52 protein-coding genes and 1 pseudogene (1 of these 53 only partly in view) are annotated in these 56,758 nt (G+C 72.2%); 21 read left to right on the top strand and 32 right to left on the bottom strand.

The window, feature by feature from the left end:
• Positions 1–96: 96 nt before the first annotated feature.
• The 3 genes from J5X75_RS02800 (at position 97) to J5X75_RS02810 (ending at position 3,515) form a co-directional block, all read left to right on the top strand.
• Entirely contained in the window at positions 97–276 is a 180-nt protein-coding gene (locus tag J5X75_RS02800) for a DUF6104 family protein (protein WP_188119672.1), read from the top strand.
• A 63-nt stretch (positions 277–339) separates the two neighbouring features.
• The gene (gene pta / locus J5X75_RS02805; protein WP_208465595.1) at positions 340–2,409 is read left to right on the top strand and encodes a phosphate acetyltransferase; all 2,070 of its coding nucleotides are present in this window, start codon (positions 340–342) and stop codon (positions 2,407–2,409) included.
• Complete coding sequence (locus tag J5X75_RS02810) at positions 2,406–3,515, top strand: acetate/propionate family kinase (protein ID WP_208465596.1); 1,110 nt, start codon at positions 2,406–2,408, stop codon at positions 3,513–3,515. Before pta ends, J5X75_RS02810 begins: the two co-directional genes overlap by 4 nt.
• Here J5X75_RS02810 and J5X75_RS02815 read toward each other — a convergent pair.
• A complete protein-coding gene (locus J5X75_RS02815; RefSeq protein ID WP_208465598.1) occupies positions 3,512–3,670 on the bottom strand; it encodes a hypothetical protein in 159 nt (52 codons plus the stop codon). The genes J5X75_RS02810 and J5X75_RS02815 overlap by 4 nt on opposite strands.
• A gap of 117 nt (positions 3,671–3,787) precedes the next feature.
• Between J5X75_RS02815 and J5X75_RS02820 the strand changes: the two genes are divergently transcribed.
• Positions 3,788–4,624: an alpha/beta hydrolase family protein gene (locus tag J5X75_RS02820; RefSeq protein WP_208465600.1), complete on the top strand. Its 837-nt coding sequence runs from the start codon at positions 3,788–3,790 to the stop codon at positions 4,622–4,624.
• Here J5X75_RS02820 and J5X75_RS02825 read toward each other — a convergent pair.
• From J5X75_RS02825 to J5X75_RS02835, 3 genes are all read right to left on the bottom strand, one after another.
• Positions 4,621–5,562, bottom strand: coding sequence for a zinc-binding dehydrogenase (locus J5X75_RS02825; RefSeq protein ID WP_208465602.1), 942 nt, complete (start codon positions 5,560–5,562; stop codon positions 4,621–4,623). The two genes, J5X75_RS02820 and J5X75_RS02825, sit on opposite strands and share 4 nt — an antisense overlap.
• Positions 5,563–5,622: 60 nt before the next feature.
• Complete coding sequence (locus tag J5X75_RS02830; protein WP_238487271.1) at positions 5,623–6,780, bottom strand: NAD(P)-dependent malic enzyme; 1,158 nt, start codon at positions 6,778–6,780, stop codon at positions 5,623–5,625.
• A gap of 214 nt (positions 6,781–6,994) precedes the next feature.
• On the bottom strand, positions 6,995–7,306 hold the full coding sequence (locus tag J5X75_RS02835; RefSeq protein ID WP_274383410.1) for a S24/S26 family peptidase: 312 nt from the start codon (positions 7,304–7,306) through the stop codon (positions 6,995–6,997).
• 85 nt (positions 7,307–7,391) lie between these two features.
• Between J5X75_RS02835 and sodN the strand changes: the two genes are divergently transcribed.
• Both sodN and J5X75_RS02845 read left to right on the top strand, forming a co-directional pair.
• Positions 7,392–7,796: a superoxide dismutase, Ni gene (gene sodN, locus J5X75_RS02840; RefSeq protein ID WP_183216932.1), complete on the top strand. Its 405-nt coding sequence runs from the start codon at positions 7,392–7,394 to the stop codon at positions 7,794–7,796.
• Between the two features lie 178 nt (positions 7,797–7,974).
• Positions 7,975–8,370, top strand: a complete 396-nt coding sequence (locus J5X75_RS02845) for an ATP-binding protein (RefSeq protein ID WP_208465707.1) — start codon at positions 7,975–7,977, stop codon at positions 8,368–8,370.
• A gap of 2,065 nt (positions 8,371–10,435) precedes the next feature.
• Here J5X75_RS02845 and J5X75_RS45845 read toward each other — a convergent pair.
• On the bottom strand, positions 10,436–11,128 hold the full coding sequence (locus J5X75_RS45845) for a FadR/GntR family transcriptional regulator (RefSeq protein WP_208465608.1): 693 nt from the start codon (positions 11,126–11,128) through the stop codon (positions 10,436–10,438).
• Between the two features lie 38 nt (positions 11,129–11,166).
• Positions 11,167–11,562, bottom strand: coding sequence for a hypothetical protein (locus tag J5X75_RS02855; protein ID WP_307797896.1), 396 nt, complete (start codon positions 11,560–11,562; stop codon positions 11,167–11,169).
• Positions 11,563–11,602: 40 nt separating this feature from the next.
• Here J5X75_RS02855 and J5X75_RS02860 point away from each other — a divergent pair, with 40 nt between their 5' ends.
• On the top strand, positions 11,603–12,553 hold the full coding sequence (locus tag J5X75_RS02860) for a diacylglycerol/lipid kinase family protein (protein ID WP_208465610.1): 951 nt from the start codon (positions 11,603–11,605) through the stop codon (positions 12,551–12,553).
• A 411-nt stretch (positions 12,554–12,964) separates the two neighbouring features.
• Complete coding sequence (locus J5X75_RS02865; RefSeq protein ID WP_183216939.1) at positions 12,965–13,219, top strand: WhiB family transcriptional regulator; 255 nt, start codon at positions 12,965–12,967, stop codon at positions 13,217–13,219.
• Between the two features lie 292 nt (positions 13,220–13,511).
• On the opposite strand, the gene J5X75_RS02870 is transcribed toward J5X75_RS02865, so the two are convergent.
• The 3 genes from J5X75_RS02870 to J5X75_RS02880 all read right to left on the bottom strand — a co-directional run bounded on the left by J5X75_RS02870 (position 13,512) and on the right by J5X75_RS02880 (position 16,844).
• A complete protein-coding gene (locus J5X75_RS02870; protein ID WP_208465612.1) occupies positions 13,512–14,252 on the bottom strand; it encodes a sirohydrochlorin chelatase in 741 nt (246 codons plus the stop codon).
• Positions 14,234–14,998 (bottom strand): phosphoadenylyl-sulfate reductase, encoded by a 765-nt coding sequence (locus J5X75_RS02875; RefSeq protein WP_208465613.1) that lies wholly within the window; start codon positions 14,996–14,998, stop codon positions 14,234–14,236. Before J5X75_RS02875 ends, J5X75_RS02870 begins: the two co-directional genes overlap by 19 nt.
• Positions 14,999–15,149: 151 nt before the next feature.
• Positions 15,150–16,844 carry a nitrite/sulfite reductase gene (locus J5X75_RS02880; RefSeq protein ID WP_208465614.1) on the bottom strand — a complete coding sequence of 565 codons (1,695 nt, stop codon included), beginning with the start codon at positions 16,842–16,844 and terminating at the stop codon, positions 15,150–15,152.
• A gap of 381 nt (positions 16,845–17,225) precedes the next feature.
• Between J5X75_RS02880 and J5X75_RS02885 the strand changes: the two genes are divergently transcribed.
• Complete coding sequence (locus J5X75_RS02885) at positions 17,226–18,422, top strand: glycosyltransferase family 39 protein (RefSeq protein WP_208465615.1); 1,197 nt, start codon at positions 17,226–17,228, stop codon at positions 18,420–18,422.
• Here the strand turns inward: J5X75_RS02885 and J5X75_RS02890 are convergent.
• Together J5X75_RS02890 and J5X75_RS02895 are read right to left on the bottom strand one after the other, a co-directional pair.
• Positions 18,311–19,855, bottom strand: coding sequence for a sensor histidine kinase (locus J5X75_RS02890; protein WP_208465616.1), 1,545 nt, complete (start codon positions 19,853–19,855; stop codon positions 18,311–18,313). The genes J5X75_RS02885 and J5X75_RS02890 overlap by 112 nt on opposite strands.
• Before the next feature lie 15 nt (positions 19,856–19,870).
• Complete coding sequence (locus J5X75_RS02895) at positions 19,871–20,905, bottom strand: SIS domain-containing protein (protein WP_208465617.1); 1,035 nt, start codon at positions 20,903–20,905, stop codon at positions 19,871–19,873.
• Between the two features lie 162 nt (positions 20,906–21,067).
• Here J5X75_RS02895 and J5X75_RS02900 point away from each other — a divergent pair, with 162 nt between their 5' ends.
• Positions 21,068–22,606: a tetratricopeptide repeat protein gene (locus tag J5X75_RS02900; RefSeq protein WP_208465618.1), complete on the top strand. Its 1,539-nt coding sequence runs from the start codon at positions 21,068–21,070 to the stop codon at positions 22,604–22,606.
• Here the strand turns inward: J5X75_RS02900 and J5X75_RS02905 are convergent.
• Positions 22,603–22,824: a biotin/lipoyl-binding carrier protein gene (locus J5X75_RS02905; protein ID WP_208465619.1), complete on the bottom strand. Its 222-nt coding sequence runs from the start codon at positions 22,822–22,824 to the stop codon at positions 22,603–22,605. The two genes, J5X75_RS02900 and J5X75_RS02905, sit on opposite strands and share 4 nt — an antisense overlap.
• Positions 22,825–22,961: 137 nt before the next feature.
• On the opposite strand from J5X75_RS02905, the gene J5X75_RS46345 reads away from it, so the two are divergent.
• Positions 22,962–23,036 (top strand): 50S ribosomal protein bL37, encoded by a 75-nt coding sequence (locus J5X75_RS46345; protein WP_370461611.1) that lies wholly within the window; start codon positions 22,962–22,964, stop codon positions 23,034–23,036.
• A gap of 39 nt (positions 23,037–23,075) precedes the next feature.
• Here the strand turns inward: J5X75_RS46345 and rsrA are convergent, their stop codons facing one another.
• The 5 genes from rsrA to J5X75_RS02930 form a co-directional block, all read right to left on the bottom strand.
• On the bottom strand, positions 23,076–23,354 hold the full coding sequence (rsrA, locus tag J5X75_RS02910) for a mycothiol system anti-sigma-R factor (protein ID WP_183216956.1): 279 nt from the start codon (positions 23,352–23,354) through the stop codon (positions 23,076–23,078).
• A 4-nt stretch (positions 23,355–23,358) separates the two neighbouring features.
• A complete protein-coding gene (locus tag J5X75_RS02915) occupies positions 23,359–24,162 on the bottom strand; it encodes a sigma-70 family RNA polymerase sigma factor (RefSeq protein ID WP_208465621.1) in 804 nt (267 codons plus the stop codon).
• Between the two features lie 71 nt (positions 24,163–24,233).
• Entirely contained in the window at positions 24,234–24,842 is a 609-nt protein-coding gene (locus J5X75_RS02920; protein ID WP_208465623.1) for an alpha/beta hydrolase family protein, read from the bottom strand.
• Between the two features lie 13 nt (positions 24,843–24,855).
• Entirely contained in the window at positions 24,856–25,251 is a 396-nt protein-coding gene (locus J5X75_RS02925) for a WhiB family transcriptional regulator (protein WP_183216962.1), read from the bottom strand.
• A gap of 192 nt (positions 25,252–25,443) precedes the next feature.
• Complete coding sequence (locus J5X75_RS02930) at positions 25,444–26,121, bottom strand: SOS response-associated peptidase (RefSeq protein ID WP_208465624.1); 678 nt, start codon at positions 26,119–26,121, stop codon at positions 25,444–25,446.
• Positions 26,122–26,476: 355 nt separating this feature from the next.
• Here J5X75_RS02930 and aroA point away from each other — a divergent pair, with 355 nt between their 5' ends.
• From aroA to J5X75_RS02960, 6 genes are all read left to right on the top strand, one after another.
• On the top strand, positions 26,477–27,760 hold the full coding sequence (gene aroA, locus J5X75_RS02935) for a 3-phosphoshikimate 1-carboxyvinyltransferase (RefSeq protein WP_208465625.1): 1,284 nt from the start codon (positions 26,477–26,479) through the stop codon (positions 27,758–27,760).
• 2 nt (positions 27,761–27,762) lie between these two features.
• Positions 27,763–28,824, top strand: coding sequence for a ribosome small subunit-dependent GTPase A (gene rsgA / locus J5X75_RS02940; RefSeq protein WP_208465710.1), 1,062 nt, complete (start codon positions 27,763–27,765; stop codon positions 28,822–28,824).
• 223 nt (positions 28,825–29,047) lie between these two features.
• On the top strand, positions 29,048–29,848 hold the full coding sequence (gene hisN, locus J5X75_RS02945; RefSeq protein WP_208465626.1) for a histidinol-phosphatase: 801 nt from the start codon (positions 29,048–29,050) through the stop codon (positions 29,846–29,848).
• A 143-nt stretch (positions 29,849–29,991) separates the two neighbouring features.
• Complete coding sequence (locus J5X75_RS02950) at positions 29,992–30,708, top strand: anti-anti-sigma factor (protein ID WP_238487129.1); 717 nt, start codon at positions 29,992–29,994, stop codon at positions 30,706–30,708.
• Positions 30,709–30,737: 29 nt separating this feature from the next.
• Positions 30,738–31,295, top strand: coding sequence for a DUF5709 domain-containing protein (locus J5X75_RS02955; RefSeq protein ID WP_208465628.1), 558 nt, complete (start codon positions 30,738–30,740; stop codon positions 31,293–31,295).
• Positions 31,296–31,381: 86 nt separating this feature from the next.
• Positions 31,382–32,137: a carbohydrate-binding protein gene (locus J5X75_RS02960; RefSeq protein ID WP_208465629.1), complete on the top strand. Its 756-nt coding sequence runs from the start codon at positions 31,382–31,384 to the stop codon at positions 32,135–32,137.
• Between the two features lies 1 nt (position 32,138).
• Here J5X75_RS02960 and J5X75_RS02965 read toward each other — a convergent pair whose 3' ends face one another.
• Entirely contained in the window at positions 32,139–32,381 is a 243-nt protein-coding gene (locus tag J5X75_RS02965) for a hypothetical protein (RefSeq protein WP_372450830.1), read from the bottom strand.
• Between the two features lie 75 nt (positions 32,382–32,456).
• On the opposite strand from J5X75_RS02965, the gene malQ reads away from it, so the two are divergent.
• A complete protein-coding gene (gene malQ / locus J5X75_RS02970) occupies positions 32,457–34,466 on the top strand; it encodes a 4-alpha-glucanotransferase (protein WP_208465630.1) in 2,010 nt (669 codons plus the stop codon).
• Here the strand turns inward: malQ and J5X75_RS02975 are convergent.
• Positions 34,421–34,759 carry a hypothetical protein gene (locus tag J5X75_RS02975; protein ID WP_208465631.1) on the bottom strand — a complete coding sequence of 113 codons (339 nt, stop codon included), beginning with the start codon at positions 34,757–34,759 and terminating at the stop codon, positions 34,421–34,423. The genes malQ and J5X75_RS02975 overlap by 46 nt on opposite strands.
• A gap of 121 nt (positions 34,760–34,880) precedes the next feature.
• Here J5X75_RS02975 and J5X75_RS02980 point away from each other — a divergent pair, with 121 nt between their 5' ends.
• On the top strand, positions 34,881–35,732 hold the full coding sequence (locus J5X75_RS02980) for a spermidine synthase (protein WP_208465633.1): 852 nt from the start codon (positions 34,881–34,883) through the stop codon (positions 35,730–35,732).
• A 158-nt stretch (positions 35,733–35,890) separates the two neighbouring features.
• Positions 35,891–36,763 (top strand): translation initiation factor 2, encoded by an 873-nt coding sequence (locus tag J5X75_RS02985; protein ID WP_208465634.1) that lies wholly within the window; start codon positions 35,891–35,893, stop codon positions 36,761–36,763.
• A 210-nt stretch (positions 36,764–36,973) separates the two neighbouring features.
• Here the strand turns inward: J5X75_RS02985 and J5X75_RS02990 are convergent.
• Together J5X75_RS02990 and J5X75_RS02995 are read right to left on the bottom strand one after the other, a co-directional pair.
• Positions 36,974–37,966: pseudogene (locus tag J5X75_RS02990) on the bottom strand (TerC family protein); the annotation flags it as partial.
• Positions 37,967–37,975: 9 nt separating this feature from the next.
• A complete protein-coding gene (locus J5X75_RS02995) occupies positions 37,976–38,731 on the bottom strand; it encodes a pentapeptide repeat-containing protein (RefSeq protein ID WP_208465638.1) in 756 nt (251 codons plus the stop codon).
• A 312-nt stretch (positions 38,732–39,043) separates the two neighbouring features.
• On the opposite strand from J5X75_RS02995, the gene J5X75_RS03000 reads away from it, so the two are divergent.
• Positions 39,044–40,285 (top strand): lamin tail domain-containing protein, encoded by a 1,242-nt coding sequence (locus J5X75_RS03000; protein WP_238487130.1) that lies wholly within the window; start codon positions 39,044–39,046, stop codon positions 40,283–40,285.
• Between the two features lie 71 nt (positions 40,286–40,356).
• Here J5X75_RS03000 and J5X75_RS03005 read toward each other — a convergent pair whose 3' ends face one another.
• From J5X75_RS03005 to J5X75_RS03055, 11 genes are all read right to left on the bottom strand, one after another.
• Positions 40,357–43,524: a non-ribosomal peptide synthetase gene (locus J5X75_RS03005; RefSeq protein WP_208465640.1), complete on the bottom strand. Its 3,168-nt coding sequence runs from the start codon at positions 43,522–43,524 to the stop codon at positions 40,357–40,359.
• Between the two features lie 85 nt (positions 43,525–43,609).
• Entirely contained in the window at positions 43,610–43,882 is a 273-nt protein-coding gene (locus J5X75_RS03010; RefSeq protein WP_307797901.1) for a hypothetical protein, read from the bottom strand.
• A gap of 8 nt (positions 43,883–43,890) precedes the next feature.
• The gene (locus tag J5X75_RS03015) at positions 43,891–44,220 is read right to left on the bottom strand and encodes an ArsR/SmtB family transcription factor (protein ID WP_188119705.1); all 330 of its coding nucleotides are present in this window, start codon (positions 44,218–44,220) and stop codon (positions 43,891–43,893) included.
• Between the two features lie 96 nt (positions 44,221–44,316).
• A complete protein-coding gene (locus J5X75_RS03020) occupies positions 44,317–49,986 on the bottom strand; it encodes a non-ribosomal peptide synthetase (RefSeq protein WP_208465642.1) in 5,670 nt (1,889 codons plus the stop codon).
• Positions 49,983–50,183 (bottom strand): MbtH family protein, encoded by a 201-nt coding sequence (locus tag J5X75_RS03025; RefSeq protein WP_208465643.1) that lies wholly within the window; start codon positions 50,181–50,183, stop codon positions 49,983–49,985. The genes J5X75_RS03020 and J5X75_RS03025 overlap by 4 nt, the downstream gene beginning before the upstream one ends.
• A complete protein-coding gene (locus J5X75_RS03030; RefSeq protein WP_208465644.1) occupies positions 50,180–50,947 on the bottom strand; it encodes a thioesterase II family protein in 768 nt (255 codons plus the stop codon). Before J5X75_RS03030 ends, J5X75_RS03025 begins: the two co-directional genes overlap by 4 nt.
• A gap of 109 nt (positions 50,948–51,056) precedes the next feature.
• On the bottom strand, positions 51,057–51,689 hold the full coding sequence (locus tag J5X75_RS03035; protein WP_208465645.1) for a DUF4097 family beta strand repeat-containing protein: 633 nt from the start codon (positions 51,687–51,689) through the stop codon (positions 51,057–51,059).
• A complete protein-coding gene (locus J5X75_RS03040) occupies positions 51,686–53,959 on the bottom strand; it encodes an MMPL family transporter (protein WP_208465646.1) in 2,274 nt (757 codons plus the stop codon). The genes J5X75_RS03035 and J5X75_RS03040 overlap by 4 nt, the downstream gene beginning before the upstream one ends.
• Before the next feature lie 39 nt (positions 53,960–53,998).
• Positions 53,999–54,262, bottom strand: coding sequence for a hypothetical protein (locus J5X75_RS03045; RefSeq protein ID WP_183217005.1), 264 nt, complete (start codon positions 54,260–54,262; stop codon positions 53,999–54,001).
• A 215-nt stretch (positions 54,263–54,477) separates the two neighbouring features.
• Entirely contained in the window at positions 54,478–55,725 is a 1,248-nt protein-coding gene (locus tag J5X75_RS03050) for an MFS transporter (RefSeq protein WP_208465647.1), read from the bottom strand.
• Between the two features lie 144 nt (positions 55,726–55,869).
• Positions 55,870–56,758, bottom strand: the 3' portion of a protein-coding gene (locus tag J5X75_RS03055) for a non-ribosomal peptide synthetase (protein WP_307797897.1). 7,001 nt of this gene lie beyond the right edge of the window; only the last 889 of its 7,890 coding nucleotides appear in the window; its start codon lies off the right edge, out of view; it ends in the stop codon at positions 55,870–55,872.

The raw sequence follows: 56,758 nt of genomic DNA on the forward strand, positions 1-56,758 counted from the left end.
CGGCGCTGCGGGCGGCGGGGCGGCGGCGTTCGAACCCCCCCGCGGGGGGGGGGGGGGCCCCGCGGGGGGGGCGCCCCCCCTCCTACTATCCGGGGCATGTACTTCACCGATCGGGGCATCGAGGAGCTGGTCGAGCGGCGCGGCGAGGAGACCGTGACGCTGGAGTGGCTCGGCGAGCAGCTGCGCACCTTCGTCGACATGAACCCGGAGTTCGAGACCCCCATCGAGCGTCTCGCCACCTGGCTGGCTCGCGGCGACGAGGACGACGAGGACTAGATCACCGGGAGATCCGGGACCTTTGACCCGGCCGGGAGCATGCCCGGCCGGTAGTTTGAAGCCGTGGCACGCAGCGTCTACGTAGCGGGCTTGGGCCCGTCCGTCGGTAAGGGGACCGTGGCACTCGGCATCGTCGAGGCGCTGTCCCGCCAGGTCGCCTCCGTGGCCGTCTTCCGTCCGATGATCTCCTCCGGCAACCCCGATCCATTGCTCTCCGTGCTCCACGGGCGCTATCCGGGGCCGGACCCCGCGGAGGCGTTCGGCGTCACCCTGGCCGAGGCGTCCGCGCTGGTCGCCGACGGTCGCTGGGAGGAGCTGATCGGCCGGATCGTGGAGCGCTACCGGGAGGTCGAGCGGCACGCGAGCGCCGTGGTGATCATCGGCAGCGACTTCGCCGACAACCCCGGCGAGGGGCAGGACGAGCTGCCCCGGGAGTTCGCCTTCAACGCCCGGCTGGCGAACGAGTTCGGCAGCGTGGTGGTGCCGGTGGTCAGCGGCGAGGGCCGGTCCCGGGATTCGCTCGCGGCGGCCGCGCGCGGCGCGTACCACTCGCTTGTCGATCTTGGCACGACGGTGGTGGCGGTGATCGCCAACCGGGTGCCGGCAGCGGCTCTGGGTGGTGTGCCCGAAGGGCTGCCGGTGCCGTTCTGGACGCTTCCGGAGGTCCCCGCGATCGCCGCGCCGACCGTCGGGGAGGTGGCCGCCGCGCTGGACGCCGACGTCATCGCCGGTTCCGCCGGATCGCTCGAACGGGACGTGCTGGACTACGTGGTCGGCGCCGGGCAGGTGCCGACCGTGCTGGGCGCGCTGACCGACGGGGCGCTGCTGATCACCGCGGGCGACCGGGCGGACCTGCTGGTGGCGGCGAGCGCGGCGCACGCGGCCGGCAACGTCACGCTGGCCGGTCTGGTGCTGACCCTGGGCGAGCCGGCCGACGAACGGGCGCTCCGGGTCATCGAGCGCCTCAACACCGGCCTGGCCATGCTGGGCACCAAGACCGACAGCTACCACACGATCGCCGCGGCCGACCGGATCACGGCTCAGCTCAGCACCCCTCGCAAGATCGACGCGGCACTCGGGATCTTCGAGGAGAACGTGGACACCGCCGAGCTGTCCCGGCTGCTCGACGTGGCCCGGTCGAGCCGGGTCACGCCGCTGATGTTCGAGAACGATCTGATCGAGAAGGCCCGCGGCGACCGCCGTCACCTGGTGTTGCCGGAGGGCACCGAGGAGCGCATCCTGCGGGCCTCGGAGACGCTGCTACGGCGTGGGGTGGCCGACCTCACCCTGCTCGGCGACCCCACCGAGATCAACCGCCGGGCCCGGGAGATCGGCGTGGAGATCGGCGGCGCCCACCTGGTGGACCCGGCCACGAGCGAGTGGCGGGAGGAGTTCGCCACCCGGTACGCCGAGATCCGCAAGCATCGCGGCGTCACCCTGGATCTGGCCTACGACGTGGTCGCCGACGTCAACTACTTCGGCACCCTGATGGTGGCCGGCGGCCTGGCCGACGGCATGGTCTCCGGCGCCACCCACACCACGGCCGCGACGATCCGCCCGGCCTTCGAGATCATCAAGACGGTGCCCGGGCTGACCGTGGCGTCCAGTGTGTTCTTCATGCTGCTCGCCGACCGGGTGCTGGTCTACGGCGACTGTGCGGTCAACCCCGACCCGGACGCCGAACAGCTCGCCGACATCGCCCTGTCCTCGGCGCAGACCGCCGCCGCGTTCGGAATCGAGCCGCGGGTCGCCATGCTGTCCTACTCCACCGGCAGTTCCGGGGCGGGCGCCGACGTGGACAAGGTGGCGGCGGCCACCGCGCTGGTCCGGCAGCGACGGCCCGATCTGCCGGTCGAGGGCCCGATCCAGTACGACGCGGCGATCGACCCGGCGGTGGCCGCCGCCAAACTGCCCGGCAGCGCGGTCGCCGGCAAGGCCACGGTCTTCGTCTTCCCGGATCTGAACACCGGCAACAACACCTACAAGGCGGTCCAGCGGTCGGCGAACGCGGTCGCGGTCGGTCCGGTCATGCAGGGCCTGCGCCGACCGGTCAACGACCTGTCCCGCGGGGCGACGGTCAAGGACATCGTGAACACGGTCGCCATCACGGCGATCCAGGCGGGAGCGAAATGACTCGGGTGCTCGTGCTCAACAGCGGCTCGTCGTCGCTGCGATACCGGCTCTTCGAGGATGCGGAGGTGCTGGCCAAAGGCCTGGTCCAGCGGATCGGCGAGCCCGGCGGCGACGCGACCGACCACGGCGCCGCACTCCGGCGGCTGATGGACGAACTGGACCTGTCCGGGCTGGCCGCGGTCGGGCACCGGGTGGTGCACGGCGGCGAACGGTTCACCGCCTCGACCGTGGTCGACGACGAGGTGCTGGCGGCCATCGAGGAGCTGATCCCGCTCGCCCCGCTGCACAACCCGGCCGCGCTGACCGGACTGCGGGTGGCCCGTGACCTGCTGCCCGATGTCCCACAGGTGGCCGTCTTCGACACCGCGTTCCACGCCACGATCCCGCCGGAGGGCGCGCTCTGGGCGATCGACCGGGAGGTGTCGCGCAAGTGGGGGCTGCGGCGCTACGGGTTCCACGGGACGTCGCACGCGTACGTCTCCCGGGAGACCGCCCGGCTCCTCGACCGGCCGGTCGCCGACACCAACGTGATCACGCTGCACCTCGGCAACGGGGCCAGCGCCACGGCGGTCCGCGGCGGGCGCAGCGTGGCCACCTCGATGGGCCTGACCCCGCTGCCCGGGCTGGTGATGGGCACCCGCTCGGGCGACATCGACCCGAGCCTGATCTTCCATCTGCACCGGGTGGCCGGACAGTCGCTGGACGAGATCGAGGAGATGCTGACCCGCCGGTCCGGGATGCTCGGCCTGACCGGGGACAACGACATGCGTACGGTGCAGGAGCGGTGGGCGGCCGGCGATCCGGACGCCACCCTGGCCTTCGAGATCTACTGCCGGCGGATCCGCGAGTACACCGGCTCCTACCTGGCCGTCCTGGGCCGGGTGGACGCCATCACCTTCACCGGTGGGGTCGGGGAGAACTCCCGGGAGATCAGGGCGACGACCATGGCGGGCCTGGAGGCCCTCGGCATCGCGGTCGACCCGGACCGCAACCGGGCCAACGACGCGATCATCTCTCCCGACGGCTCCCCCGTGACGGTCTGCGTGGTGCCGACCGAGGAGGAGCTGGAGATCGCCTCCGAGGCCCGGAAGGCGGTCGGGGCCTAGAGCACCAGCCAGGCCAGCACGGCGATCAGCACGACCGCCACGGCGCCGCCGACGAGGTAGGGCATCTTGGACGGTGCCGCGTCGTCCGGTGTCGTCCGGGAGAAGGCCCGGAACGCCTCGGTGTTACCGCTCGGGTCGACTTGGTTGTCAGGCATGGGGCCGACCCTAACCACACCGGTCAAGGTTGGCGAAACCAATCCACCTGTTCGGCGGAACCCGGTGTGATGTCCACTACCAGGGAACTCTGATCTTTCGACGGCACAATGGTCGGCGTGTTGCGCCGTTCTCTCCTCGCCCTAGCCGCCACGGCCGGTCTGGCCGCCTGCGGCTCCGATCCGCGGCCGGCTCCCCGCCCGTCGCCCGTTCCGGAGAAGAAGACCACCACCCTCACCGGTACGGTCGAGGTCGCCCTCAACCGCGGCGGCGGCCGTGCCCTGCCGACCAAGGTGTGGCTGCCCGCCGCCACCGGGGCCCGCCCGCTGATCTACTTCAGCCACGGCCTGACCTCCCAGCCCGACGACTACGCCGAACTGCTGACCGCCTGGCAGGCCGCCGGTTTCGTGGTGGCCGCCCCGAAGTACCCGCACACCTGGCACGAGGCTCCCGAGTTCAACGCCGACGACATCGTCAACCAGCCCGCCGACGCCCAGTTCGTGATCACCGAGGTGCTGAAGGCGCTGCCCGACCGGATCGACGCGAACCGGATCGCGGCGGCCGGGCACTCGGCCGGCGCCATCACCACGATCGGCCTGTTCAGCGGCAGCCGGGACGAGCGGCTCAAGGCCGGGGTGCTGATCGCCGGCCGGCAGATGCCGCAGCCCGCCCCGTTCGCCGGCACGCCGTCGCCGCTGCTGTTCGTCCAGGGCAAGCTCGACGAGACGGTGACCTACGAGCAGGCGTACGGCGCCTACAACGAGGTGACCTGGCCCAAGGGCTTCCTGGAGCTTCCGCAGGGCACCCACCTGCCGCACCGGGACCAGCCGGCCGTGGTGGCCGCCACCACCACGGATTTCTGGCGCTGGACCCTGGACGGCGACGAGGCCGCCAAGACGAAACTGCCGCAGGACGTGGCCGCCACCGGCGTGGCCGGCCTGACCAGCACCTTCTAGAACGCGACGACGACCTTCCCGAAGACGTCACCGTCGGCGAGGCGGGCGAACGCCTCGCCGACCGCGTCGAACCCGAAGGTCGCATCGATCACCGGGCGGGCCTTACCGGACGCCACCAGCGCGAGCAGGGCGGCCAGCTCGTCCGGGGTGCCCATGCTGCTGCCCAGGATCTCCAGCTGCATGGCGAAGACCCGGCGCAGGTCGACCTGGGCCAGGTGCCCGGCGGTCGCCCCGCACACCACGATCCGGGCGCCCGGGGCGGAACACTTCATCGAATGCTCGAAGGTGGGCGCGCCGACCGACTCGATCACCACGTCGACGCGCTCCGGCAGCCGGGCGCCGGACTCCACCGCGGTGGCGCCCAGCTCGGCGATCCGCTCCCGCTTGGCGGCGTCGCGGCTGGTCACGTACACCCGCTTGCCGAGGCCCGCGGCGAGCGCCACGGCCGCCGTGGACACCCCGCCGCCGGCGCCCTGGACCAGCACCGAACCGGCCTCGGCGACCCGGCCCCGGGTGAACAGCATGTGGTAGGCGGTGAGCCAGGCGGTCGGCAGGCAGGCGGCCTCCGCGAAGGACACCCCCGCCGGCAGCGGGATCAGATTCTCCCGGGGCGCGGCGAGACGCTCGGCCAGCGTGCCCGGGTGCCGCTCGGAGAAGAGCGAGAAGCCCCGTGGATCGGCCTTGTCCTCGACCACCGGGTAGACCACGACCTCGTTGCCGTCCGGGTCCACCCCGGCCGCGTCACAGCCGAGGATCATCGGCAGCCGGTCGGCGGGCAGACCGACCCCGCGCAGGGACCAGATGTCGTGGTGGTTGAGCGATGACGCCCGTACGTCGACGGGCACCCAGCCGTCCGGGACGGAGAACGGCAGGTCACCCACGGTCAGGCCGTCGAGCGGCGCGTCGGGGTGCAGGGCGGAGGCGTAAGCAGCTCGCATGACCCGACCTTAGGACTGGTTCAGGGGACCACAGAAGCGTGATCCCCTGAACACCGTCGACTAAACGCTCTGCCGCTCCTGGGCCGGAACGGGCGAGGCGGCCCGGCGGGCGACCCCGTCCTCGATCGCGGCCGCGGCGACGGCGGCGGCCACCGCCGGGGCGACCCGCGGGTCGAGCGGCGACGGCACGATCGCCTCCGGGCGGAGGTCGTCGGCGACGATGGCGGCGATCGCGTCGGCCGCCGCCACCTTCATCCGGTCGGTGATCGTGGTGGCCCGGACGTCCAGCGCGCCCCGGAAGATCCCGGGGAAGGCCAGCACGTTGTTGATCTGGTTCGGGAAGTCGCTGCGGCCGGTCGCGACGATCGCCGCGTACTGGTGCGCGATCGCCGGCGGAACCTCCGGCGTCGGGTTGGCCAGCGCGAAGATGATCGCGCCCGGCGCCATGCCGGTCAGCGCCTCCTCCGGGATGCTGCCGCCGGAGACGCCGACGAGCACGTCGGCGCCGATCAGCGCCTCGGCGATCCCCCCGGTACGCCCGGAGACGTTCGTGACGGCGCCCAGCTCGGCCTTCATCCCGCTCAGGTCGCCGCGCTCGGCGTGGATGATGCCGCGCGAGTCGACCACGATCATGTTGGCGCCCTGGACACCGGCCGCCATCAGGGTGTTGGTGATCGCGACACCGGCCGCGCCGGCCCCGCTCACGACGACGCGCAGGTCACCGAAGGAGCGGCCGAGCAGCTTCGCGGCGTTGCGCAGGGCGGCCAGCGTGACGACCGCGGTGCCGTGCTGGTCGTCGTGGAAGACCGGGATGTCCAGCTCGGCGTCGAGACGGCGCTCGATCTCGAAGCAGCGCGGCGCGCTGATGTCCTCGAGGTTGATCCCGCCGAACGACGGCGCCATCGCCTTGACCGTGGCGATGATGCCCTCGACGTCCTGGGTGTCCAGCACGATCGGGATCGAGTCGACGCCGCCGAACTGCTTGAACAGGACCGACTTGCCCTCCATGACCGGCATGGCGGCCTTGGGACCGATGTTGCCGAGACCCAGGACGGCGGATCCGTCGGTGACCACGGCGACCGTGTTCGACGTCCAGGTGTAGTCGGAGTAGAGCGACTCGTCCTCGGCGATCGCCTCGCACACCCGGGCGACACCCGGCGTGTAGGCCAGCGAGAGGTCGTCGCGGCTGGCCAGCGGGACTGTCGCGCTCATCGTCATCTTGCCCCGGCGGTGCAGGTCGAAGACGGGATCGGCGGCGAGGGCGGGATCGAGTTCGAAACTGAAGAAAGACACGGTGAAACTCCACACTGCATCGACATTGATACGTGGCACCAGCGGGTCCTGGTCGCGAGTATGCGCCAGGCGGCGGTGCATGCGGGGATCACCCGGTAAACCGTCCACAGCACGGGTGTGCGCTGGGGATTAGAGGACACTAACGTAACCGGAAGGGTCTCGGGTAGTAGCGAAATATCACACGCCCGATGACATCAGCGACGCCGTGAGCACGGGAATCGTCCTCCACGAACTGATTGTCACCGACCAGCCACCACCCGCCGTCACGCATTTCCACCGCCCGTTTCACCACCAGCAGACCGGGCCGGGAACGGAACTCGCCGACCACGATGTCCCCGGCCCTTACCTGATCCGCTCCCCGGCGCACGATGAGGGCGTCCCCGGACCGGAGGGTCGGAGCCATCGAGGGCCCGTTCACAAGCACGGCGAACAGTGGTAATTGCCATCTCAACGCATCAAGCCTCCGTCGCGTTACGTTCAAGCTGTAAGGGGTAGGGTCAATCCCGGATCATCGCAAACTCTATGGAGGAGTCCTGATGCGACTTCCGCGTTTCCTCACCCCGCGCACCGTGGCCAGCGCCCACTGCGACCTGCCGTGCGGCGTCTACGACCCGGCCCAGGCCCGGATCGAGGCCGAGTCGATCAAGGCGATCGCCGAGAAGTACCAGGGGAACACCGACCCCGAGTTCCGCACCCGGGCCATCCTCATCAAGGAGCAGCGGGCCGAGCTGGTCAAGCACCACCTCTGGGTCCTGTGGACGGACTACTTCAAGGCCCCGCACTTCGAGAAGTACCCGAACCTGCACCAGCTCTTCAACGAGGCCACCAAGCTCGCCGGCGCCGCGGGCGCCAAGGGCTCGGTCGACCCGGCGATCGCCGAGCAGCTGCTCGGCAAGATCGAGGAGATCTCCAAGATCTTCTGGGAGACCAAGCAGGCCTGATCCGCGCCTGCGCCGACGGCCGGCCCGCCCCGTGCGAGCCGGCCGTCGGCGTCTCACACCCCCGTTTTCCACGCCATATCACCCACACATCGGAACTGGCGGTCACCGGGTGCTCCCGCAGCGTCCCGCAGCCGCTAGAGTCTCCCCCATCGGGAGGAGGGTTCGGGTGACTCAGCTGATGGACACGGAGCCGGTCGTCGGAGACGACGTCGTACTACTGACGGTGCCCGCCGACGGCGGCTACCTCAGCGTCCTCCGGACGGCCACCGCCGGCTTGGCGGCCCGCCTGCACTTCGCCCTCGACGAGATCGAGGACCTGCGCATCGCCGTCGACGAGGCGTGCGCCATGCTGCTGGCCATCGCCACCCGCGGCGCCGAGCTCGAGTGCCGCTTCGCGGTCACCGACGACGCCCTCACGGTCGAGGTCACCGTCGCCACCGTCCGCGGCGCCCGCCTCCCCTCCGAGTCGTCCTTCGCGTGGAAGGTCCTCACCGCCCTGACCACGAGCGCCGCCGCCGAGGCCAACGGCCGCCAGGCCACCATCCGCCTCCTGACCCGCCGCACCGAGTTCTGACCCCGGCGACACTCACCCCGCCCGGTCCGCTTCCGCTTCACCCCCTTCCCCGGTACGCGCGACCCCGCCCCGCCGCACCCACCCCGCCCCGCCGCGCCCCGCGACCACCTGCCCCCTCAAGGCCGTGCCGCGCCCGCCGGGCGTGAGCGGCACCTCCCCCTCACCCCCCACCCCCCACCACCCGAACCCAATGAGCCGGTGACCCAGACGTCCCCCACCCGATGCGCTGGCATGACGTCCACCCGGCCACCAAACACCCACCCCCCACACCCAGCACCACCACTCACACCAAGCACCACCGGCCCACCCACAGCCAAAGCGGCCGCCCCCACCCTCACCCCCACCGCCACCGCACCCGCACCCGCACCGGCACCGGCACCGGCACCGGCACCGGCACCGGCACCGGCACCGGCACCGGCGATCTTGAGTAATCGCCCACCCAATTCGGTGGCAAAACGCCCAAGATCCCGCCACCCGACACCCACCACCCACACCCAGCCCCTCCGGCCCACCAGCCCCACCAGACCCACCAGCCCCACCAGCCCCACCAGCAACCAAAGCCACCACGCCCCACCGGTGACCGAGGCCACCACGCCCACCGACGACCTTGGACGATCGCCCACCCCATGCGGTGGTCAAACGTCCAAGATCCCGCCACCCGACACCGCACCACCCACACCCAGCCCCACCGACCGCCACCAGCGGCCGAGGCCACCACCCCCCACCGGCGACCTTGAGCAATCGCCCACCCCATGCGGTGGCAAAACGCCCAAGATCCCGCCACCCCGCACCCACCACCTACCCCCAGCGGCACCGGCCCCACCAGCAACCAAAGCCACCACGCCCCACCAGTGACTGACGCCACCACGCCCACCGACGACCTTGGACGATCGCCCACCCCATGCGGTGGTCAAACGTCCAAGATCCCGCCACCCGACACCGCACCACCCACACCCAGTCCCACCGACCGCCACCAGCGGCCGAGGCCACCACCCCCCACAGGCGACCTTGAGCAATCGCCCACCCAATTCGGTGGCGAATCGTCCAAGATCCCGCCACCCGGCGCCCGCTACCCACGCCCAGTACCACCCACAGTCAAAGCCGCCACCACCAGCAGCCAAAGCCGCCACCAGCACCAGCACCAGCACCAGCAGCCAAAGCCGCCACCAGCACCGGCACCGGCACCGGCACCGGCACCGGCACCGGCACCGGCGACCTTGAGCGATCGGCCACCCGATGCGGCGGTATAACGTCCAAGATCCCGCGAGTTGGCACCCCACCCACCCGCATCCGGCACCACCGGTCCCGCCTGGCGGCCGAGGCTGCCACGTCCATCGGCGACCTTGAGCGATCGACCCCCGGTTTCGGTGGCATGACGTTCAAGATTCAGGGCGCCTTAATCACGGCCCGACAAGCGAAGGCCCTGATGGCCTGGCCGCCCGCGGCGGGACCGTCCAGGTGGTGGCTGATCTTGTCCGGCTGGTCCTCAGTGCTGTCTCGGGGCTGCTGAGACGGCACTGACGGCCAGCTTGGCAAGATCAACCACTGTCCGGACAGGCCCGGACCACTGAGCTCAGCCCGGCGGGCGCGGCACAGGCTTGCGCTGCAGCGACATCGCGGGGCGCCACGGAACAGCGAGGATTCGGCGGGTGCAGGGGCCGTCCGTACCGAGAAGGGGTTTGAAATGGATCCCGGGCCGTAAGCGCGCCCTCTCATGGAAAGGAACCGCCAAGCCGAAGCGCGACAGGCGGTCGAAGAGCGCGTCCATCCGAAGAGTGACAGGCGGCCGGAGGGCGGCGCCCCGCCGAAGAAGGGCCAGACGGCCGGAGGACGGCGCCCGCCGATGAGCAACAAGCGGCCGAAGAGCGACGCCCGCCGAAGAAGGGCCAGCCGAAGAAGGCCCGGCCGAAGAGCGACGCCCGGCCGAAGAGCGACGCCCCGGCCGAAGATGACCCGGCCGAAGAGTGGCGGGCGGCCCGAGAAGGGCCGGGCGAAGAGTGGCGGTGAAGAGTGGCGGGCGGGTGGAGACGGGTCGGGTGGAGGTGGCGGGCGGGTGGAGGTGCGGTCAGCGGACGGTTTCGGCTATGAATTCGAGGTGAGTGGCCGCTGCCCGGGTGGCGCCCTCGGCATCGCGGGCGACCACGCAGTCGATGATGGCGCGGTGATCGGCGTCGATGCGGTTCCAGTAGTCGGCGGGGAGGCCGCCGGTCACCTCTTCGCCGTAGGTGGCTTCGTACAGCGGGAGGCTGACCAGCTCGAAGAGCGGGTTGCCGGTGGCCTTGGCCATCGCCCGGTGGAAGGCGGAGTGCGCCGCCATCATGGTGTCGAAGTCGTCGATCGCCGGGTCGAAGAGGGCGCCCCGCAGTTCGGTGAGGTGGCTGTCGGCGCGGCGGACGGCGGCCAGGCCGGCGGCCGGGACCTCCAGGGCGCGGCGGAGTTCTAGCAGGTCGGCGAGGCCGACGTCGGCGGAGTGGGCGAGCAGGGCGAAGCCGGTGGAGAGGCCGTCGGCGAGCTGGCCGGCGTCGGGGTGTGCGACGAAGCTGCCGCCGGTGACACCTCGTGTGGTGACGATGAGGTGCTGGCTGGCGAGGAGGCGGAGGGCTTCCCGCACCGTGCTCCGGCTGACGCCGATCTTGACGCACAGCTCGGGTTCAGGTGGTAGTCGCTCGCCGGGTTGGAGGCGGCCGGATGTGATCTCCGCGCGTAACTCGTCGGCGAGCTGCTGGTAGGCGGGTGGGCGCACCGTTGAGCCGGTCACCCGTCCAGGTTAGGCCCTGATCCGCACCGGAAGACCGGCTAATCGACGCCCAACGCTCGGCTACTGGGTGGAAGAAGGATCAGCAATGCGGTCAGCGTGGCCAGGGCGAGCAGTCCGGCGCCGGCCCACTGCGGGCCGATCTGGAGGAGGAAGCCGCCGGTGGCGAGGAGGAAGAGCTGCACCACGATCGCCGGGCCGCGGGCCCGGGCGGAGCGCCGGCCGAGGGCGCGGGCCACCGCGAAGACGGCGAGCGCGGCCAGCGCGGACATCACGGTGAGCGCGGCGGCGACCGCGACGGCGATGTCGCCGCTGGTCAGATCAAGGACGATCAGGTACGCGGTGAGCGCCACGAGTCCAGCGCACTGCAGGTAGAGCAGGCGGACCCCCCAGTCGAGGGTGGCTGCGTCGACGGTCACGGGCTTCTCACCGGTCACCGCTGCACCATACCGACCGCTTCCGGGTAAGGTGCCGCGCATGCGAGCGTTGCTGGTGGTCAACCCCCGGGCGACGACGACCAGCGAACGGGCCCGCGACGTGCTGGTGCGGGCGTTGCGCAGCGCGGTGGACCTGACGGTGTCGTACACGGAGCGGCGCGGTCATGCCACGAGGCTGGCCCGGGACGCCGCCGAGAGTGGGATCGACCTGGTGGTGACGCTCGGTGGGGACGGCACCGTGAACGAGGCGGTGAACGGTCTGCTGACGGCGACGACCGCGCTCGACGGTCTGGCGGCGACTCCGGCGGACCGGCTGCCGGCGCTGGCCGTGGTTCCGGGCGGTTCGACGAACGTCTTCGCCCGCGCGCTGGGCATGCCCCGTGACTGGGCGGACGGGACGAGCGTGATCCTGGACGGGCTGCGCGACGGCCGGCATCGGGTGATCGGTCTGGGCCGCGCCGACGACCGCTATTTCTGTTTCACGGCCGGGCTGGGCTGGGACGCGGCGACCGTCCGCCGGGTGGAGCAGGCCCGGCTGCGGGGCCGTACGTCGACGCCGGCCCTCTACATACGCGCGACGTTCGGCCAGTTCTTCACCGGTCTGGACCGCAAGGATCCGCCGCTGGGCCTGGAGCGCCCGGATGAGACGCCGGACACCGGGCTGGCCACGGTGATCGTGCAGAACACCGCCCCGTGGACGTACGTGGGTGACCGTCCGGTCCATCTGAATCGGGACGCCTCGTTCGATCGGGGCCTGGATGTGACGGCTCTGCGCCGCCTGACGATCGCGGCCGGGGCGCGGACCGTGACACAACTCGCGTGGCGTAGCGGTGATCCACACGGTAAACAGGTGTTACGTCTGCATGACATCGCGGAGTTCACCGTGGTGGCGTCCCGGCCACAGCCCTTCCAGCTGGACGGTGACTACCTGGGGGAGCGGCAGAAGGTGCACTTCGTGTCCGTTCCCTCGGCTCTGCGTGTGATCTGCTGACGGCAGGGTACGAGTCTCGGCACGTGCTCACGATCCGTTACAGAAGCGCGGGCAAAAGGTCTGCGAGATGGCCGGGACCGTACTACATTGATGGGAGCGTTCGTCAACCGGCTCTGGCAGCAGCGGCGGAACCGGACATATGGGTGCGTGAGTCAGCTCACCCGCCGGGAGAAACTTCCAGCGCTACCCTTGACATCGCGTGAGTTCGTGAAAGCATTCACAAGCGATAAGAAGTAACCGGTTGCCGGTTGTGCGCGTTCCTTAATCCGGAAGCGCAAAACAGCACCAAACCCCAAAGCTTGCTGACGCATCGGTGAGCGTACGGGCACAAGCCGTCGCCGACCACTGCGCTCGCATATAGGTAAACAGCACTGTTTTCATTACCCCATCCGAAACAAGGAGTTTGCCGCCATGGACTGGCGTCACGATGCGATCTGCCGCGACGAGGACCCCGAGCTGTTCTTCCCGATCGGGACGAGTGGTCCGGCGCTCCTGCAGGTCGAGCAGGCCAAGGCCGTGTGCCGCCGGTGCCCGGTGACCGAGGAATGCCTCTCGTGGGCACTCGAGTCCGGTCAGGACGCCGGCGTATGGGGTGGGATGAGCGAGGACGAGCGGCGCGCCGTCAAGCGTCGTGGCGGTCTTCGGATCAGCGCCCCCACCGCCTGAATCAATCCCCCGCACAGCATTTGCGCCCCGGGCCGTACGGCACCGGGGCGTCTTGCTGTTTCAGGTTCTTCACAGCCACCAACTCCAATGCGCGCTAATTTGATCACGGTACGTTTCCCCCACCCCACCGAAATGATCTCGAAATTCGGCCGTTGATGCTTTGCGTCGCGAGTCACACACACTCCGCAATGGACGATCGGGATCGGGACGCCAATCGCATCAAGGCCGTCGCCGAACGCAGAGCGACAGTCGCGCAGAGTAGCGATCAATCCGACTGATTCTCAGCGATGTCTCAGGCGGCCACGGGCAGCGGCTCGCCCAGTACCGCCTCGGCCCGGGCACCGATCAGCCGGACCAGTTCCGGGGCGTCACCCAGCGGCTCGGCGGCGGCGACCGCCCCGGCCTCGACGGCCGCCCGTACGGCGGTGTCGTAGAGAAGCCCGGGCGCCAGGAAGTAGGCGGCCACCCCGACCCGCCGGGCGCCGGCCGCCCGCAGCCGTGCCACCGCCTCGCCGGAGCGGGCGCCGGGGCCGGAGGCGTAGGACACCGCGGACGGCAGCCCCAGACGCCGCCCCAGGGCCGCGGCCGCCGCGGCGACCGTCTCGCGTGCGGCGTCGTCCCGCGTGCCCGCGGCGGCCAGCACGACGGCGTCCAGGTCGTGGCGCGGGAGCCGCCGTTCGAGGGCGGCCAGCAGGAGCGGGGACGCCGGGCCGAGCACGTCGGTGGCGGTCACCGTGAGCGGGAGCGGCTCCGCCTCCCGGATCACCGCGGGCAGGTCCACCCGGCCGTGGTAGGCGGCGGTGAGCAGCAGCGGCACCAGGGCCACGCGCCGGCCGGGCAGAGCGGCCAGCACGTCCAGCGGGCGGGGCCCGTCGTGATCCAGGTACGACGCCCGGACCGTCCAGTCGGGGCGGGCCCGCCGCACCGCCCGGGCCAGTGCCTCGGTCGACACCGCGGCCCGGGGGTCCCGGCTGCCGTGGGCCACCAGGACCACGGCCGGCCGGTGCGGGGAGGTCAGACGTGCAGACCGCATTCGGTCTTCTCGAACATCGCCCAGCGGCCCGCGCGCGGGTCCTCGCCGGCCTTGGTGCGCCGGGTGCACGGCCAGCAGCCGATCGAGCCGTAGCCCTTCTTGAACAGCTCGTTGACCGGCACGTTCCACCGGCTGATGTAGGCGTCCACGTCGGCCTGGGTCCAGGCGGCGATCGGGTTGACCTTCACCTTGCCCTTCTTGGCGTCGAACGCGACGACCGGCGTGTTGGCCCGGGTCGGCGACTCGTCGCGGCGCAGGCCGGTGGCCCAGGCGTCGTACTCGCCGAGGGCGCGCTCCAGCGGCTCCACCTTGCGCAGGAAGCAGCACTCGTCGGGGCTGCGGGCGAACAGCCGGGGACCGTACTCGCCGTCCTGCTGGCCGACGGTCAGGCGCGGGCGGATCGAGCGGACGTTGACGTTCATCGTCCGGACCACCGTGTCCCGGACCTTCAGCGTCTCCGGGAAGTGCAGGCCGGTGTCCAGGAAGACCACGTCCACGCCGGGCGAGACCCGGGAGAAGAGGTGCGCCACCACGGCGTCGGCCATCGAGCTGGTGACACAGAACCGCGCGCCGAAGGTGTCGGTCGCCCACTTGGCGATCTCCTCGGCGGGCCGGCCCTCGAGCGTCTCGGCGGCCTCCAGCGCGAGGGCCTTCAGCTCGTCGGGTCTACGGCGTTCGGGATCCGCGCCGACGGCCGGGCCGCCCAGGTTGATCAGGCCCATACCCGCGGCGTCGAGGAGACTCATGACGAACTCACTCCCTTGGACAGAAGACCGATGAACTTGACCGAGAACACACGGGCACAGGAGTGGCACTCCCAGGCGCCGTGCGAGGACTCGTTGGGGCGGAGATCCTCCTCACCGCAGTAGGGGCAGTAGAGCGGAGCCTGCCGGTCGCTCATTTCAGGAGCTCCTCGTCGGCCCGCATCACCCAGTTGGCGAACGTCTCGCCCTGGTCGCGGCCGTCCAGGTAGTGCCGGGCGACGCGTTCCACGTACTCCGGAAGCTCTTCGGCGGTGGCCTTAAGACCACGGACCTTGCGGCCGAACCCGGCGGTCTCGCCCTTGGCCATGCCCAGCGCGCCGCCCAGGTGGATCTGGAAACCCTCGACCTGCTCGCCGTGCGAGTTCAGGACGAGCTGGCCCTTGAGGCCGATGTCGGCGACCTGCGTGCGGGCGCACGCGTTGGGGCAGCCGTTGATGTGGATCGACAGGTCGGCGTCGAAGTCCTTGAGCCGGTCCTCGAGCCGGGCCACCAGCTCCTCGCCACGCGCCTTGGTCTCGACGATGGCGAGCTTGCAGTACTCGATGCCGGTGCAGGCCATGGTGCCGCGGCGGAAGGCCGACGGACGGGCTTCCAGCCCGATGCCGCGGAGACCCGCGATGATCGGCTCCACCTGGTCGTCGGCGACATCCAGGACCAACAGCTTCTGGTACGCGGTGAGCCGCACCCGCTCGGACCCGTGCTTCTCGACCAGGTCCGCCAGCTTCGTCAGCTGGGTGCCGGACGACCGGCCCACCACCGGGGCCGCGCCGATGTAGTTCCGTCCGTCGATCTGCTTGTGCACGCCGATGTGGTCGAGCGGCTTCTCCGGCAGCTCCGGAGCCGGGCCGTCGATCAGCGCGCGGCCCATGTACTCCTTCTCCAGGACCTCGCGGAACTTCGCCACACCCCAGTCGGCGAGCAGGAACTTGAGCCGGGCGCGATGCCGCAGGCGGCGGTAGCCGTAGTCCCGGAAGATCCCGACGACGCCCTCCCAGACGTCCGGGACCTCGGCCAGCGGCACCCAGACGCCGAGCCGCTCGGCCAGGCGCGGGTTGGTGGACAGGCCGCCACCGACCCAGAGGTCGAAGCCGGGACCGTGGTCGGGGTGGTGCACACCGACGAAGGCGATGTCGTTCGCCTGGTAGGGGCCGTCGGGCAGCCAGGAGATGACCGACTTGAACTTGCGCGGCAGGTTCGAGTAGCGCGGGTCGCCGACATACCGCTCGACGATCTCGTCGATCGCCGGGGTGGCGTCGATCACCTCGTCGGCCGAGACGCCGGCGACCGGGCTGCCCAGCACCACGCGGGGGCAGTCGCCGCAGGCCTCGGTGGTCTGCAGGCCGACCGCCTCCAGCCGGCGCCAGATCTCCGGCATGTCCTCGACCCGGATCCAGTGCATCTGGATGTTCTGCCGGTCGGTGATGTCGGCGGTGTCCCGGGCGAACTCGGTGGCGATGCCGCCGATGGTGCGCAGCTGGGCGAGGTTCAGCGCGCCGCCGTCGATGCGCACGCGGAGCATGAAGTACTCGTCCTCGAGCTCCTCCGGCTCCAGCACCGCGGTGCGGCCGCCGTCGATCCCGGCGCGCCGCTGGGTGTAGAGGCCCCACCAGCGGAACCGGCCGCGCAGGTCGGCCGGGTCGATCGAGGAGAACCCGCCGTGGGCGTAGATGTTCTCGATCCGGGCCCGCACGTTGAGCGGGTTGTCGTCCTTCTTGCTGCGCTCGTTGGGGTTGAGCGGCTCGCGGTGTCCGAGCGCCCACTGACCCTCGCCGCGCGCCTTGCGGGGGCGGGCGGTCGGCCTTGCAGCGGGAGTGTTGCTGGGCGCCATCTCGGCGTTCCTCCGGGTTCGTGGGCGCGCTGTGCCGCTCACGGCCCGTGGGAGGCTCGTGACATCTGTGTCAGGAGTTGGGCCCGGCGGTCGAGCGCCCGGAAAGGGAAATCGGGCGTCGTCAGGAAGCCGGACACATGGCGCTGCGGACACGGCCGTAGTCGACGTGGCGGCGAGCCACGAAGCGGCGGTCAACTGCAGCGGTCATGTCGGCTAGCCTCTCACGCCCAGCGATTCTCGGCCAGCACGGTCCAGATTTCGGGAGTGTGCCGAGTCGCACAACGGCAACATCTTGTAACAGTTGGCCCCTAAGCTGTATGGCTACGCTGTGTGAGTAGCGCGTCACGAGCCGGAGTTGCGACACTCGGCCCGGAGGCGCTCATGCAGGCACAGGCCGTCCACGACGACTCACCGACCCGGCCGCTGTCCGGCCCGCACCGCCGCCCGGCACGCCGGGCGGCCGCCGTGTTCTGGGCGTGGATCCCGTCCCTGCTGCCGGCCGCGGCCATGCTGACCGTCGGCCGGATCGGGCTCACCGGCCCGGCGCCCGGCCCGCGGGAGGCGCTGACCGGCGACTCCCCGGCCGCCCTCGTCGAGGCGGGCCGCGTGGCCGACGCCGTCCTGGTCCCCTACCGGCTCCTGCTGCACTACTGGAGCCAGGTGGCCGGCGACTCGGTGGTCGCGCTGCGGGCTCCGGCACTGCTCGCCATGGCGCTCGCCGCCGGGCTCACCGGGGAGCTGGGGCGCCGGCTGCTCACCCCCGGCGCCGGACTGTGCGGTGGCCTGCTGCTGGTGGCGCTGCCGGTGACGAGCCGGTACGCCCAGGAAGCCGGCCCGCACGCCCTGGCCCTGTCCGCCGCCACCGCCGCGACACTGCTGCTCTACCTGGCCCTGGACCGGCCGGGGGCACCGCGCTGGATCGGGTACGGGCTGGCCGTCGCGGTGGCCGGGCTGGCGCATCCGGCGACCCTGCTGGTGCTGGCGGGGCATACGTACACCGTGCTGTCCCGCTGGCGGCTCAGCCGGCAACGGTCGCTGTTCTGGTGGTTCCCGGTGACGCTGCTGGCCCTGGTGGTCCCGGCGCCGCTGGTCTCCCTCGGGGTGCGCCAGCACACCACGCTCTTCCTCTACCGGCCCGGCACGCCGTGGGAGATGCTGCGCGCCGCCCCGGAGGCGTTCTTCGGCGCGGCCGCGGCCGGGCTGCTGGTGACCGGCCTGGCGCTGGCCGCCCGCTGGCCGGACCGGGCGCTGCTGCGGGAGCTGGCGGTGCTGGCCGTGCTGCCGCCGGTCACGCTGCTCGCCGCGTCCTTCCTGACCGGTCCGCTGTGGGATCCCCGCTACGTGCTCTTCGCCCTGCCCGCGGTCGTGCTGCTGGCCGCCGCCGCGCTGCGGGGGCTACGGGTGCGCGCACTGGTGGCGCTGGTCCTGGTGGCCGTGCTCGGGTTGCCCCAGCAGCAGGACCTGCGTCAGCGTTTCCCGAGCGGAACCACCAGCACGGCCTCGGTGCCGCCGACGGCCCGGTTGCGCAGCTCGATGCTGCCGCGCAGCTCCCCGGTGGCCAGCGCCCGGACGATCTGAAGCCCGAGACGGTTGCTGCCCTCGAACTTGAAGCCGTCCGGCAGGCCGCGCCCGTTGTCGGCCACCGTCACGTGCAGCTGCTTGCGGAACCGGTGCGCCGAGACGACCACCTCGCCGTCGCTCTCCACCGGGGCGGCCGCCGGCTCGTCCTCGGGCTCCGGGAAGCCGTGCTCGACCGCGTTGATCAGCAGCTCGTTGAGGACCATGACCAGGGAGGTGGCGATCTCGGCGGGCAGCACGCCGAAGGTGCCGTCCCGCCGGATCCGGACCGGCGAGCCGGTGGTGGCCACCTCGGTCGCGGCCTGGGCCACCCGGTCCACGATGCCGTCGAACTCGACCGCCTCGTCGCTGGACATCGACAGCGTCTCGTGGACCAGGGCGATCGAGGCGACCCGGCGGACCGACTCCTCCAGCGCCATCCGGGCCTCCGGCGCGTCCACCCGGCGGGCCTGGAGGCGCAACAGCGCGGCCACGGTCTGGAGGTTGTTCTTCACCCGGTGGTGGATCTCCCGGATGGTGGCGTCCTTGGTCATCAGCGCCCGCTCCCGGCGGCGCACCTCGGTCACGTCCCGGACCAGCACCAGGGCGCCGATCGGCACACCGGCCGGCAGCAGCGGCAGCGCCCGGGTGAGGACGGTGGCGCCGCGCGCCTCCACCTCCATCCGGGCCGGGAACTCGCCGCGCAGCGACGCCAGGATCCGCTCGGCCGCGTCGTTGCCCTCCAGCGGGTCACCGGAGAGCCGGCTGGCGAGCTTGGCCAGTTCCTCGCCGACCAGGTGCGCGTTGAACCCGAGCCGCCGGTACGCGGACTGCGCGTTCGGGCTGGCGTAGGTCACCTTGCCGGAGGCGTCCAGCCGGATCAGCCCGTCCCCGACCCGGGGCGCCGAGGTGATCTCGCCGGGCAGACGGGGCGGCGGGAACGTCCCGTCCGCCACCATCTGCGCCAGGTCGTCGGCCGTGGTCAGGTAGTTCAGCTCGAGCTGGCTCGGGGTCCGCGCGGTGCTCAGGTTGGTGTCCCGGCCGATCACCGCGATCACCTCGCTGTAGCCCTCCTCCAGGTCGGTGGCGTCGCGCAGCCGGACCGGGATGGCCTCGTGCCGGGCGGGGGTGTCGCCGTACCAGACCGGGTCGCCCTCCCGCCAGATCCGCTCCTGCGTGATGGCGACGTCGAGGTGCGCCACCTCCGGCCCCCCGACGATCTTGCCGACCTGGTCGTCCTGGTACGCCGTGGGCGCCGTGGTGGGCCGCACCTGCGCCACGCAGAGGAACTCCCGCGGCTGCCGCGGCTCCCCCTTGATCGGCACCCAGAGCAGCAGGTCCGCGAAGGAGAGGTCGGACAGCAGCTGCCAGTCACCGGCGATCCGGTGCAGGTGGTCGATGTCGGCGGGGCTCAGGCCGGTGTGCTCTTCGACGAGGTCGCGGAGGGTGGACACCGGCCCAGCCTATTTCTAAAGCGTCGTGGTGACCTTCTTCAAACCGCGGGGAGCATCGGGATCTTCGCCACGTGCCAGCGCCAGCGCGAGCGCGAGCCGCTGCAACGGCAGGATGTCGAGCAGCGGCGAGTAGCGCTCGTCGACAGCCGGTACGGCGAGCCGGGCGGAGGCGCCGGGCACGTCGGCGGCGCCGATGGTCACCACGTCGGCGCGTCGCTCGCCGAGCCGGGTCACCACGTCCCGCATCGAGCGGCCGCCCGGGCCGTCACCGACCACCGCGAGCACCGGCACGTCCGGGTCGGTCATGGCGAGCGGGCCGTGCAGCAGGTCGGCGCCGGAGAACGCGAGCGCCGGCAGGTACGACGTCTCCATCAGCTTGAGGGCGGTCTCCCGGGCGGTGGGGTACGCGTACCCCCGCCCGGTGGTCACCAGGCTGGAGGCGAACCGGTAGCGCTGGGCCAGCTCCTCGGCGGACCGGTCGGCGAGCACCCGCTCGGCCAGCTCCGGCAGCTCGGCGAGGGCGGCCCGCTCGTCGGCGGGCAGCCGGCCGTCCCCGGACCGGATCCCCTCGATCAGCAGCAGCAGGGCGAACAGCTCGGCGGTGTAGGTCTTGGTGGCGGCCACCGCCCGTTCGTGCCCGGCCGCCACGTCGATCGACAGCTCGGCGGCCCGCGCGAGCGGCGATGCGGGGTTGTTGGTGACCGCGAGGGTGAGCGCGCCGGTCTCCCGGGCCACGTTGAGCACCCCGGCGAGGTCGGGCGAGCCGCCGCTCTGGCTGACGCCGATCACCAGCGTGCCGGTCAGGTCGGGGCGGGCGCCGTAGAGCGTGATGGCGCTCGGGGAGGCGCTGGCCACCGGCAGGCCGAGCCGGATCTCGGCGAGGTAGGCGCCGTAGAGCGCGGCGTGGTCGGAGGTGCCGCGGCCGACGAACAGGACGCTGCGCGGCGCCCGGCGGGCCACCTCGGCGGCCACCTCGGCGATGGCCCCGGCCGGCCCGTCCTCCAGCAGCCGGGCGAAACCGGCGGGTTGCTCCGCGATGTCCGCCGCCATCCCAAAGCCTCGCTGTGTCACGTGATCCTCCCCTTTTCGCGCGCTCCCTGCGCATTCTGTGCGCAGTCTTGCAAGAATCAGCTTACTCGGTCAAGGTTTCGTGCATGAACGAGCAAACGTGAGGACTGACAACGAGCGGCGCTTCCCCTAGGGTCTTCACTCGTGGATTCCCCCTCGGCCCACCGTGACCTCGCGCGTGCTCGCGACGCCCTCGAGCGCGGCGAAACCGCGTCCGCGGCCGGGCACATCGCCGCCGCCCTGGCCCACGCTCCCACCCTGCCCGACACCCACGAGCTGCTCAGCCGGTTCGCGGCACGAGCCGACGGCGGGCTGGACCTGTTCCCGGTGGAGCCGTACGCGCCGGTCGGCCGGCTGGCCGCCCGGGCCCACCTGCTCGCCGCCACCGGGCGCCCCGAGGAAGGGCTGCCACTGCTCGCCGCCGCCAGCGGGCACAGCCCCGAGCTGGACTGGGCCGGAGTGCCCTGGGTCGGCGACCCGGCCCTCGGCGCGCGGATCGATCCGGGGATGCTCGCGCGTACCGTGATGCGGCTCTGCACCGCGGTCGGCGACCCGGCCCCGGCCGGTTCGATCACCACGCTGCGGCCGTACCTCGAAGTGGTCCGGCACGCGATCGCCGCACACGGCGAGCACGGCATGCTGCTGGGCGCCGGCTCGGCGCTGGCCCGCCGGCTCGGCGAGGTGCGTCTCGCCGTCGACTGGGCCGGACGGGGCTCCCGGGCGCAGCCGTCCAAGCTCGCCGAGATCTGGCTGGGGTACGCGTACCGCAGCGCCGGCCGGATGCCGGAGGCGCTCGCCGCACTGCGCCGCGCCGTCGCCTACGACCCCGACGACCTCTCGGTGTACGCCGACGTCGCCGCCACCCTGGCCGACCTGGGCCGGCTCGACGAGGCGCTCCGCTGGACCGAACTCGCCCTGGAACGCGACCCGGACTTCGACTGCGTGGTGCACACCGCCCACCGGCTGCGCTACCGCGCCGACGGCGACGTCGCCCACCTGGTCGACCTGGCCGACTTCATCCGCGACCACCCGGACGACGCCCACGAGCACACCGACCTGGAGGAGTGCTGCCGGGAGACGCCGTGGCTGGGCGGGCTTCCGGCCGGGGTGCCGCTGCCGGCCGGCCGGGCGCCGGTCAACGCCGAGCCGTCCGCCGACGCGCTGCACCGGCTGCAACGGCTCGCCGGGCCCACCTGGCCGCACCCGCCGGGCGCCTACGACCGGGCGCTCGGGCTGGTCCTGGTCGAGCCGTGGGAACTGCTGGCCCTGCTCGCCCACCCGGAGACCGCCCGCGCCGACCAGCAGACCGGCCTGGAGGTGTGGGCCTGCCTCGGCCTGCTGCACCACGGGGCCGAGGAGCCCTGGCCGGAGTCGAGCCGTCGCCGGCTGCTGCTCGGCCTGCTCGACGGCGAGGTGGACCGGGTGACCCAGGCCGCGCTGTTCGCCCTGGTCGCCTACGCCTGGGTGGATCCGGAGGCCCGGGCCGACGTGGCCGCCGTGGTGGCCGCCCGGCTCACCGAGACCGCCTCCCGGCCGAACGCCCGCGCGGTCGCCGAGCTGGCCCTGGCCGCGCCCGCCCTGGACCGGCCGACCCGGGAACTGGCCGCGGCCACCATCCGTGTGCCGGCTGTCCCCCGGCAGCGGGGCCGGGGCCGCTCCCTGCTGCGCTGGCGGCGCGACTAGCCCTGGTCGATGACGGCGATGAGGTCGCCCTCCTGGACCGTGTCACCCTCGTGCACGGCCAGCCGGGCGACCGTCCCGCCGGTCTCGGCCTGCACCGGCACCTCCATCTTCATCGACTCCAGGATGACCAGCGTGTCTCCCTGGGTGACGGTGGCGCCGGGCGCTGTCACGACCTTCCACACGTTGGCCCCCATCCCGGCGCGGATCTCGTCCGTCATGGCTCGGCCTCCTCGTCCGTCGGCACGGTTCGGTGAAGGTCATCAAACCACGGATCGGACGCGGGCGAGTCCGGTCCGGCCGGACCCGCCCATTACGATCGGCAACGAGTTCCAGCACCACGAACAGGAGACGCGACATGGCCAAGAAGGCCCGCAAGAAGAAGGCCCGTAAGAAGAGCGCCGCCAACCACGGCAAGCGCCCCAACAGCTGAAAACGAGAAGGCCCGGCGATCGCCGGGCCTTTCGTCACCTCAGGGCAGGAACTCCTTGGTCTCCGTCTGCACCTCGAGCTGCCCCAGCTTGTGGCGCAGCCGGTCACGCAGCTCGGCCGGTGCCCGCTCGTCGCCGCAGCACCGGCTGACCAGCGCCTTCACGTCGTGCTCGATGCCGAACTCACGCAGGCAGCCGGCGCACTCGTCGAGGTGCTTCTGGATCAGCCGGCGGCGCTCCTCCGAGCACTCCAGGTCCAGGTAGAGGTAGACCTCGCTCAGGACGATCCCGCAGTCGTTCTCGTTCTCCTCGGGCTCCATGTCGTCACGCCCCCTGCGGCTCGGAGGTCGCGGCCCGGGTGATGCCCCGGTCCACCGCGTACTGCTCGAGCAGCTTGCGCAGGTTGCGCCGGCCGCGGTGCAGCCGGGACATGACGGTGCCGATCGGCGTACCCATGATGTCGGCGATCTCCTTGTACGAGAAACCCTCGACATCGGCGAGGTAGACGGCGAGCCGGAAGTCCTCCGGCAGGGATTGCAGCGCTTCCTTGATGTCGCTGTCCGGAAGCCGGTCCAGCGCCTCGGTCTCGGCCGACCGCAGACCCTGCGACGTGTGCGACTCGCTCGACGCGAGCTGCCAGTCGGTGATCTCCTCGGTCGGCGCCTGCACCGGCTGCCGCTGCTTGCGCCGGTACGAGTTGATGTACGTGTTCGTCAGGATCCGGTAGAGCCAGGCCTTGAGGTTCGTCCCCTGTTCGAACTGGTGGAAGGCGGAGAACGCCTTCAGGAACGTCTCCTGCACCAGGTCCTCGGCGTCGGCCGGATTCCGGGTCATCCGCAGGCCGGCCGCGTACAACTGGTCGACGAACGGCAACGCCTCACGCTCGAAGCGCTCTCGGCGCTCCTCGATCCGCTCCCTCTGGGCCACCCTGGACTCTCCCCTCGACCGCCCCGCCGAGGATACGGGTAGTGACCCTGTGACGCTCTCGAAAACCGCGGGTGTGCTCACGCTCACCGACGGCGACACCGGCGGAGCCTCGGCGGCGGGCCACTCGGGGGAGCTCAAAAGGCCCCGCACCCGGTTCGCCTCCCGGCCGTCACGCTCGACGCATTCGGTACCGGCACGCACCACAGAACCCCTTCCCGCCGACAAAGTCTCATCCGTTGCAACGTCGGCAAGAGTGCCTCACATTCCCGAACTCAGCGTGCCCAGGAATGGCGGCGGAGCCATTCGATCGCGATCACCACCGAGTCGGAGAGGCCCTTGCGCAGATCGTGCACGGTGCCCGGCCGAACGGCCACCTCGACCGCGCCGGCCGGCTCCGGCACCCCGAACGGGTCCCGGTCACCGTTGATCACCAGTGCCGGCAGATCGGCCGGCAGCTCCCCCGCCCGGCTCTTCTCCGGCTTGCCCGGCGGATGCAGCGGGAAGGCCAGGGCGAGCACCCCCGCGGCGCCGAGGGTGGTCGCGGTCCGGCACGCGACGCGCGCTCCGCTGGAGCGCCCGCCCACGATCAACGGCATCTCCGGTACGCCGATCGCGCGCACCACCGCGATCCAGGCCTCGTCGAGGTGACCGGCCGGCGCGGGCGCACGCCGGCCCGCCACCCGGTACGGCTGCGTCACCAGGGCCACCCGCACCCCGGCGGCCACCGCGGCGTCGCGCACCGCCACCAGGTCCGGCGCGTCGACCCCGCCACCGGCCCCGTGACCGAGGACGAGCAGGGACAGCGCCGGACCCGAGGGGTCGCTGACGGCCACGACCGCGGGGCCGCGCGGCGTTTCGATTTCAAGATCCGTACGGGACACGTGTCCCGTTGTATCAGCGACTGACCGGGATCAGGTTGAGCAGACGACGATCCTCGGCGTCCGGCGAGTCGTCGATCTCCTCACCGTCGGCCTGGATCCGCTCCCGCCAGGCCACCAGCATGGCCCGGCGCTCCCGTGGCGTGGTGCCGCCCCAGACGCCGTGGCAGTCGCCGACCTGGAGCGCCCAGGCCAGGCATGGGCCCTGCACCTCGCACGTGCCGCACAGGGCGACGGCGCCACCGGACGGCTCGTTCGGTGCGGGAAAGAACGTCTCGGGATCCACGCTGCGGCAGGCGCCCCGTGTGCGCCAGGCCTCGTCGGTACGTCGTTGCGCGATCGCCTCGAGCAGCCGCGGGTCGCGTCGCGCGATGGCAACCTCGTGCGGACGCGGCATGCGTGCTCGTGTCATCAGCCCACCTCCCCCGTGGGACCGGAACTGCTTGTGGCGGCCGGGCCGCACCTTACGGTCCGGCACCACTCCGGCGCTGGTTTGTACCGCAGGGTACAAGATCAGAACAAGGGGGTGATCTATCTTGAAACAAAGTTGGCCAACGAGAATGGCCACATAAACCGACAAAGACCTTCGTTGATCTTCACATGTTCAAAAAAGCGTTACCTGCGGATCGGGTTCGATCAACTGTGGTCCGTTGTTGCGCACATTGCCGACTGTCGGGCCGACCGGACGGATCTCGATGGCTTCCAGTTCCGGTACGGACGGCGGGCGCAGCAACCGCTCCGGCTCGCCACCACCGGCCAGCCAGTCCGCCCACCGCTCGGGCGGCAGGATGAGCGGCATGCGGTCGTGCACCTTGGCCAGGCCGCCGAGCGCCGCGGTGGTGACCACACTGCACGTGAGCACCGACTCCGGACCCCAGGCCGACCAGAGACCGGCGAAGGCCAGCGGCGACCCGTCCGCCGGCGTCATGTAGAACGCCTGCTTCTCCTTGCCGTCGCGGACCCACTCGAACCAGCCGTCGGCCGGGACCAGACAGCGCCGCTTGGCGAACGACGGGGCGAACGAGCGCATCTCGGCGACCGTCTCGGCACGCGCGTTGATCATGCGGGCGCCGATCTTCAGGTCCTTCGCCCAGTGCGGGACCAGACCCCAGCGGGCGGTGTCCAGCACCCGGCCCTCGTGCTCCTTCGACATCCGGATCAGCGGGACCGGGTCGGTGGGTGCGACGTTCCAGCTCGCGCGCAGCGGCTCGGCCACGTCCACGGCCTCGAACAGCCTGGTGAGGTCCGCGTTGCTCCGGGTGGTCGCGTATCGCCCGCACATGGCCAGCACGGTACGCCGCTTTCGAACACTCGTCCGCCCCGCCACACCTCCGGCCGGCCCTGAGAGCTGTCCCGAGCCCCGGATCACCCCTGGGAGCCGGCCCCGGAGATCCAGCCGGCCCTGAGCGCTGTCCCGAAGCCCGGAAACAGCCCTGAGATCCAGCCGCGGGGATCCGGCTGGGTGTGGGGGGCTGTCTCGAGCCCCGGAACAGCCCTGGAGCCGGGTGCGGGATCCGGCCGGGTGTGGGGCCGTTTCGGCGTCGTCGAGACAGCGGACCCGCCCAGCCGGGTGACGCACGTCCCGGGAGGCGGGAAGGCGGGCCGGAACCGTCGTACGGCGGCGGCAGAATGGCGGCGTGACTGCAGAACCCCGTCCCTGGCTCGCCCCGACCGCCACCGGCCCGGTCACCACGACCGTGCGGCTGCCCGGCTCCAAGTCGATGACCGCCCGCGCCCTGATCCTCGCCGCGCTGGCCGACGGCCCCTCGGAGATCGAGGCGCCGCTGCGGGCCCGGGACACCGTGCTGATGGCGGCCGGCCTGCGTGCGCTCGGCGTCGAGGTGGACACGTCGGCCGACGACCGGTGGACCGTGACCCCCGGCCCCCTGCGCGGCCCGGCCCGGGTGGACGTGGGGCTGGCCGGCACCATCACCCGGTTCCTGCCGCCGGCCGCCGCGCTGGCCGAGGGCACGGTCGAGTTCGACGGCGACCCGCACATGCGCAAGCGGCCGCTGCGCCCGATCGTCGCGGCGCTGCGCTCGCTCGGCGTGACGGTGGACGCCTCACCGATCGACGGCCTGCCGCTGACCGTGCACGGCACCGGCGTGGTGGAGGGCGGCGAGGCGGTGATCGACGCCTCGGCGTCCAGCCAGTTCGTCTCCGGCCTGCTGCTGTCCGCGGCCCGGTTCGCCAAGGGGCTGACCCTGCGGCACGAGGGCCCGCCGGTGCCGTCCGCGCCGCACCTGCGGATGACGGCGCACATGCTGCGGGCCGCCGGCGCGGTGGTCGACGACGGCGTGGCCGACGTGTGGCGGGTCGAGCCGGGTCCGCTGCACGGCCGCACGTGGGTCATCGAGCCCGACCTGTCCGGGGCGGCGCCGTTCTTCGCGGCGGCCGCGGTCACCGGCGGCGCCGTCACGCTGGCCGGCTGGCCGGCCGACAGCTGGCAGCCGGTCGACCAGGCGATCGGCATCTTCCGGGCGCTGGGCGCCGAGGTCACCCGGTCCGCCGGGGGGCTGACCGTGCGGGGCACCGGCACGCTGCGCGGCATCACCGCCGACCTCTCCGAGGTGGGCGAGCTGACCCCGGTGGTGGCGGCGCTGGCCGCGCTCGCCGAGGGGCCGTCCGAGCTGCGCGGGGTGGAGCACATCCGGGGCCACGAGACCGACCGGATCACCGCCCTCGCCACCGAGCTGGGCAAGGTCGGCGCCGAGGTGACCGAGTTCCGCGACGGGCTGCGCATCGTCCCCGGGCCGCCGCGCGGGGCCACCTTCGAGACGTACGCGGACCATCGGATGGCGCACGCCGCGGCGGTAATCGGGCTCGCCGTGCCGGGCGTCCACCTGACCGACGTAGGTTGTACGTCGAAGACGTTGCCCGAGTTCCCGGAACTCTGGGCGGGACTCGTGGCGAGGAGCTAGATCTGCCAGCGCGTAAACGGGAGTACGACGAGGACGACGTCCGGATCCGGCCGGGCAAGTCGTCCCGTCCGCGTACCCGGACCCGCCCGAAGCACGACGACGCGGTCGACGCCCTGGTCATCACGGTCGACCGGGGCCGGTACGGCTGCGTCCGCGAGGACGGCGGCGGCACCGAGGTGATCACCGCGATGCGGGCCCGCGAGCTGGGCCGCAAGTCGGTGGTGGTGGGTGACCGGGTGGCCCTGGTCGGCGACGTCTCGGGGGCGCCCGGCGCGCTGGCCCGGATCGTCCGGATCAGCGACCGCACGTCGGTGCTCCGCCGGACGGCGGACGACGACGACACCACCCCGGAGGGCCGGCTGGAGCGGGTCGTGGTGGCCAACGCGGACCAGCTGGTGATCGTCAGCGCGTTGTCCGACCCGCCGCCGCGGACCGGTTTCATCGACCGCTGTCTGGTGGCGGCGTACGACGCGGACGTGGAACCGCTGCTCTGCCTCACCAAGGCCGACCTGGCCGGGCCGGAGGGTGTGCTCGGGTACTACGCCGAACTGGACCTGCCGCACGTGCAGGTCCGGCCGGGCAGCGACCTGGCGGAGCTGCGCACCCGGCTGGCCGGCCGCATCTCGGTGCTGGTCGGGCACTCCGGCGTGGGCAAGTCGACGCTGGTCAACCGTCTGGTGCCGGACGCGTTGCGGGCGGTCGGCGCGGTCAGCGCGATCGGCAAGGGGCGGCACACCTCGACCAGCGCGGTGGCGTTGCGCCTGCCGGCGGTCGGCCGCTCCCGGCGGGACCCGGGCTGGATCGTCGACACTCCCGGTATCCGCAGTTTCGGGCTGGCGCACGTGAGCGCGGAGAGCCTGCTGCACGGGTTCCCGGACCTGGTCGAGGGCACGCTGGAGGATCAGCCGAACTGCGGGCACACCGCCGCCGACGTGGACTGCCGGCTGGACGCCTGGGTGGCCGAGGGGAAGGCCGACGAGCGCCGCCTGGCGTCGTACCGTCGCCTGCTGGCCTCGCGTGCCGGCGAGGGTGACGTGCGGGACCAGCCGGCCGAGGAGATCTGATGCCGGCCATGCCGGCGACGGTGACGTGCGGGACCAGCCGGCCGAGGAGATCTGATGCCGGCCATGCCGGCGACGGTGACGTGCGGGACCAGCCGGCCGAGGAGAGCTGATGCCGGCCACGCCGGTGAGGGTGACGTGCGGGACCGGCCTGCGGAGAGAATCTGATCTTGGAAAGCGGGAAACCCGGCGCGCTGACCGGCGCCGGATGGGCTAGCTTTTCGGCATGGCCGGATATGCCGACGACCTTGCGCTTGCCCACGTTCTCGCCGACTCGGCCGACACCATCTCGATGGCCCGGTTCCGCGCGCTCGACCTGAGGGTGGAGTCGAAACCGGATCTCACCCCGGTGTCCGACGCGGACACCGCGGTGGAGAAGGCGATCCGCGCCACGCTGGCCCGGGCGCGGCCCCGGGACGGGGTGCTGGGCGAGGAGTTCGGCCGGTCGGCCGCGGCGGCCGGGCCGGGCAGCCGCTACTGGGTGATCGACCCGATCGACGGGACGAAGAACTTCGTCCGCGGCGTACCGATCTGGGCCACCCTGATCGCGCTGATGGAGGGTGACACCCCGGTCGTCGGCCTGGTGTCCGCGCCGGCCCTGGGCCGGCGCTGGTGGGCCGGTCGCGGTCTGGGCGCGTTCGCCGGGAAGAACCAGCACTCGGCGACCCGGATCAACGTCTCCGAGGTGCGCCGGATGACCGACGCCAGCTTCTGCTACGCGAGCCTGAACGGCTGGGCCGACATCGGCCGCCTGGACCAGATGATGGACATCCTGCTCGGCGTGTGGCGCAGCCGTGCCTACGGCGACTTCTACGGCTACATGCTGCTGGCCGAGGGCGCGCTGGACGCGATGGCCGAGCCGGAGCTGTCGCTGTGGGACATGGCGGCGCTGATCCCGATCGTGACCGAGGCGGGCGGCCGGATCACCGATCTGGACGGGCGGCCGACCGCCGACAAGAGCTCGGTGATCGGCACGAACGGGCTGCTGCACGAGAGCGTGCTGACCGCGCTGGCCCGCCGGAGCTGATCCGCTCTTTCCGGCATACACGTCCCGGGCCGGGGTACCACCTCGGACATGTCCGTCGTAGCGCCCTTTGCGGCTGACCGCGGCACCGGATCCTCACGCGCCGAAATGCGAGGACGGGACGTGTTATGCACAATGGAGCGATCATGCCGAGCGAGGTTCGTCACCGGGTGGACCGCGACCATGACTATCCGCTGGTCCGGATCACCGGAGTGCTCGACGACGACACCGCCGCGCCGATCCGCGCGGCGATACTCGCCGTGCTCGCCACCCAGCCCGAGGCACTCGTGGTCGACGTGGCGGACCTGCGGGTGTCCCGGGCCGCCGCGGTGGGTGTACTGCGCGAGATCCGCGAGGAGACCCGGGAGTGGCCGGGCAGCCACCTGATGCTCTGCGACCCGGCCGACACACCGGCCTGGCGCGCCACCGGGTGGCCGATCTGGCCCGATCCGGCCGGCGCCTTCGCGGCCCTGGGTCCGCCGGCCACCGATCACCGGGCCGCCCTGGACCTGGATCCGGTGCCGGGCGCGGCCCGGTCCGCCCGCGAGATGATCACCGAGGCGTGCGGGCGCTGGGAGCGGCCCCACCTGGCCGGCAGCGCCTGCATCGTGGCGACCGAGATGGTCAACAACGTGGTGGCGCACGCCGGTACGCCGATGCGGGTCCTGCTGGCGCTGCACGGCGCGACGATGGACGTGGCGGTCCGCGACGGCTCCCCCGTGCCGCCGCGCTTCACCGGGCCGGTGCCGGTCACCTCGTACGGTGGCCGTGGCCTGTTGTTGATCGACGCGGTCGCGGCCCGCTGGGGCCATCTGGAGCTGCCCGACGGCAAGGTCGTCTGGGCTCGCCTCGACGGGGCATGAGCCGCCCCCGGGGTGGGTAGTCAACGGGCATGCGAGACAACGACTACCCGGCTGAGGTCATCGATCCGGAGGCCTCCGGACTGCCGGACACCGCCGATGACGATTCGACCGCGTACGACGAGGTGAACAGCCCGCGGTGGAGTGACGGCCCGGACCCGGCCGCGCTCGCCGGCACCGGACCGGGTGGGTCGAACCGGTTCGGCGACACCGCCGAGGAGCAGCGCCGGGGCGAGTCGCTGGACCGCCGGCTGCGCCAGGAGGAACCGGACTTCGGGGCCGAGCCGGCCAACCCGCCGCGCCGTGACCCGCTGGACGAGACGGTCGAGGATCCGGAGCGGCGTGACCTGGACCGGGACGTGTGGGGCCAGGGCCCGACGTCGGATCCACGGTCGCCGATCTCGCTCTACGACGACGGCCAGCTGGACGACGACGATCCGCGCCGGGTGGGCCGTCTGGTCGCGCCGGACAACGGTTCCGGTTGGGACGACGAGGCGGACAGCATCGCCTACGACGCGGGCGCGGCCGGTGGCGGCGCGAGCGCGGAGGAGCTGGCGATGCACGAGACCCGTGCCCCGGACTACGACTAGATCGTAAATTTCTCCGCGAAAGACTTGCTGTTAGCGCTCCCAGGTCAGCACAGTGCACCCTGCTGATCCGAGTGGGGGGTAGTTCGATGCTGAGCGGGAGCCTGCGGCGCGCGCTGGCCGCGGCCGTGGTGGTCGTCTCCGGGGCGGCGGCGGTGACGGTGACGCCCACCGCCGCCGTGGCCGGGACGAACCGCGTGGTGTTCCGCGACGATTTCTCCGGCGACCGCGGCGACGCCCCCGACGCCGGCCGCTGGGACAACGGCGGCGGCCGCCGGACCTCCGCCTGGCTGGACGGTGACGGGAACCTGCTGCTCGGCTCGGCGCTGCGCACCGGGAAGACCTTCGGGCAGGCGTACGGGCGGGCCGAGGCGCGGATCCTGGTGGACCGTGAGGACGGCGGCGGGCGGCCCCTCGGCGTGCTCGACGGCACCGGGCGGACGCCGGACGGACACGTCGAGGTGCTCGGCTCGGGCCGGGTGGACGGTGACGACTTCCACACGTACGCCATCGACTGGACCCCGACCACGCTGACCTGGTCGCTGGACGGCCACGCGGTGCTCCGGCTCACCCCGGAGGGGGACACCCGGCCGTACACCTTCGTGCTGAACCCGTCGTCCGGCGGCTATCGCTCCTCCGGCATGGTGGTCGAAGCGGTCACCGTCACGGTCCGGGAGGCCGCCCCGATCGCGTCGAAGTCCGCGCCGGCGTGGCGGCCGTTCACCGCCTACCGGTCCGGGGATCTGGTCTCCCAGCGCAACGTCGTCTACCGGGTGCGCGAGCCGCACACGTCCCTGCCCGGCTGGGATCCGAGCCTGGTGCCGGCGCTGTTCCTGAAGGTCTGACTCACCGGCGTTTGCGGCCGCGGGAGATCAGCACGACCACGAGGACGATGATCCCCACCACGAACAGGCAGCACAGCACCCCGAGGAAGCCGAAGCCGCTGCGCCGCCCCCGGCGAGCCGCCTCGATCACCATCTCGCCGGTGCCGGTCGACGCCCAGGCCGCCGCGGGGACCAGCAACGCCATCGTCACGCCGGCCAGCGCCGCGGCGAACCACTTCCTGATCACTGAGGTCATGTCAGCCATGTGCCCCATGCTGACCGATGTACGCAACGGGTGAGGGATCGTGTACGGAGTGGTTGCGACCGAAGGGGACGGACGATGGACGCGGATCTGGTGGCGCTGGCCGAGGCACACGGGGTGGCCACGTGGTTTGAGAACTGGCGGCGCAAACGCACCGACGTGGCCGCCGAGTCGGTGATCGGCGTGCTCGGCATGCTGGGCGTCGACGCGAGCACACCGGCGGCCGTCCGTGCGTCGCTGGCCGCCGCCCGGCGCCGGGACACCGGTGACCGCCTGCCCGGCACGATCGTGGTGCGCGAGGGCGCCGGGCGGGCGCTGCCCGGTCCGGCCGAGATCCGGCTGGAGGACGGCGGCGCCCGAACGGTGGGCCGGCGGATTCCCGGTGATCTGCCGCTGGGCTGGCACCGGCTGCTCTGTGGCGGCCAGGAGGTCACCCTGGTGGTGGTGCCCACCCGGCTGCCCGAGCCGCCGGACACCTGGGGCTGGATGGTGCAGCTCTACACGCTCCACTCGGCCGGCTCGTGGGGCATGGGCGACCTCGGCGACCTGCGCGACTTCGTGGCCGGGTCGGCCGGCGCCGGGCTGGTGGTGCTGAACCCGCTGCACGCGATCACGCCGACCCGGCCGGTGCCGGCGTCGCCGTACTCGCCGTCGAGCCGGCGCTTCGCCAACCCGCTCTACCTGCGGGTGGCCGACACCGGCGAGTACCAGCGGGCCGATCCGGAGCTGCGGGCCCGGGTGGACGCGCTGCGACCGGCGCCACCGGCGGACGGCCTGATCGACTACGACGCCGTGCTGGCCGCCAAGTTCGCGGCGCTGGAGCTGCTCTGGCCGCTGGCCGGGCCGGTCGACCTGGACCGGGATCCGGGGCTCACCGATTTCGCCCGGTTCTGCGCGCTGGCCGAGGAGCACGGGCCGGACTGGCGGGAGTGGCCGGAGGAGCTGCGCCGCCCCGATTCGGCGGCGGTCCGGGCGTACCGGGGTGACCGGATCGCCTTCCACGTCTGGGTGCAGGCGCTGTTGGAGGAGCAGTTCGACACGGCCGGGGAGGCGGCCCGGGAGCACGGCATGCCGGTCGGCATCGTGCACGACCTCGCGGTGGCGGTCGAGCCGGGCGGCGCCGACGGGTGGCTGTTGCAGGACGTGCTGGCGATGGAGGCCCGGACCGGGGCGCCGCCGGACGCGTTCAACCAGCTCGGCCAGGAGTGGGGCGGGGTGGCGTGGCGGCCGGACCGGCTGGTCGAGACCGGGTACGCGGCCTACCGGGACATGCTGCGGCGGATCTTCCGGCACGCGGGCGGGCTGCGGGTCGACCACGTGGCGGGGCTGTGGCGGCTGTGGTGGGTGCCGTCCGGCCTCGGCGTGGCCAAGGGGACGTACGTGCACTACGACCCGGAGGCGATGCTGGGGATCCTGGCGCTGGAGGCGTACCGGGCCGGGGCCGTGGTGATCGGTGAGGATCTCGGGACGGTCATGCCGGTGGTCACCGAAGGGCTGGAGCGGACCAACATGCTGGGCTCGGCGGTGCTCTGGTTCACCCGGGACGAGGAGGGCGGCTACCGTCCGGCGGCCGGATACCCGCGCAACGCGCTGGCCAGCGTCTCCACCCACGATCTGCCGACCGCCTCCGGCTTCCTGGCCGGCGAGCAGGTCGAGGTGCGTGCCGCGCTGGGTCAGCTGACCGGCCCGGTCGAGCGGGAGCGGGCGGCCTGGCGGGAGGACCGGGGGCAGCTGCTGGACCGGCTGCGCGCCGAGGGCCTGCTGAGCGGGGCGGAGCCGCCGCCCGAGGACGTGGTGACGGCCATGCACGAGTTCCTCGCCCGTACGCCCTGCCGTCTCGTCGTCGCCTCGCTGCACGACGTCCTGATGGAGCGCCGCCAGCCGAACCTGCCGGGCACCTTCGACGAGTACCCGAACTGGCGCATCCCGCTCGGCCGGGATCTGGCCGGCGTGGTCGCCGATCCGCTGTTCCGCAAGGTGGCCGGGATTCTCGGCGGCCGGCCGCGGCCGCTTCCGGGCCGGCATCCGGCGGCCGGGGGCGCTCAGATCACCAGCGGCTCGGGCGGCGGGTCGTCGTCGAGCGCGTAGAGCATCGGGTGCAGCGGCAGGTAGGTCGGCTCCTGCCGGCAGCAGGCCGGCGGGAGCAGGGAGGAGCGGTGCTCCGGGTGTTCCCGGCAGTGCCGCAGCGCCCGGATGACGACGTCCTCGTGGTGCCGGCCGCCGCCGTACTCGCCGCAGCCGGAGCAGTCCCACCGCCAGAACGGCGCGCCCTCGGCTGAGGCGTGGCGGCGGATCCGCAGTGGCGGGCCGGCCGGAGACCGGTCCGCGACGGGCGGCCGCCGCTGCGCGCCGAGAATCTCGGCAAGCAGGTTGCTCAACATCCGATCAGTGTGGAACGCACGTCTTGAGCCTTATCGGTGTTTTGTCGAATATCGCCGGGTCCAGTCTCACCGTCGTCGACCACCGGATCGACGTTCGGCACGCGACCGGGATACTGGCCGGATGGCACAGCGCAGGGCGTCGCGACGGCGGGTGGAGACGGTCGCCTCCGGGGTCGCCGAACTGGTCCCCGACCCGGACCGGGACACCGCGTGGACCCTGCTGCTGGACGGCGCCCCGCAGTCGCACGTCGACCTGGCCGACCCCACCCACCTGCAGTTCGAGTACATCCGGCGGATGGCCGCCGCGATCGATCTGGCGGCACCGGCGGGCCGGCCGCTGCGGGTGCTGCACCTGGGCGGCGGCGCGCTGACCCTGCCGCGGTACGTGGCCGCCACCCGGCCCGGTTCGGCGCAGCGGGTGGTGGAGATCGACGGGCCGCTGGTCGAGCTGGTCCGCTCGGCGCTGCCGCTGCCGTCGTCGGCCAACATCCGGGTCCGGGTCGCGGACGCCCGGGCCGCCGTGGAGGGGATGCGCGACTCCGGCTACGACCTGATCGTCCTGGACGTCTTCGCGGGCGCCCGGACGCCCGCCCACCTCGCCTCGGCCGAGTTCGCCGGCGAGCTGGCCCGGATCCTGGACCCGGCCGGCCGGCTGATCGCCAACGTGGCCGACGGGCCTCCGCTGCGGTTCGCCCGCGGCCAGGTGGCCACCATCCGGGCCGCGCTGCCGGAGGCCTGCCTGGTGGCCGACGCCGGGGTGCTGCGCGGGCGGCGCTTCGGCAATCTCGTGGTGGTCGCCGGGCGTACCCCGCCGCCGGTCGCCGAACTGTCCCGGCGTGCCGCCGGAGACTGGTTCCCGGGCCGGGTGGAGACCGATCTGGGCCGGTTCGCGGCCGGAGCGGCGCCGGTTCCGGACGCCACGGCGGTAGCCTCTCCCCTGCCGCCGGAAGGCCTTTTCGGTAACCGAAAGTAGTTATCGATAGGCCGAAAGTGCATCAATGATCACCGTCCTGTGTCGAATTCTCTAGTTCGGGTGTGATTCACGCCCGGCCACTGGCAACACCGGCGGTAGCCGGTTGTAATCGAGGCTGCCGCGAGATCCCGACCGCGGCGACCACGGGGAAGGCGAGCATGTACCACCAGCACTTCCTGTCCGCGACCGGCACGGACCTCGGACCGCTCGACAGCGGTGAGCGGGTGCTGTGGCGCGGCCGTTGCGCCGTCGCCGAGTACGCGTTCGACGAGGCCTCGTCACTGCCCCGGTGGACGCTTCCGGAGGAGACCGACGTCATCGTCACGGACCGCCGGGTTCGCTACGTGCATGTGGCCGACGGCACGCAGAGTAGTGGCGAGCTGTTCTGGCTCTGGCCGCAGCACCTGCGCGTGCAGCCGGGCAACCGGGAGACCGGCCGCAACGCCACGGTCACCCAGATCCAGCTGGTCTGTGTCGGCCCGGCCGGCACCTATCCGGCGCTGATCTTCGCGGGCGGCGACCTGGCGACGGTCGGCGACGCGGACCGTCTCGCCAACCTGCTGCGGAAGACCATCGCCCATTTCCGGGTGGAGAACGCCGACCTGATCGGCGTCCCGGCGCCGCAGGTGCGGATGCTGTCCCGTCTGGCGATCGGCCCCGAGTTCAGCAACTTCCAGGGCGGTGAGGGCCAGACCGTGACGGTGCTCGGCTCGGTGCCGGTGCCCGCCCCGGAGCTGCCGGAGCCCGAGCCCGAGCCGGAGCCGGAGCCGGAGCCGGAGCCGGTCCACCACAACGACGCCCCGGTCTCCGGGCCCCGCGCGTACGCCGATCGCCCCGGCCGGGAGGCCGACGCGCTCCGTGCGGAGGAGGCGATGCGCGCCGAGCGGGACTCCCGCAGCGCCGAGCCGGACCTGGCGTCGCGGGCGGCCAGCCTGGCGGCCCGGGTGGCCAACCTGGTCTCGGAGGCTCCAGCCGGTGGGCAGACGAACCTCTCCGCCTACCTCGACGGGGAGTACGGCTCAGGTCGCTGACCGGGCGAAGCAGTGCCCCGCGGCGACCCGTTCGTCGTGCCGCCGGTGCGCCCGCCGGAGCAGCTCCATGAGTTCGGCCTGCTCCCGGACCCGGGCCCGGTAGCGTTCCGGCAGCCGCTCGAGGTTCTCCTCCTCGGCCAGCAGCCGGTGGTAGATCTCGTCGCAGTAGGCCGGATCGGTCTCGACGTCGAGGAACTCGGTGGCGTGCCGGCGGGCCGCGGCCACCGAGGTGCGGGCCCGGCCCTTGGGGCTGAGCAGCGAGGCGATCACGGTGATCAGCAGGACGCCGACGATGACGCCGAGCGACACGGCGGTCGGGATCTCGACCACGTCGACCGGCTCGCCGTCGTTGATGAACGGCACGTTGTTCTCGTGCAGGGCGTGCAGCACCAGTTTCACGCCGATCAGCGCGAGGATCGCGGCCAGCCCGTAGGACAGGTAGACCAGCCGGTCCAGCAGCCCGTCGATCAGGAAGTACAGCTGCCGCAGCCCGAGCAGGGAGAAGGCGGTGGCGGTGAAGACCAGGTAGACGTTCTGGGTGAGGCCGAAGATGGCCGGGATCGAGTCCAGCGCGAAGAGGATGTCGGTGCCGCCGATCGCCACCATGACCAGGAGCATCGGGGTGAGCACCCGCTTGCCGTCCCGGTAGGTGAAGAGCTTGTCCCCGTCGTACGTGTCCGTGGTGTGCAGGAACCGGCGGGCCAGCCGGATCACGATGTTGTTCGGCGGCTCACCCTCGCCGTCGTGCTTCTCCTTCAGCAGGTTCCCCGCGGTGACCAGCAGGATCAGGCCGAACAGGTAGAAGATCCAGGCGAACGAGTTGATCAGCGCGGCGCCGAGCAGGATGAACCCGGTCCGGGCCAGCAGCGACACCACGATCCCGAAGAGCAGCACCTTCTGCTGGTCCGCCCGGGGCACCTTGAAACTGCTCAGCAGCAGCAGGAAGACGAACAGGTTGTCGACCGAGAGCGCCTCCTCGGTGACGTATCCGGCGAAGTACTCGGCGCCCATCGTGGAACCGCCGAACACCCACACCGCGACGCCGAACAGAATGGCGATGGAGACGTAGACGGCGGTCCACAGGGCGGCCTCGCGCAGCCGGGGCACGTGCGCCTTGCGAACGTGGAAGAAGAAGTCGAACAGCAGGAGGCCGACGATTCCGAGGACGGTCAGGACCCACACCACTCCGGACACCTGCTGCATCCACCCATCCTAGGGTCGATCGCCGTCCGTCACTGCGGCTCGCAACTGTGACGAGGTCAGGAAGAGAACCCCGTCGAGATTCGCGCCGCGCAGGTCCGTACCCCGCATGTCGGCTCCGGTGAAATCGGCCCGCCGCAGGTCGGCGTCGCGCAGATCGGCGCCGATGAGAATCGCGCCGCGGAAACTGGCGCCACGCAGATCGGCGCCGCGCATGCGGCGGCCGATCAGGCGGGCGCCGCTGTGGTCCGGCCCTCGGCGGCCCGCCCGGGCCATTTCACTGGCTCTGCGCAGAAGCGGAACAACCTTTCCCCGGTACGTGTCCACGTCCATTTCTCGCAATTCGGCCGGCGACCGGCCCGCCATCGCATCGGTCTCGTCGAGAGCGGCTCGCAGCCGGGGGTGCAGCTTTCGCGTCTCGGTCAGTTCCAGCGCCTCGGTGAGGTACCACATCAATTCGTGCAATTGCCGCACCACCGGCAGCGTCGCGAACATGTCCCCGGCGATTCCCGGAGTGGACCGCCAGTCCCGCCCGCCGAACGTCTCCTGGGTGATGCGCTGACCCGCGCCGAAGCAGTCGAACACCACGCAGCCGTGGAAGCCGCGCTGCTCCAGCCGCTCGTGAATGGTGCAGCGGAAGTCGGCGCCCAGGTTGCGGCAGGGCTGACCAGCCGGCTTGTCGACCGCGAAATCCGAGGAGCGGGCGAAGGCCGGTGCGACGCAACAGAGCGCAGCGCACCGTGCACAATCAGCAATCAATTCAGTCATGTCATCCGATTCGTAGAACTGCGGGTTTCGCGCACTGGACAGTTATCCATGAAATCGGGCGGCTGACTGAAATCGCCCAATATCACCGTGGCCGGTACCTGCGTCACTTTACCGACAGCGGTTCACCGGGCCGTTCACCTGCGCTTTTGATCACTGAGTGCCGACAGGGACCACCTCCGGGTAGCACCAGCGGGTAGGGTGCCTGGGCGGGATGAACGATGACCATGTGCATCGATTCTCGATAGCGTCGACGTTCAATGCCCGGAGCGGGCGCTTCGAGTGCTGCCCACACCACGGAGGATCTCTAACGACATGCACAGACGACCGAAAACGATTCTCGGCAGCGTCGCCGCCGGTGCACTGGCCGCCACCGCGGCGGTGTTCGGCGTCAGCCCGGCGTCGGCCGCGACCGCGCCGACCTTCAACATCGTCCCGCTGCGGACCGCCTGGGGTCCGGTGACGCTGAGCGGCAGTGCCGAGCCCGGCGCCAATGTCGAGCTCTACGAGTGGGCCTACGTGTGGGGTTCCGACTGGGACAAGGCGCGCCTCTCGCAGGAGAAGGCCGTCGACTACGACAACGGCGGTTTCGTCCACACCACCGCCAACTCCAGCGGTCAGTGGAGCATCACCCGCAACCTCGACTCCGGCCACGTCATGATGGTCGGCGTCGGCAACGACTACTCGCAGATCCGCAAGGCCGCCCTGCGCGTCAAGGCGGACCTGAGCGTCACGGTCAGCGGCACGACGGTGAACTTCGACGTCAGCACCGACCCGTCGCAGCCGGGCCTGCCGATCGAGATCCAGCGGTACGACAACGGCACCTGGGTCAGGAACGTGGCCACCGGCGCCACCAGCCAGGCCGGGAACGCCGCCACCTGGAGCGGCTCGGCCGCGAACCAGCCGGCCGGCACCTCCTACTACCGGGCGTTCCTCGAGGGCGACGACACGAACTGGGCCGACAAGTCCAACTACATCGTCGCGAACTACTCGGAGAACCAGTCGGCCACCGTCGGAAGCGGCAGCAGCCACGGGGTGCCGCCGACCAACCCGACGCCGTCGCCGGTCTACGACACCGGTGTGGTGGTGACGCCGCCGACCACCACGCCGCCGACCACCACGCCCACCAAGCCGCCGACCACGACGCCGACCAAGCCGCCGGCGACGACCCCGGCCGGCCCCGCGGTGGGTTCGATCCAGTTCACCCGGATCCAGTACAACGCTCCCGGCGTGGACAAGAAGACCAACAAGAGCATCAACGGCGAGTACTTCCGCCTCACGAACAAGACCAAGAGCACGGTCAACCTCAAGGGCTGGATCGTGCGGGACGCCGCCGGGAACCTCTACCGGTTCACCGCGAACTACTACCTGGGCGCGGGCAAAAACGTCTACGTCCGCACCGGTAAGGGCTCGAACACGTCGTCCACCCGCTACTGGGGCAAGACCAAGCACGTGTGGAACAACGGCGGCGACGTCGCCTACGTGCGTACCAGCGCCAACAAGACGATCGACACCTGCAAGTGGACCAAGCCGGGCAAGGGCTACACCAACTGCTGACCGGTCGTAGCGACACGACGACGGCCCTCCGGGTTCCTCCCGGAGGGCCGTCTCGTCTTCGGAGGTGGCGGTCAGTCCTCGGCGAGGGCCGACACCAGGGCCGCCAGGTCGTCGTCGTCCAGCGCGAGGAGATCTTCGTCGGCGGGCCCGGCGGCGGTCTCCGGGCCGGCCGGCACCGCCTTCTCGGCGATCCGCTCGACCGTGTGCAGCGTCAGCACGTCGCTCACACTGATCTGCCAGCCGGCGCTGCGCGACCGGGTGACCACCTGGATCGCCCGGATGCTGTCACCGCCCAGGTCGAAGAACGAGTCGGAGGCGCCGACCCGGGTGACCGACAGGGCCTCGGCGAAGGCGGTGGCCAGCGCCCGCTCGGCGGCGCCGGACGCCTCCCGGCCCACGGTCACGGTGACCTCGGGGTCGGGCAGGGCCTTGCGGTCCACCTTCCCGTTGGCGTTGAGCGGCAGCGCGGGCAGGACCATCACGACGGCGGGGATCATGAAGTCCGGCATGGTGTCGCGCAGCCCCTCGCGGACCGCGGCCGGCTCCGGCGTGTGTCCCTCGGCGCCCACCACATAGGCGACCAGCCGTTTCACGCCCGGAGCGGTCTCCTGGGCGGTGGCGTACGCCTGGGAGATCTCCGGCAGCCGGGTGAGCGCCGCCTCGACCTCGCCCAGCTCGATCCGGAAGCCGCGGATCTTCACCTGCTGGTCGCCGCGGCCCACGTACTCGAGCACGCCGTCCGCACGCCAGCGCACGATGTCGCCGGTGCGGTACAGCCGCGAGCCGGGCGGGCCGAACGGTGAGGCCACGAACCGCTCGGCGGTGACGGCCGGCCGGTTCAGGTAGCCGCGGGCGTTCGCCCATCCGGCCAGGTAGAGCTCACCGGAGACGCCGGCCGGCACCGGGCGCAGGTCCGGGCCGAGCACGTACACCCGCGTGGCGTCCAGCGGCGCCCCGATCGGCGGCACCCCGTCGGCCTCGTCCACCGGCATGAGCGTGGCGAACGTGGTGGTCTCGGTCGGCCCGTACGCGTTGACCAGCTTCGTGCCGGGGCAGGCCGCCCGGACCGCCCGCATCGCCTCGCCGGACGCCGCCTCGCCGCCGGTGAGCACCGTGCGCAGCCCGGCGAACGCCGCCGCCCGGGTGCCGGCGATCAGATTGAACAGCGAGGTGGTGAGGAAGGCCGCGGTCACGCCGTGCGCCTCGACCAGGCGGGCCACCTCGTCGGTGGTGAGCTGCCCGGGCGGGGCCACCACGATCCGGCCGCCGGTGAGCAGCGGGACCCAGATCTCGTACGTCGACGCGTCGAAGGCGTGCGAGGAGTGCATCAGGATCCGCTCGTGGTCACCGTCACGCCACCGCCCGTGCGCCGCGAAGGCCAGCACGTTGCCGTGGGTGATGGCGACGCCCTTGGGCCGCCCGGTGGACCCGGAGGTGTACATGATGTACGCCAGCCGGTCGGGGTCGCCGGGCCGCGACGGGGTGACGGCCGGGGCCGGTGCGTCCAGGTCGGCGGCCGACACGCGGAGCACCGGGACCGGGAGGCCGGCGGGCGCGTCGGTGAGCAGCAGGCGGACCCCGGCGTCGGCCAGCATCGCCTCCTGCCGGGCGGGCGGATCGGTGGGCCGCAGCGGGAGGTAGGCCCCGCCGGCCTTGATGATGGCCAGCGTGGTCAGCACGACCAGCGCGGAGCGCTCGGCCAGGATGGCCACCGGCTCCTCGGCCCGGATCCCCCGGTCCACCAACCGGGCGGCGAGCGCGTCGGCGGCGGCGTCCAGGCGCGCGTAGGTGATCTCCCGGGTCCCGTCGACGACGGCGACCGCCTCCGGGGTGAGCGCCGCCTGCCGGGCGAACGCGGCGGCCAGGTCGCCTCGCGGCGCGGGGGCCGTCGACCCGTTCCACTCGATCAGCATCCGCCGCCGCTCGTCCGCGGTGGTCAGCTCGAACAGGCCCACGGCGGCGTCCGGCAGGGCCGTCACGGCCAGCAGGAACCGCTGGTAGAGGCTCTGAACAGTGTCGAGGTCGTCGCGCGACCAGCGGTCCGGGTTGCCGTCGACGTCGATCCGCCAGCCGCTGCCGTCACCCCGGTCGTAGAAGCCGAGTGACAGGTCGTCGACCGGCCCGAGGGAGAGGTTGTGGGTGACCGTGGGAATCCCGGCGAGCGTCACCTGGTAGTCGAACGCCATCACGTTGACGACCGTGCCCCAGCCGGTGCCGGCGGTGCGTTCCGGCTGCCAGTCCTCGAAGCGGCACCGCTGGTGCCGCAGCGCCTGCCGCAGCTCGCCGGAGACCCGGGGTACGAGGTCGCGCAGGGTGTCGCCCGGGTTCACCGGGACGCGCAGCGGCACGACGTTGGAGGACAGGTTCGGGGTGGCCCGCAGCAGCTTGCTGGTCCGGCCGGTGACCGGCACGCCGAGGACCACGTCGGTACGCCCGGTGCAGCGGTGCAGGAAGGCCGCGGTGGCGGCGATCAGCAGGACCGGCCAGCGGGTCCGCAGCTCGCGGGCCACCTCGGCGATGGCGCCGGTCTGCCCGGGCGTGACGTGCCCGGAACGGCGCAGGTGCACGGCGCCCGGGTCGGGGGTGGCCGGGCCGCGGGTGGCCCAGTGGTCGCTGAGCTTGACCGGGCTGGCCGAGGCCGCGTGCTCGCGCCAGAACCGCAGGTCCTCCTGGAAGTCGGGGCCCTCGCGGTACGCGATGTCGGCGGCCAGCGTCTCGGCGAGCGGTCCGGCGACCGGCGGCGCGCCGGCGACCGGCTCCCCGGTGACGATCTCGGTGTAGTAGACGCCGATCTTGCGGAACAGCAGCGAGGCCGCGTAGCCGTCGCAGGCGATGTGGTGCCCGCGGGCGTAGTACAGGAAGCGCCGGTCGGCGACCCGCAGCAGCGCGAAGGTGAACAGGCCGCCGGCCTCCAGGTCGATCCGCTGGCTCATGTCCGCCTGGATGAACTGCCGGGCGGCGGCCTCCGGGTCCGGTGCGGCGCGCAGGTCGACGCGGCTGATCCCGGCGCGCGCGTCGTTGATGATCAGGCGGAGTTCGCCCTGGTCGTCGCGGCGGACCGCGATCGCCTTGAAGGTGGGCGCCTCCTCCAGGACCCGGGACCAGGCCTGCTCGAAGGCGTCCTGGTCCAGCTCGCCGTCCACCTCGGTTAACTCGGCGATGTTGTAGGCGTGCCCGGTCGGGTCGAGTTCGTGACCGAGCCAGATGCCCATCTGCCCGGCTGACAAAGGTAGCTGCATAGGTCTCTCATCTCACGACAGTGGAGCCCTGGATACGGGGGAATCGCAGGGCTCCACTGTGTCGATGAGGCCTATATTTCTGGTGTCACCCGACCTCGCGCATCATCTTCTCCATCGCCGAGGTGGCCTCCCGCACCTGCAGGAGCTCGGCGACGGTCCGCCGCTGCAACTCGGCGTTCTCCTCCAGCAGCCGCGCGCATTTCTCGGCGAGCTCCTGGTACTGCTTCTCCCGGGCCGCGGCCAGGCGCGCCCGCCAGGTGGCGGCGACCTGCCACACGATCACGATGAGCACCGCGAAGATCCCGGCGGCAGCCAGCACGCCCACCCAGTCGTCGCCCGTGGAACCCAACGCACTCACCATCGCCTTCACTTCTCGTCGCCATCGCCGCGCCGGTCGTCACTCAGCGTCTTCACCGCTTCCGCCACCGACTCCGGTGTCAGATGCAGCGCGAACGGTGTGACCTCGAAGAACTTCATCGCCTTGCCATCCGCGGACAGCTCGAGGCTCCCCTCGATGAGGCCCGCGGCCTCCAGCCGGGCGAGGTGCATGTGCAGGAGCGGCCGGCTCATGCCCAGGCGCCCCGCCAACCGGCTGACGTAGTCACGTTCGACGGAGAGCATCCCGACGATCCTGAGACGGTGCTGATTGCTCAGCGCCGTCAGCATTTTCAGCAGGTCGTCCCCTGTGACATCCATCCGCGTGAACCTCATTTCCGGCGCATGGAGAGCCTTTCACACGCGCGGAGAGGTGTCAACGGGACATGACAGGTGTCAGCAAATTCTGTCATGTGATCAGTAGCCTCCCCACTGCGCCACGACCGTATCCCGCTCCGCCGCGCTGAGCAGGTCGATCTCGCGCACCGGCCGGTCCACGCCGTCGGCCAGGGTCTCCAGCGCCAGCATCATCCGGTCCAGGTGGGCCTCGGTCTCGGCGAGCGTGACGAGGTCGGGCCGGTAGCCCAGGCGTACGGTGAGGCCGTCGTCCGGGCCGGGCACCGCGACCAGCCGCAGCGGATAGTGCGTGGCGTCGTCCAGGCCGAGCCCGGTGACCCGGATGCCGGCGCCGTCCGGATCGGCCAGCGACTCCACGTCGAAGGGATAGTTGACCAGCATCGTCGTGGTGTCGAAGAGCTGGGTGCAGCCGGTCAGCCGGTGGATCCGGCCCAGCCCCAGGTGCTGGTGGTCGAGCAGTTCGGTCTGCTCGTCCTGGAAGGCGGTCAGCGCCTGCCCGACGGTCCGGCCGGAGTCGAGGCGCACCCGCACCGGCACGGTGTTCACGAACAGGCCGATCATCCGGTCGGCGCCGGGCAGGTCGGCCGGGCGGCCGGAGACGGTGGTGCCGAACACCACGTCCTCCCGGCCGGTGATCCGGGCCAGCACCAGGCCCCAGGCGAACTCGACCGCGGTGTTGAGCGTGACGCCCAGCGGGTGGACCGCGTCGAGCAGCCGGCGGACGACCGTGCCGGGCAGGTCACGCATGATCTGCCGCTGGGCGGTGACCGCCGCGCCCGGGATCTCCGGGGCGACCAGCAACGGGCCGGGCAGGCCGTGCAGGTTCCCGGCCCAGGCCCGCTCGGCGGCGCCGGTGTCCCGGCGGGACAGCCACTCGGCGTGCGCGCGGTGGGTGGGCGCGACGGTGTCCGCGTACGCCCGCGGGTCGGTCCACAACCGGCGCAGCTCGTCCACCAGGATCGGCATCGACCAGCCGTCGAGCGCGATGTGGTGGCCGGTGACCGCCAGCCGCCACGCGTCCGGGCCGAGCCGCATCAGGGCCAGCCGCAGCAGTGGCGGCCGGTCCAGGTCGAAGCCGCTCCGCTCGGCGGCGGCCAGCCGGCCGGCGGCGGCCTCCCGCTCCTCGGCGGGCAGCACACCGAGATCGGTCTCCCGCCACGGCAGCACCCCGCCGGGGCGTACCACCTGGACCGCGGTCCCGCTGTCGAGCTGGTGGAAACCGGTACGCAGGGCCGAGTGCCGGTCGATCAGCGCCTGACCGGCCGCCCGGATCCGGGCCGGATCCACGTTCCCGGAGAGGTCGAGCCGCACCTGCGTGGTGTAGACGTCGGTGCCGCCGTCACGCGCCTCCGCGGCGTGGAACAGGAACCCCTCCTGCAACGGGCTCAGCGCGAGGGCGTCGGCGAGATCCGGTACGCGGGACTCCAGCGCCGTGACCTCCGCCGGGGACAACCCGGCCAGCGGCAGGTCGGAAGGGGTACGCCCGCCCGGTACCGCCGGGTCGGCCAGTGCGGCCAGACCGGTCAGCTCGTCGCGCCACCGCTCGGCGGGCACCCGGTACCCGGCCGCGGTGATCCACCGGGCGTGCAGGGTGGTCCCCCGCTCCCCCGGGCGCGCCTGGACGTGCACCTCGGTGCGGTAGCCCAGCGGCATGCCCGGGTCGATGCCGGAGGGCAGCGCCTCGGTGGTGACCAGCGGCCACGCGCCGGGGATCGCCCCGCCGACGGCGCCGAGGTAGTTGAACAGCACCGCCGCCGGACCGGCCGCGACACCGGACCGCACCTGCTCCTTCACCCGCATCAGGGCGGCCCGCCGGTCGGCGCCCGCACCCTCCGCGCGGACCGGGCGCACGCTGGTCAGCCAGCCGACCGTACGGGACAGGTCGGCGTCCGAGTCGCGGCCGTGGCCCTCCACGTCGATCGGCCCCTCCGGTCCGGGCAGGGCCCGCGACAGCGCGGTGATCAGCAGGTCGTCGAGCCGGGCGTGGAACTTCTCCGCCACCCGTTCGAGCCGCTCGACCACGTCGGCCGGCACGGTGATCTCGTCGTGCCGGGCGTCGCCGGCCACACCGTAGGTGGTGCCGCGCACGTCGCCGGCCGTCTGACCGAGGGCCCAGGTGCGGTAGGAGACCGGCACCGGCTCCAGGGTGGGCGCCTCGCCGCGGGTGCGGGCGGCCGCCGCGGCGGCCAGGTCGGGCAGCAGCACCTGCCAGGAGACGGCGTCGACGACCAGGTGATGCGCGCAGAGCACGAGACGGCCGGCGCTCACCCGTACGCCCAGAAGGTTTCGACCTTGAACGGGGTCGAGACGCCGGGCGGCGAGCTCGGCCGCGGCGTGGGCCGACGCGATGCCGTCCGTGGGCAGCAGGATCCCGGCGTCGTCGGCGGGCGGCGGGATCTCGAAGCCGTCGTCGCCGGGCAGCAGGCGCGCCCGCAGCACCGGGTGGTGGCGCACCACGTCGCGCAGCGCGGCGGCGAGCGTGGCGTCGTCCAGCCCGGCCGGTGTCTCGACCACGACGGCCTGGTGGAAGCCGTGGAACTCACCGCCCCGGGCGACCAGCGACGACCCGAGCGGCGGCAGGGGCGCGCGGCCGATCGCGGCGTCCGCGCTCTCCACGGTGACCGCGTCGGCGGGCCGGGCCACCGCGGCCAGCGCGGCCGCCGTCCGCAGCCGGAACACGTCCTTGGCCGTGACGATCCAGCCGGCCTGCCGGGCCAGCGACACCACCCGCATCGCGAGGATGCTGTCGCCGCCCAGGTCGAAGAAGCTGTCCGAGACACCGGCCCGCTCCAGGCCGAGCACCGCGGCGAAGGCGCCGGCGAACGCCGCCTCGGCCGCCGACCGCGGCTCGTCGTCACCGGCACGCCCGACGGTGGGCGTCTCCGGCGCGGGCAGCGCGTTGCGGTCGACCTTGCCGTTCGGGGTGACCGGGAACGCGTCCAGCAGCACCAGCGAGGTCGGGACCATGTGCGCGGGAAGCGTTCCGGCCACCGACTCCAGCAGGTCGATCGGGTCCGGGGCGTGGCCCGGCTCGGCGATCACGTAGGCCACCAGCCGCTGCACGCCGGGACGGTCCTCGCGGACCAGCACCAGCGACTGCGAGACGTCCGGGCAGGCGGCGAACGCGGCTTCGATCTCGCCCGGCTCGATCCGCTGCCCGTGCAGTTTGACCTGGTGGTCGCTGCGGCCCAGGTACTCCAGGGCGCCGTCGGGACGCCAGCGGACCAGGTCGCCGGTGCGGTACATGCGCTCGCCGGGAGGACCGTACGGGCAGGCCACGAACCGTTCCGCGGTGAGCCCGGGCCGGCCGAGATAGCCGTGCGCCAGGCCGACACCGGCCAGGTACAGCTCGCCGACCACCCCGGGCGGGACCGGGCGCAGGCGGCGGTCCAGGGCGTACACCTGGATGTTGGTGATCGGCGAGCCGATCGGCACGGTCACCGCGCCCGGCTCGGGGCGGCACTCCCAGGCGGTCACGTCGACCGACGCCTCGGTCGGGCCGTACAGGTTGTGCAGCTCCACCCCGGGCAGCAGCTCGGCGAACCGCCGCTCCAGGTCGACCGGCAGGGCCTCGCCGCTGCAGACCACCCGGCGCAGCCCGGTGCAGCCGGCCGCGGCCGGCTCCCGGAGGAACTCGCCGAGCATCGACGGCACGAAGTGCACCGTGGTGATCCGTTCGTCGCGGATCAGCGCGGCCAGGTAGGCCGGGTCGCGGTGCCCCTCCGGACGGGCGACGACCAGGGTCGCGCCGACCAGGCAGGGCCAGAAGAACTCCCACACCGACACGTCGAACCCGGCCGGCGTCTTCTGCGCGACCGGCTCGCCGGGGCGCAGGCCGTACCGCTGCTGCATCCACACGAGACGGTTCACGATGCCGCGGTGCGGGACGGCCACGCCCTTCGGGCGGCCGGTCGATCCGGAGGTGAAGATGACGTACGCGGTGTCGTCCGGGCCGGCCGGGCGCCGTTCGGCCGCGGTGAGCCGGTGCGCGGGAACCCCGGTCAGGTCGAACGTGGTGTCCTCGGTCAGGACACAGACCGGGTCGCCGTCCTCGATCATCTGGGCGATCCGGGCGGGCGGGTAGTCGGGGTCGATCGGCAGGTAGGCGGCGCCCGTCTTGAGCACCGCGTACAGCGCCACGACCAGGTCGAACGAGCGGGGCAGGGCGACACCGACCAGGCGGCCGGTCGCGGCGCCCTCGGCGATCAGCCGCCGGGCCAGGCGATTCGCCCGCTCGTCCAGTTCCCGGTACGTGAGAGCCGCGCCCTCGAAACGCAGGGCGACAGCGTCCGGGGTCCGGTCCGCCTGCTCCTCGAACCGGGAGATCAGCGTGCCGCCGGGCACCTCCGCCGCGGTGTCGTTCCACCGGTACAGGACGTCGGCGCGCTCGGCCGCACTGAGCGGGTCGAGGTCGTCCACGGCGACGTCCGGGTTCCCGGCGACCGCGGTCAGCAGCCGGGCGAGCCGGTCCAGCAGAGCCGCCGCCTCGTCCGCCGGAACCACGTCCGGGCGGTGGCCGAGCCGCATCTCCAACCCGTCGCCCGCGGTGACCGCCAGGCGCAGCGGGTAGTGGGTGCTGTCCTCGATCCGGTAGCCGGTGACGCGTACGCCGGCCGCGGTCAGCGGCGCGGTGACCGCCTCGTGGTCGAGCGGGAAGTTCTGGAACACCGTCGTCGTGTCGAACAGCGCCGGATGCCCGGCCGCCCGCTGGATGGCCGCGAGCGGGGTGTGGTGGTGCTCGATCAGCTCCGTCTGGGTGGTCTGGAGCCGGGCCAGGCAGCTCGCGGCGGACTCCCCCGCCCGCGGGCGCAGGCGGACCGGCACCGTGTTGAGCAGCAGGCCGACGATCCGGTCGCTGCCGGGCAGCAGCGGCGGGCGGCCGGAGACGGTGGTGCCGAACACCACGTCGTCCGAGTCCAGCACCCGGGACAGCAGCACGCCCCAGCCGAACTGGATCACGGTGCTCAGGGTCCAGCCGTGCCGGCGGCCCTGCTCGGCCAGGCGGTCGGCGATCTCCGCGGGCAGCACGGCACGGACCTCGTGCTGCATGATCGCGGGCAGGTCGGCGGCCTGCGGCGCGTAGTGGGTGGGCGTCTCCAGGCCGGCGAGCGCCCCGGTCCACGCCTGTTCGGCCGGCCCGGTCGGCTGGGCGCGCAGCCAGGCCAGGAAGTCGCGGAACTGGGGCGCCGGCGGCAGCGTGCCGTCCCGCCCGGCGTAGAGGGTGAACAGTTCGCCCAGCGCCACCGGCACCGACCAGCCGTCCCACAGCAGGTGGTGCACGGTGAGGACCAGCCGGTGGCGGCCGGGGGCGAGGCGGAGCAGGGCGAACCGCAGCAGCGGCGGGCGGTGCGGGGAGAACCCGGCCGCCCGCTCGGCGCCGGCGATCCGGGCGGCCTCGTCCTCGCGGGAGCCGGTGGGCGTACCGGTCAGGTCGTGCTCGCTCCAGGCCGCCGGAACCTCGCGGTGGATGAGCTGCACCGGCCGCTTGAGTCCACGATGGTGGAAGGCCGCGCGCAGCGCGCCGTGCCGGGCGATCAGCCGGTCGGCGGCCGACCGCAGGCGGGCGGGGTCGAGGTCGCCGTCGAGGTCGAGCCGCAGCTGGGTGGCGTAGACGTCGACGCCGGCCCCGTCGTCCTGCTCCTGGACCGCGTGCAGCAGAAGGCCCTCCTGAAGCGGGGTGAGCGGCAGCGCCGACTCGATGCCCTCGGGCAGTTTTCCGGCAGCGCTCATCGCGAAGCCTCCCGCGGGCGCAGATCGGTCCAGTTGCGCTCGACGTAGCGGACGCACTCGTCGCGCGCGGACTCGGCGAGCGCGACGCTCCAGCCGGCCGGCACGGTGACCGTGGCCGGCCACAGCGAGTGCTGGTCATGCTCGTTGGTGAGCACCAAAAACCGGCCGTCGGCGTCGTCGAAGGGGTTGGCACTCATGCCGTCACCTCCGCGGCGAGCTTCTCGGTGATCAGCCGCGCCAGCGCGTCCGGCGCGGTCTCGGTGTAGAAGTGGCCGCCCTGGATGGCGCGGACCTCACATCCGGCGACCGTGTGGCGGGCCCACTCGGTGGCGTGGTCGACCGTGAAGGACGGGTCGATGTCCCCGGCGATGGCGGTGATCGGGCAGGTCAGCGGGGCGCCCGCGGCGTACCGGTAGTCGGCGATCAGCCGGAAGTCACCGCGCAGGATCGGCATGGCCAGCTCACGCAGCTCGGCGTCGGCGAGCAGCTGGGCGCCCGCGCCGCCGAGCGAGTCGACGTAGCGCAGCACCGACGCGTCGTCCGGGAAGGTCAGCGCCCTGCTGTTGTCGTGGTGCGGGGCCCGGCGGGCGGAGGCGAACAGCCGCCGCAGCGCGTTCGGCCGCCGCGAGCGCAGGCGGCGGGCCGTCTCGAAGGCGACCGTGGCGCCCATGCTGTGGCCGAAGAAGGCGGCCGGGCGGTCGAGGCGCTCCAGCATGGCGCCGGTGATCTCGTCGACGAGTTCGGCGAGGGTACGGGGCATCGGCTCGCCGTAACGGTCCTGCCGGCCGGGGTACTGCACCGCGACCAGCTCGATGTCGGGCGGGAGCAGCGTGGCCAGCTGATGGAACGAGCTGGCGGCGCCACCCGCGTGCGGGAAACAGAAGAGGGTCAACCGTGCGGCGGGCCGAGGCGCTATCACCCGGAAGCAGTCACGCGCCGCTACGTGCTTGGCAACAGTCATGAGCGTGCAGACTCTCTGCTCGTGGCCGGAACGGCCGGGTCCCGGACGGCGGCGACCGTCCGGGACCACACTGTGCCTCGCCTATCTATATTTATTGTGTTTCGGCCGGTCAGCTGGTCACGGTGACGTTGCCGCCGCCGGACTTCGCCTTGATCTTGTGCGCGGAGCCGGCGACCTCCTGCACCGACACCTCACGGTTGCCGCCGTCGGTGGTGGCGTCCACCTCGTACGCCCCGGCCGGGACCTTGATCTTGACGTTGCCGCCCGCGCTCGTCGCGTCGACCAAGGGCGCCGCGGCCGAGTACTCCAGGTTCACGTCGCCACCCGCGGTGTCGACCGTGGCGTTCGCGCCGAGGCCGTTGCCGGTGATGTCCCCACCCGCGGTCTTGATCTGCACGACCGTGCCCTTGGGCAGCTCGATCTTGTAGTTGACGTGGCAGCTGTCGCCGCCGCAGCCCTTGTCGACCAGCTTGAGCGTGTCGCCGTCGACGCTGTGCGAGGTCTCCGGCTTGGTGTCCGAGTAGTTCAGGTCCTCGGTGACCTTCACCGCGGAGGTGTCCGAGGCGGTGAGGGTGACGTTGCCGCCGCGGGCGTCCAGCGAGATGGTGCTCACCTTGTCGCTGATGTCGTACGTGTTCCCGGCGCTCTGGTCGGATCCGCTCGCGTTCGGGTCGCACCCGGCCGCCAGCAGCGCACACATCGCGATCGCCAGCGTGCTCACGCCTGCCTTGGTCATCTTCATCGGGTTCCTTCCTCGGTGGCGCCCACCGGGCTGAGGACCTTGACGTCCTCGCCGGGCTCGATCGTGTTCTCAGTGGTCGGCTCGGGCCCGGCGACCGGGGCGGGCCGGCCGCGCAGGGCCCAGGCCCGGTCGCCGAGCAGCGACAGCGCCGCGGGGAGCAGCACGCCCCGGACGATCGTCGCGTCGATCAGGATGGCGACCGCCATGCCGACGCCGAGCATCTTGTACTCGATGCCGGAGAGCGTCGCGAAGATCGCGAACACCGCGATCATGACGACCGCCGCGCTGGTCACCACGCCGGCGCTGCTGCCGACGCCGTGGACGACCGCGTCCTTGGCGGACTCGCCGCGGGCCCAGCGCTCCCGGACCCGGCTCAGGATGAAGACGTGGTAGTCCATGCTCAGTCCGAACAGGATCACGAACATGAACAGCGGCAGCCAGTTGACCACCCCGCCGAAGGAGGAGAAGCCGAGCAGCCCGGCGAAGTCGCCGTTCTGGAAGCCGAGGACCACGATGCCGATCGCCGCGCCGATCGCGAGCAGGTTGAGCACCATCGAGACCGCGGCGACCAGCGGCGCCCGGAACGCGATGACCAGCACGATGAACGACAGGACCAGGACGAAGCCGATCACCCAGATCGTCCGCGTCTCCAGCACCTGGGCGAAGTCGTGCAGGCCGGCGGTGCGGCCGCCCACCGCGTACTCCAGGCCGGAGGTGTTCGCGAACGCCTGCGGCAGCACGTCCTCGCGCAGGGTGCGCAGCGCCTCGACCGAGGTGTCGTCGGTGCCGCCGCCGGCGAGCGGGACCTTGATGCTCAGCACGTCCCCGACCGGGTTGGCCGAGATCTGGTCGCCGAGCAGGTCGCTCGTGGCCGCCTGCCGGCGCAGCTCCTCGACCGCCTGGTCGGCCGCGCCGGTGGTGGCGCCGGAGCCCCAGACCACGACCTGCGCCGGGTCGGCGCCGCCGGGGAACGCCTGCTGGAGCCGGACACCGGCGTCGACCGCCGGGATGCTGCGCGGCAGGGAGTCGAGCTGGCCGGGTTCGCTGAGCTTCATGCCGAAGGCCGGAAGGGCCAGCGCCACCAGCGCGATCAGGGCGATGCCGCCGAAGACGACCGGGTGGCGGGCCACGCCGCCGGCGATCGCCGACCAGCCGCGGGAGGTGGTCGCCGTGGTGCGGGAACGGCCGAGGAACGGCAGCCGGAGCGCGTCGACCCGTCGGCCGAGCAGGCTGAGCATCGCCGGCAGCACGGTGACCGAACCGAGGACCGCCAGGCTCACCACGATGATCGTGCCGATGGCCATGCCGTTGAACGTGTCGATCTGGGCCAGGAAGAGGCCGGCCAGCGACAGCACCACGGTGATGCCGGAGACGACCACGGCGTGCCCCGAGGTCCGGGCGCTGATCTTGAGGGCTTCGGCCGCGTCCTTGCCGGCGGCCCGTTCCTCCCGCTCACGGCGCAGGTAGAACAGCGAGTAGTCGACGCCGACCGCCATGCCGATCAGCAGCACCACCGACGACACCGTGCTGTTGGCCGGGATGACCGTGCCGACCAGGCCGAGGACGCCGAGTCCGGCGAGCACCGCGGTGGCGGCGAGGAACAACGGGACGGCGGCGGCGATCAGCGCGCCGAAGACGACCACCAGGATGATCAGGGTGACCGGCAGGGAGAGCAGCTCGGCCTGGGCCAGGTCCTCGTCGGCGGCCTTGTCGACCGCGGAGGTCAGCGAGATGTCACCGGCCATCGCGACGCGGGCGTCCGGGTGGGCGGCCTGAACCGCCTCGACCTCGGTCCTGATCTTCGCGAAGTGCTTGTCCGCCTCCGCCCCGGGACCCGGGATGGTGAAGCTGACCAGGCCGGACTTCCCGTCCGCGGAGACCAGCACAGCCCGCGTCCGCTCGTTGTCGAGCGGCGTCACGATCTCGGTGGTGGCGCCGGGCAGGGCCTTGATCCGGTCGCTCAGGTCCTTGGCGGTGCTCTCCAGCTCGGGGCTGCCGAGGAACGCCCGGTCCCGGCCCGGAGCCTCGATGAGCACGTTCTCGGTGTACGACGAGGTGACCTTCTGCTCGCGGATCATGGTCTGCGCGCGGCCGGCCTCACCGGCGTCGGTGGTCTTGGCGCCCGATCCCGCCGCGTCGCCGAGCAGCACCGCCACGGCGACCAGGAGGATCCAGCCCACGATGACCTTCTTGGGATGGCGGGCGGACCAGCCCACCATCCGCTCCAACAGGGGACCCTTCGCCGTCGTCGACGACGCCTTCCGTGACATGACTGTCCTTCCTGGATCAGGGGAGAGGGGGGAGGGGTTTCACTTCAGCTCGCGCATCATCTGCTCCATCGAGACCACCGACTCGCGTACGCCGGTCAGCTCGCCGGCCACCCGCTGCCGCAGCTCGTCGTGCTCGAGGACCAGCTCGGCGTACCGCTGGCTGAGCTCGCGGTAGTGGTCGTCGTCCCGCTGGGCGACGATGCGGGCCCGCCAGGTGGCGGCGACCTGAGTGATGATCAGGACCAGGACCAGGACGATTCCCACCACTGCCAGAACGCTGGTGAGGTCGTTGCCGTAGCTCATGTGGCCATCCCCTTCTCGCGGCCTGCTGACGTGATCTGAACCCCGGCCCGGCTTGCCTCGAAGTGATCCTAAGTGGATTTTTCGGGCGGACCGGCCCTGTTCGGGGTGATCAAACGGGATCCAGGGGTACCCCTATCAGCAGGGCACTTCATGTGTAAGAAAAAACTTACAGGAGGGCCGCGGCACCTGTCAAAGAAAACTTACATGTGTTCGTCTCACTCGACGGGTGCGCGGCGGATCGACGGCACACCGAGCGCCAGAAGGGCCAGCACACCCATGCCGGCGGCGGTGATCAGAGCGGCCACCGACGTTCCGGCGGCGCTCAGCAGGACCCCGCCGAGCAGCGCGCCGACCGAGTTCAGACCGGATCCGATCAGCGCGAACACACTCGTCACCCGGCCCTGCATGGCGTCCGGAGTGACCCGGATCTGGTAGGTCGCGGCAGCCACGTTGAGCAGCGCGCCCAGCGCCGCCATGCCGCCCATCAGCGCGCCCAGCCCGGCCGGGAGGGTGGTGACGGCGACCAGGGCGATCAGGACGGCCCACAGCGCCAGGACGCCGATCAGGATGGCCTGGACCGGCACCCGCCGCATCACCCGGGCCGCGCCCAGCGCGCCGAGCAGCCCACCCAGACCGCCGAGCAGGCCGAGCAGGCCGACCATGTACGGCGGGTGCCCGCCCTCCCGGATGATCAGCACCAGGGTCAGGTTGATCACCTGGAACGCCAGGTTGCTGCCGCCGACCAGCAGGATCGCCGACCGCATGAACCGGTGCCGCCACACCCAAGCGAACCCCTCGGCGATCTCGGTGGTCAGCATCCGCCGTGGCGTGACCCGTTCGCCCTGGAGGTCACGGCGCACGGTCAGCAGCGTCACGAAGGCGACCAGGTGGGTGACGGTCGCGAAGGCGAACGGCAGCCACCGGAACAGCGAGTACAGGGCGGTTCCGGCCGGCTGCCCGATCAGGCCGGTGGCCTGGCCGCGGGCCTCGTTCTGGGACAGGGCGGCGCCCAGATGCGTGGGATGCACGACGTGGCGTACCGAGGCGCGCTCGGCCAGCCGGTAGACGATCACGGCGGTGCCGTCCAGGAAGGCCACCAGCATGACGTGCGGCAGCCACACCTCGCCGAACAGCAGCGCCACCACCAGGCTGGCCATGCCGGCGAACCCGACGGCGTCGCAGATCAGCATGGCCCGGCGGCGGTTCCAGCGGTCGACGAGCGCGCCGGCCGGCAGCACGAACAGCAGTTGCGGCAGCAGGGTCGCGAACGCCACCAGCGAGGCGTCCGCCGGGGTGCCGCCACCCCACAGGATCATCAGGGGGTACGCGGCGACCGCCACCCGGGTGCCGAGCAGCGACGAGCCGGCGCCCACCCAGAGCATCCGGAAGTCCCGGTTACGGCGCAGTGGCGGCACCGGGGCCGGCGCCTCGGCGCCCGGTGTGAGGTGCGAGGTCGAGGTCATCAGCAGGCTCCGAAAAGGGGAATGGCCGGGCGGGGCGGGGGGGGGGGCGGGGCCGCCCGGGGGCGGGGCGGTCCCTCCGCTGCCCCCCACGGGGGGTGGGGCGGCCCGGCGGGGGGGGCCCCCCCCCCGGCCGTGGACGGTGATCTATCGGGAGCGCAGCCGGGCGGCGACGGTCTTGACGACCTGCTCGCCGGCGTCGCCGTTGGTCATCACGCAGAGCCCGTCACCGGACTTGAGCGCGATCACCGACAGCCCGTGGTAGCCGGTCGGCGTCCCGCCGTGACCGAACTCGGTCTCGGCGCCCCGGTCGACGACCGTGCCGAGCCCGTACAGGCTGTCCTCGTAGGGGGTGAGCATCAGGGCCGCGGTGTCCCGCCGGAGCAGGGCCCGCGGGCGGCCCAGGGCGGACCGTCGCAGCTCGATCGCCACCCGGGCCAGGTCGGCCGGCGTGGACCAGAGACCGGCCGCGGCGGCGTCCGGGCGGACCCGCCAGCCGCCCTCGATCGGCTCCCCGTCGCGGTCGTGGCCGTGCGCGACCGGGCTGCCCGAGCGGGCCGGGTAGTCCTGGTCGAAGCCGCTGTCCACCATGGTCAGCGGGTCCAGCACCAGCCGGCGCATGAGCCCGTCGAACGGCTCCCCGGTGACGTCGCTCAGGAGCTGCTGCACCACCACGTAGTGGACGTTGGCCTTGCGGAAGCCGGCGCCGGCCGGCTCGATCCGGGTGACCCCGTCGAGCAGGGCGGTGAGCGAGGGCGCCGGACCGCCCGGGAGGAAACCGCCGCCCGGGGTGGACGACAGGCCGGAGCGGTGCGCCAGCAGCTGCCGCAGCGTCACCGGGCCGTCCCCGGCGGGCACCCGCCAGCCGGTCAGGTAGCGGTTCACGTCCTCGTCGAGGTCGAGCCGGCCCTCGTCGACCAGCCGCAGCACGGCCAGCGCGGTGAGGTGCTTGCTCAGCGAGCCGGCCTGGAACGGCGTCCGCCCGGTGACCGGGACACCCGCCGCGGCCTGGCCGAACGTCTCCACCTCGACGAGT

Source organism: Actinoplanes flavus (genome assembly GCF_017592555.1).
Taxonomy (GTDB): domain Bacteria; phylum Actinomycetota; class Actinomycetes; order Mycobacteriales; family Micromonosporaceae; genus Actinoplanes; species Actinoplanes flavus.

Bases quoted from the DNA above. Each gene is read 5' to 3' on its own strand.
- J5X75_RS02960 (WP_208465629.1), top strand. From the start codon at position 31,382: ATGCTGAGCGGGAGCCTGCGGCGCGCGCTGGCCGCGGCCGTGGTGGTC.
- J5X75_RS02955 (WP_208465628.1), top strand. From the start codon at position 30,738: ATGCGAGACAACGACTACCCGGCTGAGGTCATCGATCCGGAGGCCTCC.
- J5X75_RS02995 (WP_208465638.1), bottom strand. From the start codon at position 38,731: ATGACTGAATTGATTGCTGATTGTGCACGGTGCGCTGCGCTCTGTTGC.
- J5X75_RS02930 (WP_208465624.1), bottom strand. From the start codon at position 26,121: ATGTGCGGGCGATACGCGACCACCCGGAGCAACGCGGACCTCACCAGG.
- J5X75_RS02860 (WP_208465610.1), top strand. From the start codon at position 11,603: ATGCGAGCGTTGCTGGTGGTCAACCCCCGGGCGACGACGACCAGCGAA.
- rsrA (WP_183216956.1), bottom strand. From the start codon at position 23,354: ATGGAGCCCGAGGAGAACGAGAACGACTGCGGGATCGTCCTGAGCGAG.
- J5X75_RS02895 (WP_208465617.1), bottom strand. From the start codon at position 20,905: ATGGCGGCGGACATCGCGGAGCAACCCGCCGGTTTCGCCCGGCTGCTG.
- J5X75_RS02905 (WP_208465619.1), bottom strand. From the start codon at position 22,824: ATGACGGACGAGATCCGCGCCGGGATGGGGGCCAACGTGTGGAAGGTC.
- J5X75_RS02870 (WP_208465612.1), bottom strand. From the start codon at position 14,252: ATGCGGTCTGCACGTCTGACCTCCCCGCACCGGCCGGCCGTGGTCCTG.
- J5X75_RS02985 (WP_208465634.1), top strand. From the start codon at position 35,891: ATGTACCACCAGCACTTCCTGTCCGCGACCGGCACGGACCTCGGACCG.
- J5X75_RS02815 (WP_208465598.1), bottom strand. From the start codon at position 3,670: ATGCCTGACAACCAAGTCGACCCGAGCGGTAACACCGAGGCGTTCCGG.
- J5X75_RS03045 (WP_183217005.1), bottom strand. From the start codon at position 54,262: ATGAGCTACGGCAACGACCTCACCAGCGTTCTGGCAGTGGTGGGAATC.
- J5X75_RS03040 (WP_208465646.1), bottom strand. From the start codon at position 53,959: ATGTCACGGAAGGCGTCGTCGACGACGGCGAAGGGTCCCCTGTTGGAG.
- J5X75_RS03025 (WP_208465643.1), bottom strand. From the start codon at position 50,183: ATGAGTGCCAACCCCTTCGACGACGCCGACGGCCGGTTTTTGGTGCTC.
- J5X75_RS03050 (WP_208465647.1), bottom strand. From the start codon at position 55,725: ATGACCTCGACCTCGCACCTCACACCGGGCGCCGAGGCGCCGGCCCCG.
- J5X75_RS02975 (WP_208465631.1), bottom strand. From the start codon at position 34,759: ATGTTGAGCAACCTGCTTGCCGAGATTCTCGGCGCGCAGCGGCGGCCG.
- J5X75_RS02865 (WP_183216939.1), top strand. From the start codon at position 12,965: ATGGACTGGCGTCACGATGCGATCTGCCGCGACGAGGACCCCGAGCTG.
- J5X75_RS02810 (WP_208465596.1), top strand. From the start codon at position 2,406: ATGACTCGGGTGCTCGTGCTCAACAGCGGCTCGTCGTCGCTGCGATAC.
- J5X75_RS02880 (WP_208465614.1), bottom strand. From the start codon at position 16,844: ATGGCGCCCAGCAACACTCCCGCTGCAAGGCCGACCGCCCGCCCCCGC.
- J5X75_RS03030 (WP_208465644.1), bottom strand. From the start codon at position 50,947: ATGACTGTTGCCAAGCACGTAGCGGCGCGTGACTGCTTCCGGGTGATA.
- J5X75_RS02965 (WP_372450830.1), bottom strand. From the start codon at position 32,381: ATGGCTGACATGACCTCAGTGATCAGGAAGTGGTTCGCCGCGGCGCTG.
- J5X75_RS03015 (WP_188119705.1), bottom strand. From the start codon at position 44,220: ATGGATGTCACAGGGGACGACCTGCTGAAAATGCTGACGGCGCTGAGC.
- sodN (WP_183216932.1), top strand. From the start codon at position 7,392: ATGCGACTTCCGCGTTTCCTCACCCCGCGCACCGTGGCCAGCGCCCAC.
- J5X75_RS02825 (WP_208465602.1), bottom strand. From the start codon at position 5,562: ATGCGAGCTGCTTACGCCTCCGCCCTGCACCCCGACGCGCCGCTCGAC.
- J5X75_RS02925 (WP_183216962.1), bottom strand. From the start codon at position 25,251: ATGACACGAGCACGCATGCCGCGTCCGCACGAGGTTGCCATCGCGCGA.
- J5X75_RS02980 (WP_208465633.1), top strand. From the start codon at position 34,881: ATGGCACAGCGCAGGGCGTCGCGACGGCGGGTGGAGACGGTCGCCTCC.
- malQ (WP_208465630.1), top strand. From the start codon at position 32,457: ATGGACGCGGATCTGGTGGCGCTGGCCGAGGCACACGGGGTGGCCACG.
- hisN (WP_208465626.1), top strand. From the start codon at position 29,048: ATGGCCGGATATGCCGACGACCTTGCGCTTGCCCACGTTCTCGCCGAC.
- J5X75_RS02830 (WP_238487271.1), bottom strand. From the start codon at position 6,780: ATGACGATGAGCGCGACAGTCCCGCTGGCCAGCCGCGACGACCTCTCG.
- J5X75_RS02800 (WP_188119672.1), top strand. From the start codon at position 97: ATGTACTTCACCGATCGGGGCATCGAGGAGCTGGTCGAGCGGCGCGGC.
- J5X75_RS02885 (WP_208465615.1), top strand. From the start codon at position 17,226: ATGCAGGCACAGGCCGTCCACGACGACTCACCGACCCGGCCGCTGTCC.
- J5X75_RS03035 (WP_208465645.1), bottom strand. From the start codon at position 51,689: ATGAAGATGACCAAGGCAGGCGTGAGCACGCTGGCGATCGCGATGTGT.
- J5X75_RS03020 (WP_208465642.1), bottom strand. From the start codon at position 49,986: ATGAGCGCTGCCGGAAAACTGCCCGAGGGCATCGAGTCGGCGCTGCCG.
- J5X75_RS02845 (WP_208465707.1), top strand. From the start codon at position 7,975: ATGGACACGGAGCCGGTCGTCGGAGACGACGTCGTACTACTGACGGTG.
- J5X75_RS03005 (WP_208465640.1), bottom strand. From the start codon at position 43,524: ATGCAGCTACCTTTGTCAGCCGGGCAGATGGGCATCTGGCTCGGTCAC.
- J5X75_RS03000 (WP_238487130.1), top strand. From the start codon at position 39,044: ATGCACAGACGACCGAAAACGATTCTCGGCAGCGTCGCCGCCGGTGCA.
- J5X75_RS02950 (WP_238487129.1), top strand. From the start codon at position 29,992: ATGCCGAGCGAGGTTCGTCACCGGGTGGACCGCGACCATGACTATCCG.
- J5X75_RS02875 (WP_208465613.1), bottom strand. From the start codon at position 14,998: ATGAGTCTCCTCGACGCCGCGGGTATGGGCCTGATCAACCTGGGCGGC.